Genomic DNA, 55265 nt, shown 5'->3' on the forward strand with positions numbered 1-55265 from the left:
CCGACATCGCCCTGTGCAGCGGCCATGGCCTGAATGCGGGCGTCCAGAATAGCTGGAACCACGCCACCCTTTTATTGGGGAATCAGCCATGAGCATCGATCTTGCCGTCATCAAGAATCTGGGCGGCGATCATCTCGACCTGCCCTTCTGGGAAGGCGCGCGGCGGGGCGAGCTGCTGCTGCACCGCTGCGGGATTTGCGGGAAGCATTACTGGCCCGCCAGCCGGTGCGTGGAGCATGGCGGAACCGACATGGCGTGGGTGCCCGCATCGGGACGCGGCACCGTCCACACCTATACCATCATGCACCATGCCTATGCGCCGCGCATGGCGCCGCATGTGCCCTATTGCGTGGCCGTGCTGAAACTGGAGGAAGGCCCCTTCTTTCACACCAACATCGTCGACTGCCCGATGGAGGGGATTCATGTCGGGCTGGAAGTGGCGGTGCGGTTCGAGGAAGACGAGGTCAGCGGCCTGACGCTGCCGGTCTTCGCGCCCGTGGCCTGACGATGGAACTGGAGGAGGACGATTATGGCGATGCAGGGCGCTGAAAGCTCGCTGACCAGCAGCCAGAGCCGGGTGATGGTCGTGGACCGGGGCCGCGATTTCGACGATATGCGGGCACGGCTGACGGCTTGGCTGGAGGGACGGATGCCGGACGCGACGCGGCTGGTCCTGTCCTCCTTCAGCCATCCCGTGGGCGCGGGCATCTCCAACGAGACTATCCTGTTCGAGGCTGAATGGCAGGAAAGCGGCAAGCCCGTCCGGCAGAGCTATGTGCTGCGTTTTCATCCCGGCGCGCATCAGATGTTCCTCGATCCCGGCTTCGAACGGCAGATCGCACTGATCCGGGTGCTCAACACGGGCGGATTTCCGGCGCCTCGCATCCTGTGGGAAGAGCATGATCCGGCCGTGCTGGGCGGCGCCTTCTTCGTGATGGAGCGGGTGACGGGCCGCGTGCCGGTGTCGCATCCGGTCTATAATCTTTCGGGCTGGCTGTTCGACGCGCCGGTGGCGATGCGGCGTACGGTATGGGAAGACGCGATGGCGAAGATGGCGGCCATCCACCGCTTCGACATGGCGTTGCTGCCCTTCCTCGAAAGGCCGGATTATGGCGGCTTTGGGCCGGGCGACGGGTTCTCCGAGGAATATGCCTATTGGAAGGCGGCCTATGCATGGTCGAGCGGGGGACGGGAAGTGCCGATGCTCGAACGCGCCTATGACTGGCTCGACGCCAATATGCCCGCTGCCTACGAGACCGGCCTGGCCTGGGGCGACGCGCGCATCGGTAACATGATCTTCGGCGAAGACGGCCGGGTGCGGGTGGTGCTGGACTGGGAGCAGGCGTCGCTGGCGGGCGGTCTGCACGATCTGGCCTGGTGGCTGGTCATGGACGCCATGTTCAGCACGGGGATCGGCGTGGCGCGGCTCGACGGGCTGGGCACCCGTGACGAGACGATCGCGCTGTGGAAGGAACTGACCGGCCGGTCGACCGACGCGCTGCTGTGGCATGAGGTGTTCGCCTGCGCGCGCGGGACGACGCTGGTGACGCGCCAGTGCTGGCTGAATGCCCGGCCGGCGCCGGGGGCCAACCCCAACAACAATCTGTTCACCCGCCATCTGGCCGGGGCGATGGGCTGGGACGCGCCCGCCGACATCGACTGCTGACTGTCCGCTTCCTGGCGCGGGCGAAAGGAAAAGGGGTCCTTCGCCTTGGCGGAGGCCCCCTTTTCCCATTCGGTCCGCCGACCGGGCCGCTGTCAGAAGCGATAGGTCAGGTTGAAGGTGAACATGCGCGGCTCGCCGATGAAATAGGCCAGCGTACCGATACGCGACGTCGATCCGTCGACGCCGCCGGTGATGTAGCGCTTGTTCGCAAGGTTGCGGACGTTGAAGGAGGCGTCAAACGGCTTGCCCATGACATTCTGCCAGGCGATATTCGCGCCCAGCACCCAATAGCCCGGCACGAATTCGGCCGCGAGATGGGTCTGCGTTACGGCATCCCAGTTATTGTCCTGCAAATAGGTGCCGGATTGTCCATAATAGTCCACGCTGGCCGACAGCGTGCCGTTGTCGTCAGGCAGGTCTTCATGCATCCGAAGTGTGGCGCCGCCGGAATGGGCGGACACGCCGCTGAACTTCGATTGGGTGTAATCGCCCGCGTCGCGGTAGAGGCCGTTATCCGGAACGATGAAGGATTTGAACTTGGGCTTGATGTACGAATAATAGCCCGTCAGCTCCAGGAAGGGCGTCGGTTCGAAGCGGGCCTCGACCTCCACGCCCTTGATCGTTGCGTTCGCCGCATTTGCCGTGACCGATTTGGAGCCGACCAGCGTGGTCAGGGCGCGCTGGATATCCTTATATTTGTTGTAATAGGCCGCGACGTTGAGGCCCGCGCGCATACCGTTGTCGAAGCGCCAGTTGCTCTTGAAGCCGACCTCGTAATCGGTCACGGTTTCCGGATTGAACGGCGTCAGCACGGTCGGGTTCGTGGCCGACTGAAGCGTCGCCGAATGGTTGAAGCCACCCGAACGATAGCCCTTGCGCGTCACGGCATAGACCAGCGTATCGGGGGTCGGGTGCCAGTCGACACTGGCCGTATAGGTCAGCTTCTTGAACTTGGCCGTGGCGGACAAAAGGCAGTTGTCGGGATTGCCCGGCGTGTTGTTCGGCAGTGTCGTGGTGGGGCTGTCCTGCAACGCGCAGGTGGCGTCCACTCCGTCGGCGTCGATAATGCCGCCGCTCCAGGGGAAATAATCCCTCAGCGACGTGACGGTGCGGGCGTTGGTTTCCCGCTTGTCCCAGGTCTGGCGAAGACCGGCGGTGACCGATATGGTGGAAACCGGATGCCAGGTAAGCTGGCCGAAAATGGCGGTGCTCTGGTTGGCCGGCTCGTTCTGGGGAATGCCTATGCGCGGGGCATGGGAGATCGGCACGAAGTTGCTGGTGATCTGCACGCCATGCTCGCGAAAGTAATATCCCCCCAGGATATAATCGAGCTTGCCGTCCATCATGCTGCCGAGCAGGTTCAATTCCTCGCTGATCTGGCGCTGCTCAACATAGTTGAACGAATAGAAGCCGACCGCCAGGCAGTTATAGCCGGACTGCGGACCGCAGACGATATTGCCGGCAGGCTGGGGAACGCCGTTCGGTCCCACCGGCAGCACGAGCCGCGACGCCGAAGCGTTGGTGGCGGTCGTGCCTGGGATAAAGTGGAAACCGGCAACACCGCCGATATTCGCGCTCTGATAGCTTTCCAGATAGCGATAGCCGAAGATGTTGCGCAGCGTCATGTCGTCGCTGATGTGCAATTCGGTCTTGTTGGTGACGGAGAAATTCTTGATGTCCACATTATCGCCGTTGGGCAGCTGATACGGGCTGACGCCGCCGGATTCCCACCGCCCGAAGGAGGCAGCCTGTGCCCGGATCGCCGCGGTGTAGAGCGCATCGCCCTCCGGACTGCCGAAAAGCGTGAACAGGCCGGACGTCCCCACGCCCGGAAGGCCGATCGTCGAGGCAAACTGCTTGGAAAGCGCCCCAAGCTCCTTTTGGGTCGATCCCGCGACGATCAGCCAGTTTTCGATCGGTGCGCCGCCAGGGGCATAATGGACGGAAACGCGCCAGCCGTCGGTATGCGTGTCGCCATAATAGCGATCGTCGCTGATGTTGTGCATATAACCGTCGCGGCGGTTTATCTGCCCGGCGAGGCGGATCTGGAGATCGTCGGTGATCGGAATGTTGATCGCGCCTTCGACCTTGCGCGCCTGATAGTCGCCGATCGTGATCGATCCATAGCCGCCGAAGTCGTTCTGCGGCGTCTGCGAGGTGAAGAGGATCGCGCCGCCGGTCTGGTTCTTGCCGAACAAGGTGCCTTGCGGCCCCTTCAGGACCTGGACATTGGCGATGTCGAACAGGCTGGCGTTCAGGCCCTGCTGGCGCGGCACGACGACTTCGTCGATATAGACGCCGACCGACTGGTCAGACTGCATGAATTCGAGCTGCTGGCGCTGGCCGCGGATCAGGAAGTGCGGCGTGCTGTTGCCGAAGCCGGACGAGCTTTGCTGCAGCGACGGAATCGCCTGGGTCAGCTGCGTCGGGCTGGTGATGCCCTTGGCCATCAGCGTTTCGGCGTTGATCACGCTGATGGCCGCCGGCACGTCCATGAGCCGCTCTTCCTTGCGGCGGGCAGTGACGACGATGGCGCCGGAATCGGCGGATGCCCCCTGATCCTGCATGGACTGTTCCGCCATGGCGGGCGACACGATCGCCAGCGTGCTGCATCCAAGCGCCAGCACGGCACTATAACGGCGTATATAGTTCATATTACCTCCCCTTTATCAAGGCTGCGCAAATACGCATGGTTCCTGATGGCGTGTCGCTGTTCGACCTCAATCAAGAATGACTCTTGCCGAAACCGGCACAATGTTTGCTGAACTATAGGCAACCAAGTAAAATCGGTTCCCATATCATCAATATAATGGCTTAATACTAGCCATGATCGCAAAGAGGGGACGGCCCGCGCCGTCCCCCGGATGTTAATGCTGCGAAAGGAGTGCTCCTTCCCTTTCGTTCATGCCGCAGCGTCTCCCGCATAGGCGACATTGGCCGACGGCGGCGGCGTGAAACTCTGTTCCTTCCAGCCCATCAGTGCGCCGGCCATCCAGCCGCCATCGACCGGAAGGGTCTGGCCATTCACATAGCTGCCCAGATCGGACGCCATGAACAGCACCGCCTTGGCGATTTCGTCCGGCTTGCCCATGCGTTCGAGCGCGATGCGGTTGCGCGCTTCCTCCAGCCGTTCCGGGGTGGCCTGGACACGCGCGGTTTCGGTCGATCCCGGCGCGACCGCATTGACGCGGATGAGCGGCCCCCATTCGCACGCCATGCTCCGCACGAGGTTCTGCATGCCGGCCTTCGCTGCGCCGTAGTGGCCATGCATGGGAGCCGACGTCAGGCCGCTGACCGAGCAGACGGAAACGATCGCTCCCTTGCGCTGGCCGGCGATCATCGAGCGTGCCGCCGCCGTTGCGGCCAGAAAGAAACCTTTGAGGTTGAGATCGACGATGCGATCCCACTCCTCCTCCGGCATATCGACCAGCTTGCTCCAGCCGGCCATGCCGATGACGTTGACCATCACGTCAAGCGGGGCGAGGGCGGCTTCCGCTTCCCGCGTTGCCCGTTCGACCGCCTCCTTTTCGACGACATTCGCCGACAACGCGACGGACCGGCGACCGAGCGCGGCAATGCGGTCGGCCACTTTCCTCGCGCGGTCCATCTCCACATCCACGATCGCGACGTCGCAGCCCGCTTCGGCCAGGCGAAGCGCCGATGCCTCGCCCATCCCCTGGCCGCCGCCCCAAACGATCGCGGTGCGACCCTGAAGGCCAAATATGTCCTGCATTCTCGGTCCTCTCTTCAGTTATCGGCGCTGCCTGTCAGACGGTCTTCCTGCCGCTCTGAGTCGCCGCGCCCCGATTGTGTCGACGCGATTGCCGTGAGGATGGAAGACGCGCCAGGCACGGACGAACGCGCCCATCCGGCATTCGAGCACATCGATCTCGCAGAGCACATTCGGCATCCCCACCCGTCTACTTTCCATGGCCACACTGTCGCGACGTTGGCGGATGAATCGGCGCTGGCGCCGTCAGAAGTCAATGAAAGCCGCCATGATCCCGATCAAATACTTGTGAGAGGCAATTTTTCCGTAGTGATGGAAAATCCTGTCCCGGCCGCTGATCAGGGCATCAATATTTCGGCGACGCACCGGCGCATGAGCGCGGCCAGTTCCGCCTCATGCGATCTGATTCTCCTGGTCGGCCCGGCAAAGCCCAGAACGATTCCGACATCGGCATCGCAGGGGGGCAGCGCCATGGCGATGGACCAGTTGTCGGTTTCTACGCCGATCCCTCCGGAGGCATGGCCGCGGACGCGGATCGCCTGGACCTCCTCCATGATGCCGGGAACCCTGTCTTGACGGTCGCGGCGATGACGATCGAGATATTCGATGATCTGCCGGATATCGCCGTCGGCCCGCGAGGCGAGATAGGCACCTCCCAGGGCAGAGCCGATCAGCGGCACCTTCACGCCCTTGGGCGCCGCGTGGGGACTGTTCACCGGCTGCACGATATCGACGACCTGCATCTGATCTTCCTGCCGAACCGCCAATGTCACAATCTCGCCCGACCGGCTGTGGACGAGATTGAGCAGGCGATAGAGCCGTTCGCCGCCATAATAATCGCCGGTGAGCCAGCCGCCGAAGCGCACGAGGCGGGGAGAAGGGCGGTAGAGCTTCCTGGCCGCCTCAAAGATGAGATAGCCGGAATCGACCATGGTCTTGAGCAACTGATCGGTGCTGGAGCTATGCCAGCCGAAGGCATGGCTGATTTCGGTGGCGCGCAGGGGCCGCTTCATCCCCGCGAAATATTCCAGTACTTCGAGCGCCCGCGTCGCCGACTTGGCGAGATTGCGACGCGTGCCGGGCAGGCTGATCCGCGAATCGGCGGGATGAACATCGTCGGTCATGATCAGGATTGCGGGTCAGCGATCAGCCCGGTCCCGTTGAGCCGCTCGCGCATGAAACGGGTGATCGCCGAAAGGCTGCGCGCGCTGCTCGGCAGGTCCGGGAAGAGCGTCGGGGAAACATGCTGCATGTGGGGAATGACAGACAGTTCGACACCGATATGCTGCGCGGCAAGTCGTGCAGCAAAATCGATGCTGTCCTGGATCAGCACCTCTGCGCTGCCCGCGATGATGAGCGTTGACGGCATTCCGTCAAGCGCCCCGGCGAGCAGGGGAGAGGCCAACGGGGCGTCGGCGGGCAGGCCTTGGAGATAGCTGTTCGCTGCGTCCTGGGCGGACTCCCGCGAAAAAAGGCGGTCGCTCGGCGCGCATCGCTCGAACGAGTCGGCGCAGACGCGCAGGTCGAGCCAGGGCGAAAGCAGCACCGCGCCCCTGAGGGAGGGCAGGCTTTCCCCGAACGCGATGCAGCATGCCGCTGCCAGACCGCCTCCGGCGGAATCGCCGCCGATCATCATCGGCACGTCCGGCGCCTCCGCGGCGACGGCATCGATCACGGCGGCAGCGTCGTGCAGCGCGGCCGGATAGGGATTTTCGGGCGCCAGCGCATAGGCCGGTGCAATAACGCGGCAGCCGCCGTCCGCCGCCAGCCGCGACAGGAACCCCGCCATGCGGTCCGGGCCGCCCAGCCGATAGCCGCCGCCATGGAAATAGATCATGCCGCCCAGCGCCGGTTGGCGCGGGCTGGCCACGATGCAGCGCACACCGCCTACCGTCCGTTCGGCGACCATCGCGCCCTCCGCCAGCGTATAGGGAGAAACGGCGCCCGCGATCGCATCGCGCGTTTCGACCAGCGCGGCCGGCGCGGGCCTGCCGGTCCGGCGAGGGTCGAGGGGATAGCGGGAACGCAACGCCATGGTGCAATCTTCCTTCAATCTTCCGGCTGCATTGGCAGCATGCCCAGCCATGATCGGCAGCGCCATTGACGAGCCGATAAATAATCCGTCTGTGATGCTCTAATTACAACGACTGCCTTAATTGTAACAACTGCCTTATTGCTCTCCATAGCACATATAGCTTCGACGGTTTGTGAGAGGATGAGGATGACGGCCGCCAATATCAGCGCGAAAAACCTGGCTCTCCTGACGGCGGTCGCGGCCCCGCTCGCATCGCTGTCGCTGTCGCTGACGACCATCCTGCCCCAGGACCTGACGCGCAATCATGGCGTCACGCTGGCGCAGGCCGGCTTCGCCTTCATGATCATCCGCCTCGCCGATATCGCCATCGACCCGTTCCTGGGGAGTCTCATGGATCGCACGCGATCGCGGCTGGGGCGCTATCAGATCTGGATATTGGGCGGCAGCCTTCCCTTGGGCGTCGGCGTGCTACTCTGCTTCTTCCCGCCCGCGCAGGTCAGCTTCCCCTATCTCATCTTCGCGCTGGCGACGGCCTATCTGGGCTTTTCCATCATGGCGCTATCGCACCTGGCCCTGTGCGCGGCGCAGACCGACGACTATGCGGCGCGCGGCAAGGTCTTCGCATGGTGGCAGGTCTATACGACGATCGGACTCCTTGTCGCGATGCTGTTGCCCAAGCTGCTGGACGGAAGGCTGGGCTTGGATCTGGTGCAGTGGATGGGCATCACCATTCTTGGCCTCATCACCACCTCGACGCTGGCGACGGTCTTTTTGAGCAAGGCCGGTCCGGCCAAGGCGCCGGGCGCGCATGGCGGGTTCAAGGCCTATCTCGGGCTGTTCGCGCTGCCATCGACCCGGCGCGTGATGCTCGCGGAACTGTTCCTGGGGCTCTCGGCGGGGATCGCGGCCGTCACCGGCCTCATGTTTATCACATCGGTCAAGCATTTCACGATCGGCGATTTCGGCTCGCAGCTCGTGATCTATTTCCTCGTCGGCATGATCTCATCGCCGGCCTGGGCATGGATATCGGCGCGGATGGAAAAGCACCGGGCGCTCATGCTCGGCGCCATATGCCTCTCCCTCAGCCAGCTCATCTTCCTGCTCGTGCCGCCGGGCAACCTCCTGTTCCTGCTGCTCGTGCCGGCCGTGTTCGGGGGCTTTTCCTATACGTCGGTCTCGATGCTGCCGCGGGCAATGCTTGCCGACGTGGCGGACGAGGAACGCCTCTTGCACGGCAGCGACAGGACCGCGCTGCTTTTCGCCTTGCTCACCGGCATCTTCAAGCTGGGCCATGCGCTCTCGGTGGGTATAGGCTTTCTCGCGCTTGATGCGTTCGGCTATGTGCCCGCCCTTGGTGCGGACAATAGCCCGGCCGCGCTGACCGGCCTGGCGGTCGTCTATGGCGGCTTCACAACCGTTTGCGCCATGATCGCGTTCTGCGCGATGATCCGCTATCCGCTGACCGGCCGCCGCCACAGCGAAATCCGGGCCGCGCTGGAAAAGTTGGATGGCGCCAAGGCCTGAACGGGCTAACATCGTCCGCAGGCCGCCCCTCAAGCGGAAGGGGCGAGTTCAGATCAAGCCGCCGCCGCCACCTTGCCCAAGGCCAGTTCGGCGGTCGCGAAGGCGCGGATGTGGTCGCCAAGGTCGGCGCGCTCCAGCGCCAGCGCCAGGTTGGCCTCGATATAACCGGCCTTCGACCCGCAATCGAAACGGCGGCCGTCGAAGGTGACGCCGTGAAAGGGCTGCCTGCCGATCAGGGCCGCCATCGCGTCGGTGAGCTGGATTTCCCCGCCCGCGCCCTTTTCCTGCGTTTCAAGGATCTTCATCACATCGGGCTGGAGGATATAGCGGCCCGGCAGGATCAGGTTGGAGGGCGCGGTGCCCGGCGCGGGCTTTTCGACGAGGCCCTTCACTTCGGTCAGCGCGCCATCGCGCGCGCCGGGATCGATCACGCCGTAGCTCGGCGTCTGCTCCATCGGCACTTCGAGCGCGCAGACGAGGTTGCCGCCGATCTTCTCATAGGCATCGACCATCTGCTTCATGCAGCCCTTGCCGGGCGCGCCCTTCATGAACTCGTCGGGCAGCAGGATGGCGAAAGGCTCGTCCCCCACGATGTCGCGCGCGCACCAGATGGCGTGGCCCAGGCCCAGCGGCTCCTGCTGGCGCAGGAACACGGCGTTGCCGGGGTCGAGCCGCGTCCCTTCAAGCGCGGAAAGATCCTTGCCGCGCTCGCGCTGGGTGGCTTCGCATTCGAAGGCGATGTCGAAATAGTCCTCGATGGCCCCCTTGCCGCGCCCGGTGACGAAGATCATCTGTTCGATCCCTGCCTCCCGCGCCTCATCCACGGCATATTGGATCAGCGGGCGGTCGACGACCGGGAGCAGTTCCTTGGGCACCGACTTGGTGGCGGGCAGGAAGCGTGTGCCAAGCCCCGCGACGGGGAAGACGGCTTTGCGAACAGGTTTATTCGACATGACTCTCCATTCTCGCTGTCAGCGGGCACGGCCTTGCATCGCCGCGCGCGCGGGAAAGGTCAACCATCCCTCTCCTGAAGTATAAATATGTCAGACGTCCAGCAGCCGCTGCGCCATCTGTTCCAGCGCGGTTGTCTCCGCGTCGAGCTGTTCAAGCGACACATGCACCTGCTGGTTGCGGGGATCGCGGCAGGTGAAGCCGCCGGGCGCGGGTTCCTGGAAACCGCCGACGATGAGCGAACGGAAACGGTCGACGCGCTGCATGTCGCGCTCGATCGCCGAAATCTCGTTGAGGGCGGTCGCGTTGCGGCGGTCGCGCATCGTCACCATGGTCCGCAATTCCGTCATCAGCTTGGCCATGCTGGGCCGGTTGCGCGTGCCCACCGTGCGCACGTCACCCATCGCCTGCCGCATCATCGCGATCTTCTTTTCCAGACTCTGCTCCAACATGGTCCAGGCGCAAACCAGCCGCCCGACCCCGCACAGCAACGCTGCGTCTTCCGGCGCATATTCCGAAATCGCCTTCACCTGAACATCCGCAGCCAGATTCAAAACGCGCAACCCCAACCCTTTATTTCCAAGGGAAACCCTGCACGGAAGGAGGCGGATATGGCTAGAGCGCCCCGGGCGCTCCCTCGCGCCATGGGCACGGATCATCGTCAATCGTGCAAAATCGTCGGCGGGCCGAGACTTAGAAATCGATGGCGATGCCCTTACGTTCCCAGTCGCCATAGCGGGTGGGGCTGAGTTCTTCCGTCTGGATGGAGGGTTGGTCGATGGGCTCGGGCTGCGGCACGGGCGGGCTTTTGGAGAGGTGCGCGGGCGCCTTCACATGCGCGGGGCGCTGGCCGTTATACTTTCCCATGGTGGGGCCTTTCGATTGCGGGGATGCGGGCGCAATCCCATATTCATGTCGTGCCTGCACTCTGGGCGGCAAAGGAGGATCGTGCAAGTGAGCGGTTTCAAGACGGTGATGCTGATGTCGGCGCTGACGGCGCTGTTCATGGCATTGGGCTATACGCTGGGCGGCAGCGGCGGGACGGTGATCGCGCTGCTGGCGGCGGCGGGCATGAACCTGTTCACCTTCTGGAACGCGGACCGCATCGTCCTGTCCATGCATCATGCGCGGGAAGTGGATGAGGCGAGCGCGCCCGAATTTGTCGGGCTGGTGCGGGAGCTGGCGCAACGGGCCGGGCTGCCGATGCCGCGCGTCTACCTGATCGACGAGCCGCATCCCAATGCCTTTGCCACCGGGCGGAACCCGGACAATGCGGCGGTGGCGGCGACCACGGGCCTCCTGTCCATGCTGACGCGCGAGGAAGTGGCGGGGGTGATGGCGCATGAGCTGGGCCATGTGAAGAACAGGGACACGCTCATCATGACGATGGTGGCGACCATCGCGGGCGCGATCTCGATGCTGGCGAATTTCGGCCTGTTCTTTCGCGGGAACAGCGGGAACGGGCATGGAAATATGCTGGCCGGGCTGCTGGCGGTGATCGTCGCGCCCTTTGCCGCGATGATCGTGCAGATGGCGATCAGCCGCACGCGCGAATATGGCGCGGATGCGGCGGGCGCGCAGATCAGCGGCAATCCGCGCGCGCTGGCGTCCGCGCTGGCGAAGATTTCGGGGCAGGCGCAGCGGATTCCCAATCCGGTGGCGCAGCGCAATCCTGCCGCCGCGCAGCTTTACATCGTGCCGACGCATGTGAGCGAGCTGTTCTCCACCCACCCCGCGACGGAAAAGCGGATCGCAGCGCTGCATGATATGGCGGCGCATATGGGCACACCCGCGGCGAGCGGGCGTTCTTCCCGCGCTTCGGCGCTCTCGCCGGTAGCCGCGCCCTCGCGCCGCCGGTCGAGCGCTCTCGATCCGCTGCGGCGGGATTGAGAGGCTTTGCGCCGGAGCCGGAAATGGCCTAGGCGCGGGTGATGGCGCGATCTTCCCGACTTGACGATATTCCCGGCCTGCCCGCGCGGCGCGCGGCGTTGCGGCTGCTTGACGCCGTACTGCGGCGGGGCGAGCCGCTGGAACTCGCGCTGCACGGCGCGGCGCAAGGGCTTGCGCCCGCCGACCGGGCGCTGGTCCACGCCATCGCGGCGGAAACGCTGCGCCATCTGCCCGATCTCGACGCGCTGATCGACAGGGCGACGCGCCAGCCTTTGCCCGGCGACGCCAAGGCGCGAATGGTGCTGCGGATCGCGCTCATCCAGGTGCTGGCGCTGGGCACGGCTCCCCATGCCGCCATCGCGACGGCGCTGCCGCTGGTCGACGGCGGGCCGCGCAAGCTGGTCCATGGCGTGTTCGGCACGGTGACGCGGGCGCAGCCGGTGCTGCCCGATCCTCCCGCCTTGCCGCAGGAGGTCGTGGCGCGCTGGGGGGAGCAATGGGGCGAGGCGATGCCGGAGGCGGCGGCGCGGGCCTTTGGGGCGCGGCCGCCGGTCGACGTCACCCTGCGCGACGAGGGGGAGACGGCGCTCTGGGCGGAGCGGCTTGGCGGAACCAGCATGGCGCCCGGCCATGTCCGCCTGCCGGAGGGAACGGCGATCCCCGACCTGCCCGGCTTTGCAGAGGGCGCATGGTGGGTTCAGGATATCGCTGCCTCCTGCCCCGCGCGGCTGCTGGGGCCGGGCGAAGGCCGCGTGGTGCTGGACCTGTGCGCCGCGCCGGGAGGCAAGACGATGCAGCTTGCCGCCGCCGGATGGCGCGTCGCGGCGGTGGACCAATCGAAGAAGCGGCTGGAGCGATTGCGGGAGAATCTGGAGCGCACGGGGCTGTCCGCCGACATCGTGCAGGCCGACCTGCGGCAATGGCAACCGGGGGAACAGGCGGACGCGGTCCTGCTCGACGCGCCATGCAGCGCGACCGGCATCTATCGCCGCCATCCCGACGTGCTCCACCGCATCGGTCCGCGCCAGATCGCGGAACTGGCGGAATTGCAGGCGGCGTTGCTGGACCGGGCGGCCGAATGGGTGAAACCGGGCGGGGTGATCGTCTACGCCACCTGCTCGCTGGAACGAGCGGAGGGGGAGACGCAGCTTGCTGCATTCATTGGACGGCGGCCGGATTTTGCCGCCGTGCCCGCCGGGACGAACGAATTGCCCGAAGGTGTTCCGCCCACGCCGCAAGGATGGGTCCGCACTCTCCCCGACACGCTGGAGGGCCGGGGCGGGACGGACGGCTTCTTCGTGGCGAGATTGATACGCGCGACAACCAGAGTTTAACCTGGGGCCTGTAAGCTATCTGCCATGCGATCGACCGAGCCTCTGCCCCTCCATCATAGCTGGCCGCTCTACGATCTGCGGGAGCGTCTCGCGTCCGTGACGCTGGACGACAGGACCGCCCGCAGCGACGCGGCGCTGGCGGAGCGGGGGTTGGGCCTGTGGCATTGCGACCTCGCGACGCAGAAGCTGCAATGGACCGCCGGTATCTTCGACATGTTCGGGCTGGAGCGGGATGGCGAGATCAGCCGCCCACGGGCCGTCGCCCTCTACACGCCGGAGACGCGCGAGCCGATGGAACGGCTGCGCGCCTATGCGATCCGCCACCGGCGCGGCTTCACACTGGATGTCGATATCGACCGCGCCGATGGCGGGCGATGCGCGATACGGCTGATCGGCGCGCCGGTGATCGTCGGCAATGCCGTTATCGGCCTGCATGGCGTGAAGCAGGTGCTGCCGAAGGGCGCGGCGGCTTCACGGGAGCTGGACCCGAGGATTTTCAACCTGCTTTAAGAACGGCCGGCGCATAAAGCGCGTCCCGGCTCACGCCGGCGCGTGTCGATTGAACTGAATTGGATCATGCTCCAATTCCCCTTCGTTTTCCGCACTTTTCGAGTCATCAGGTGATTTCGCCCGGCTTGAGGATGCTCCGGCCGAAATGATGCGTTGCTCTCCCCTTTTCCCGCCGCTAAGGCGAACGGTTAATGACGCGCTCCATCCTCATTTCGCCCTCCATCCTCTCCGCCGACTTCGCCCGTCTGGGCGAGGAGGTTCGCGCCATCGACGAAGCGGGGTGCGACTGGGTTCATATCGACGTGATGGACGGCCATTTCGTGCCCAACATCACCATCGGCCCCGGCGTGGTGAAGGCGCTGCGCCCGCATACGACAAAGCCGTTCGACGTCCATCTGATGATTTCTCCGGTGGACCCGTATCTCGACGCCTTCGCGCAAGCGGGCGCTGATATCATCACCGTCCATCCCGAAGCCGGGCCGCATATCCACCGTTCCGTCCAGCACATCAAGTCGCTGGGCGTGAAGGCGGGCGTCGTGCTCAATCCCGGCACCCCGGCGAAGATGCTCGATTATCTGATCGACGACGTCGACCTGATCCTCGTCATGAGCGTCAATCCCGGTTTCGGCGGGCAGAGCTTCATCGAAAACCAGCTCCGCAAGATCGAGGCGATCCGCAAGATGATCGACAAGAGCGGGCGCGACATCCGCCTGCAGGTCGACGGCGGCATCGACTTCACCACCGCCCCGCGCGCCATAGAGGCGGGCGCGGACGTGCTGGTGGCGGGGACGGCGACCTTCCGCGGCGGCGCCGGGGCCTATGCCGACAATATCCGAAAGCTCAGGGGCGGGTGAACGACCGCCGTCGCCTTTCCCCCCATTCCGTTCCCGATCCGGCCGGGGCCAAGGATTTCGAGGCCGAGAAGCGGGATGATGGGATCGAGCAGGGCAAGCGGCTCATCCGTCTGGCGGATGACAAGGGACTGTCGCTGGCCCAGCGGATCGCCAACCGCTTCTATCTGCTGAGTTGGAAGACGCCGCTGCACGGCCGCCGCCTGAAAGGCAAATATCCGCTGAAGCTGCTGGCCGTTCCGGAGGACGAGATTCCCGGCGACGCGCAAACCGGTCAGGCGATCCGTGCGGGCTATTTCCTGTTCCGGGGTATGAAGCAGCCGGTCGACACGCTGGATTTCGGCACGCTGGGCCTGACGCCGGGCTTCGCCGACTATCTCCACGGCTTCCGCTGGCTGCGCGATCTGTCGAGCGTCGCCACGCGCGAGCAGGGCGCGCCGGTGGCGGAAAGCGTGATGCGGAAATGGCTGGCCGCCCATGCCGAAGTGCCCGACGAACCGGCCTGGCGCGCGGACAATGCGGGATGGCGGCTGCTGTTCTGGACCGCCCATGCGCCGCTAATCCTGTCGTCGAGCGATCTGGTCTACCGCTCGCTGGTGCTCAACTGCATCGCGCGGACGGCGCGGCATCTGGACCAGATCGCCGACAAGGCGCCGGTCGGCCTGCCCCGGCTGGTGGCGTGGGGGGCGATCGTCGCCGCCTCCATGCTGATTCCGGGCGGCGCGGCGCGCAAGATGTTCGGGGAAGCGGGCCTCAAGCGCGCCATGGAAAGCGCTTTCCATGGCGACGGCGGCATCGTGTCGCGCTCGCCAGGGGACCAGCTGGAAGCTGTCATGCTGCTGTCGATGGTCGCGGCGGTCTATGACGCGCGGCGGGAACAGGCGCCCGCTTTCCTGCCTGACGGTTTGGCCCGCGCGGTGCCGGCGCTGCTGGGGCTGACCCATGGCGACGGGGGCCTGGGCAACTGGCAGGGCGCGGGAGCGATTCCGCCCGATCGGGTGCAGGCGGTGGTGCAGGCCAGCCGCGTGCGGACGCGCCCGCAGCGGCAGGCGCGCGAATGGGGCTATCAGCGGTTGGCGGCGGGCGGAACGGTGGTGCAGGTCGACGCCGCCCCGCCCCCGGTCGCGCGGCTGGCTGCGGCAGGGTGCGGATCGACCGGCGCGATCGAGATCAGCGACGGCCCGCATCGCCTGATCGTCAATTGCGGCGGGGCGGCGCTGGAGGGGCAGTGGATTCCCCGCGATCTGGCGCAGGGGCTAAGGACCACGGCGGCGCACAGCACGCTGATCCTCAACGACAGCAATTCGACCGCGCTGCTACCCGACGGCACGCTGGGCAAGGGCGTGACCGAGGTGGAGCTGAACCGGCAGGAGTTGGAGAACGGCAGCCGCGTGGATATCAGCCATGACGGTTATGTGCGGCGCCTGGGCTATGTCCACCGTCGCCTGCTGCTGATGAGCGGGGACGGCAAGGAGATACGGGGCGAGGATATGCTGACCCCGGCGGAGCGGCGGAAGAAGCCCGGCAGGCTGCCGCTGCAACTGCGCTTCCATCTGGCGCCGGGCGTCGAACCGACGACCACGGCGGACGGCATGGGCGCGCTGCTGCGGATCGACATGGGCGCGCTGTGGCAATTCCGGGCGAGCGCGGGGAAGCTTTCCGTCGAGGAAAGCCTGTGGGTCGACGGTGACGGACGGCCGCATGGAACGCAGCAGCTTGTCCTGACCGGCGAGGCGCTGCCCGGCGGATCGAGCATCGGGTGGCTGTTCAAGCGCGTGGGATAGACCCGTTAACCTTCCCCACCATCCGCCCAATCGTCCGCCGCGCAATGCCACGGGGCTATATTTTTTCCGCCCGCGGCACTAAGGGGCTGGGCCAATCGCCAAGCCGAGTCCGAAAAGCAGGAAAGCCCATCTCCATGACCCCCTCACCCGCAGACGTCACTATCAAGCGCGCCCTTCTGTCCGTGTCCGACAAGAGCGGCCTCATTGAACTGGGGCAGGCGCTGGGGCAGCATGGGGTGGAGCTGGTGTCGACGGGCGGCACGGCCAAGGCGCTGCGCGATGCGGGCCTTGAGGTGAAGGATATTTCCGACCTCACCGGCTTTCCCGAAATGATGGACGGGCGCGTCAAGACGCTGCATCCCAAGGTGCATGGCGGCCTGCTCGCCGTGCGGAACAACGCCGAGCATGTGGCGTCGATGCAGGAACATGAAATCGGCGCGATCGATCTGGTGGTGGTCAACCTCTATCCCTTTGCGGCGACCGTGGCGCGCGGCGCGGACCGGGACGAGATCATCGAGAATATCGACATTGGCGGCCCCTCCATGGTGCGTTCCGCCGCGAAGAATCACGAAAGCGTCGCCATCGTCACCGATCCGGCGGACTATGCCCGCCTGATCGTGGAAATGGGGGAGAAGGGCGGTGCGACGTCCTACGATTTCCGGCGGATGCTGGCGGCGAAGGCCTATGCGGCGACGGCGGCCTATGATTCGATGATCGCGAGCTGGTTCGCCTTTGCCGATCAGGGCGTGATGTTCCCCGAAACGCTGGCCGTGTCGAGCAAGCTGGGCGCGACGCTGCGCTATGGCGAGAATCCGCACCAGTCGGCGGCGCTCTACCTGCCGGTGGGACCGACCGCCAACGGCATCGCGCAGGCGAAGCAGGTGCAGGGCAAGGAACTGTCTTACAACAACTACAACGATGCCGACGCCGCGCTGGAACTGGTCAGCGAATTTCGCGACGGCCCGCCGACCGTGGTGATCGTGAAGCACGCCAATCCCTGTGGCGTAGCGACGGGCGAGACGCTGATCGAAGCCTATGAGGCGGCGCTCGCCTGCGATAGCGTGTCGGCTTTCGGCGGCATCATCGCGGTCAACCGGCCTCTCGATGGCCCGACGGCGGAGGCGATCAGCGGTATCTTCACCGAAGTCGTCGCCGCGCCCGATGCGAACGCGGAAGCCAAGGCCATCTTCGCGAAGAAGAAGAATCTGCGCCTGCTGCTGACCGGCGAACTGCCCGATCCGGCGCGCGCCGGCTTGATGATGAAGAGCATCGCGGGCGGCATCCTGGTGCAGGGCCGCGACAATGGCCGGGTGACGCGGGACATGCTGAAGGTCGTCACCAAGCGCGCGCCGACGGAGCAGGAACTGACCGACTGCCTGTTCGCCTGGACCGTCGCCAAGCATGTGAAGTCCAACGCCATCGTCTATGCCAGGGGCGGCAGCATAGCGGGCATCGGCGCGGGGCAGATGAACCGTCTGGAATCCGCGCGCATCGCCGCGTGGAAGGCGAAGGATGCGGCGGACAAGGCGGGCTGGGCCGAGCCGCGCACCATCGGGTCGGCGGTGGCCTCGGACGCCTTCTTCCCCTTTGCCGACGGGCTGCTGGCGGCGGTCGAGGCGGGCGCGAGCGCGGTGATCCAGCCGGGCGGCTCGATCCGCGACGAGGAAGTGATCGCGGCGGCGGACGAGGCAGGGCTAGCAATGGTCTTCACCGGGATGCGCCACTTCCGGCATTGATCGCCGGAAGGGCGGTCAGGCGGGCTGGAAACTCAGCGCCACGCCGTTCATGCAATAGCGCTTGCCGGTGGGTGGGGGGCCGTCATCGAAGACATGGCCCAGATGCCCGCCACAACGCGCGCAATGCACTTCCGTCCGCACATAGCCCAGATCGAAGTCCCGCGATGTGCCAACCGCCTTGCGAAGCGGCGCGGTGAAACTGGGCCAGCCGGTGCCGCTGTCGAACTTGGTCTTCGAACTGAACACGGGCAGCGCGCATCCGGCGCAGGCGAAGGCGCCCGCCCGATGCTCACGATTGAGGGGGCTGGAAAAGGGCGGTTCGGTCGCCTGTTGGCGCAGCACCTTATAGGCCCATGGCGAGAGCCGCTTGCGCCATTGCGCGTCGGACAGGCTGAAGGGATAGGCGGCTTCAGCCCGGCCAGGGTCGAACCGCCACAGCACAAGCGCGACCGCGCCCGCGGCAACGCCGCCAAGGAACCACCGTCGATTCATGCCGCATATCCTAGCTCGCCGGGGGTGAGCGCCGCCTGAACAACGGACGCTTCGTACCGCTGTGGAGGACATGGCGGCGGAACAGCCACACGCCCATGCGGATGATGAGCGCGACCCATAGCGCCTGCCACGCCAGCGCCAGCACATGCGGCCAGAGCGCGGCATCCTGCGCCGCCCGGGCGATCATCGCGAAGGGAGACGACAAGGGAAAGACCGCCGCCGCGATCTCCGGCGCGGAGCCCATATGATCGACGGCGTATGTCGCGAAGAAGAAGACGACCATCTGCCCCATGGTGACGGGCATGTTCAGCGTCTGCACTTCCCGCACGGTCGCCGCCTGCGCCCCGATGCCGAGGAACAGCGAGCCGAGCAGGCAATAGGCCATGGCGAAATAGAGCAGGGCGAGCAGGAGGAAGACCGGCCAGCCGACCGCCGGCGTAGGCAGGGCGAATCCCGGTCCGGCGAGCAGGCCCATGCCGGCCAGGGCGCAGACTGCCCAGAAGAATATGCCGATGAAGCTCATCGACAGCATCGCCACCAACTTGCCGAGGAAGACCGCGTCGATGGGGACGGCGGCGGCCAGAATTTCGATCACCTTGTTGTTCTTTTCCTCCACCATATTGGACAGGACCATGCCCGCCAGCAACATGGTGAGGAGGAACATCAGGATCTGCGCCGCGCGTCCGGTGGTCAGCCGCGCCTGCGCCTGGCCGCTGGCGCTGAGCGCGACCGGATTGCGCTCCACCCGCACCTCCGGCAACGTGGCGCGCATCTCGGCCGCGCTGGCGATCAGGCGGACATCCCCTTCCAGCCGCGCAATGTCGGCGCGCTGGCCGGTCAGGACCAGCCGGTCGACCGATCCGGAAACGACCGCAGCATAGCCCGCGTCGCTGCGTGCCAGCAACTGCTGCGGATCGGCGGGCCACGGCGCGGCTTTCAATGCGGAGATATGATCGGCCCCGATCCGGCGGGCGATGGCTTCCCGTGCATCGAGCATCCGGGCGGCTTGCGCCGGCGGCATGGACAGGCCCATGGCGGGGCGTAAGCTGTCGTTGCTGATCTTTTCGCTCAGACCGCCGAACGCCATGCCGATCAGGATCGGAAGAAGCGGTCCCAGCAGGAAGAACAGGAAGGTCCGGGTGAAGATGACCGCCGAAAAATCCCGCCGCGCGATGACCATGGCGGATCGCATCATGTCCTTCATGCCGTGTCCTCCCGCGCCCGATCTTCCTCCATCTGCCGCGCGACCGCTTCCCCGGCGATGGCGACGAAGGCGTCATGCAGGCCGGGCCGTTCGATCGACAGGCTTTCGATCCCGGCGTCGGCGTCCAGCAAGGCGCGCAGCAGCGGTTCGATCCCGCCATCAGGCAGCGCGAAATGCCAGGCGCCGTCCTGCGCCAGCGTCTCGCCCGGCAGGGCGCGCCGCCACGGCCCGTCGCTCGACCGGGTGCGGAGCGTCACCTGCGGACGCAGCCTGTCGCGCGCCTTGGCCACCGATCCCTCGAACCGTATGCGGCCGCCCGCCACGATGGCGATCCGTTCGCACAGCCGTTCGGCATGGGCGATGACATGGGTGGAGAAAAGCACCGTCACCCCCGCCCGCGCCTGTTCGCGAATCAGCGCCTCCAGCTTGCCTTGGTTGATCGCGTCGAGGCCGGAAAAGGGTTCGTCCAGCACGATGAGGCGCGGTTCGTGAACGATGGTGCCGAAAAGCTGCACGGTCTGGGCCATGCCCTTGGAAAGCTGGCGGATGGGCTTGTCGGCCGACGCGCCCAGCCCATGCGCCTCCAGCATGGCACGGGCGCGTTCCCGCCCGATCTTGAGCGGCAGGCCGCGCAGCGCGCCCATGAAAGCGATGGCGTCATAGGCTTTCATCGAAGGATAAAGGCCCCGTTCTTCCGGCAGATAGCCGACGAGGCGCGACTGGCGCAGCGGCTGCGGGTCGCCCAGCAGGGTGCGGTGGCCTTCATCGGGATCGACGATGCCGAGCAGCGTCCGCAGCAGCGTCGTCTTGCCCGCGCCATTGGGGCCGAGCACGCCATAGATAGTCCCGGTGGGCACGGCGATGTCGATGCCGTTCACCGCGCGGAAATCGCCGAATGTCTTGACAAGCCCGTGGGCTTCGACGGCATAGGCGGTTTGCGGGGTCAGTGTATCGCCGATCATATGCCCCAAATAGTGACAGCCGATGGCAACGCAAATCGAAACCTTGGAACAACGCCTTAAGGCGGAGGCCGCGCGGCTGGGTTTTGCCGCCTGCGCCATCGCGTCCGCCGACGCCGCGCCGATGGCGGGCCGGCGGCTGCGCGACTGGCTGGACGCGGGGCATCATGGCGGCATGCTGTGGATGGAGGAGCGCGCGGCGCAGCGCGGATCGCCCAGGGGGCTGTGGCCAGAGGTGCGGAGCGTCGTGATGCTGGGGATGAGCTATGCGCCGGGGCGCGATCCGCTGGCGCTCGCCGATGCGGGGGATCGGGCGCGGATTTCGGTCTATGCCCAGGGCAAGGATTATCACGATATCGTCAAGAAAGGGCTTAAGGCGCTGGCCCGGTGGCTGGTGGCGCAGCAGGACGGCGCGCTCAAAGTCTTTGTCGATACGGCCCCGGTGATGGAAAAGCCCCTGGCCATGGCGGCGGGGCTGGGCTGGCAGGGAAAGCACAGCAATCTGGTGAGCCGGACGCATGGAAGCTGGCTGTTCCTTGGCGCGATCTACAGCGAGATCGCGCTGGCGACCGATCAGGGGGAACAGGATCATTGCGGAAGCTGCAACGCCTGTCAGACGGCCTGTCCCACCAACGCCTTTCCCTCGCCCTATGTAGTCGATGCGCGGCGGTGCATTTCCTACCTCACCATCGAGCATAAGGGACCGATCCCGGAGGAATTGCGGCGCGGCATCGGCAACCGCGTCTATGGCTGCGACGACTGCCTGGCGGTATGCCCGTGGAACAAGTTCGCCGATGCGGGGGCGGCGAACCGGGCGTTCATGGGCCGAGCGGAACTGGCCGCGCCCGCCATAGGGGATCTGCTGGCGCTGGACGACGTGGCTTTTCGGGAGATTTTCTCCGGCTCGCCGATCAAGCGGATCGGGCGCGGCCGCATGGTCCGCAACGCCGCCATCGCCGCCGGGAACAGCGGGGATCGGCGGTTGATCGCGAAGCTGCAAGCGTTGACGGGCGACCCCGATCCCGTGGTGGCGGAAGCAGCGGACTGGGCGATTGGAAGGCTGTCGATCCAGTCCTAGCGGCCCTGCAAGGACGTGGCGCAACCCGCCGAGTCGACACCCGCGCCCGAAGGCGCGCGCGCATCCACATGGGTGACGACCGGCTCCTTCCCCTGCCCCGGCGCATAGAGATAGGCGTCGAGCACGCAGCGGCCATTGGCGAACTGGAGCTTGCGCATCGTGCTTTCGCGAATGTCGAGGCGCGGCGTGCCCAGCATCTGCGTCAGATGCTTCGCATCCAGACCCATGAGCGGCCCGGTCTTCATGAAGGCGCTTGCGGGCGGGCCGGCGGGCGGAGGCGGCTGACGCGTCGCCGGCACCACCGTTCCTGCCCCGCAGGCGGCTAGCGGCAGCGACAGCAGGCCGGTCAGCAAGAGACGGGTCGGTTTCATGCGCTTTTCCTTCTGACGCCATGCAGCATGTGCACCGCCATAGCCGCGCTCCACACCGGCGCAAGCAGGTTGACGAAGGGGACGATGAAGAGAAGCGTCGAAACGAGGCCCAGCAGCCACCGGCTGCCGCGCGGGATGGGCGGGCGCGCGGGGTGACGCGGCTCCACCAGATCGGCCAGATCGCGGCCCAGCAGATAGGTGTTGAGCAGCAGGAACAGGCCGATGGTGCCGAAACCCACCGCCAGCAGGGCGATATAGGCGGGCAAGGCGATCAGGTTCCAGCCCAGGGTCCGGCCCAGCGAGGCCAGCGCGAAACGCAGGCTGCGGGCCGGGCCGACGGGGCGGGCTTCGCGCGCTGCTTCGGAGTAGCTGCCCTGCTCGACCGCCATCACGATGTCGTCGGCATAAAAGCCCATGACCGCCATGGCGACGACGCGGAACAGCAGCCAGCCCGTCGGGATCATGGCGATGGCGGTGGCCGCCGCTTCGGCCAGCCCCCCGCCGCCCCAGCCGAAATACAGGCGCGCCGCATGGAAGGCGGCCCAGAGCGCAACGCCCAGCGCGACGAAGATCAGCAGCGTCAGCGCCAGCGATTTGGCGAGTAGCCTGCGGGTCGCGGCGTGAAAGAGGATCGGGAAGGCGCGCAGGGCGGCGACTATGACCATGGCCCGCTATCCCCCGTCCCGGCCGCGCCGTCAATCAGCGCCGTTGCACGCGGGCGGCCGCGCCGGTAGAGACGGGCGCGCAATCATCCTTTCCCTCCTCCTCCATCAGACAAGGATTCCGCGTGACCGCTTCCGCCCCCGCGCTTGATATTATCGCCATCGGCAATGCGATTGTCGACGTGCTCGCCCGCAGCGACGACGGCTTCCTCGCCGAACGCAGCCTGACCAAGGGCGCGATGCAACTGATCGACGCGAACATGGCAGAGCGGCTTTATGCCGACATGGACGCGGGCAAGGAAATCAGCGGCGGGTCGGCCGCCAACACGCTGGCGGGCATCGCCGCGCTGGGCAAGACATGCGGCTTCATCGGGCAGGTGTGCGACGATCAGCTGGGCGCGGTGTTCACCCATGACGTTCGCGCGCTGGGCATCCGTTACGACACGCCCCCGGTGAAGGGCGATGTGCCGACGGCGCGCTGCCTGATCCTGGTGACGCCCGACGCGCAGCGGACGATGAACACCTTCCTGGGCGCGTCGCAGTTCTTGCCGGAATCGGCGCTGGACCTGGACCTCATTCGGTCGGCGGCCATCCTTTATCTGGAAGGCTATCTGTGGGACCCGGAGCAGCCGCGCAAGGCGATGCGCGCGGCCATCGACGCCGCGCGGAGCGCGGGGCGCAAGGTCGCCTTCACTTTGTCCGACACGTTCGTGATCGACCGGCACCGGGCGGATTTTGCCGAACTGATCGACGCGGGAAAGATCGACATCCTCTTTTCCAATGAGGGCGAGATTCAGTCGCTCGCGCAGATCGACGATTTCGACAAGGCGGTCGCCGCCATCGCGCCCAAGGTGCCGGTGCTGGTGTCGACGCGCAGCGAAAAGGGCGCGATCGCGGTGGTCGACGGCGTGCGTTACGAAGTGCCAGCCGCGCTGGTGTCGCAGATCGTGGACACGACGGGCGCGGGCGACCTGTTCGCCGCCGGTTTCCTCGCCGCGCATATCGATGGGATGGGCGTGGAAGACTGCCTACGTCTGGGCGCGGCGGCTGCGGCGGAAGTGATTTCCCACTGGGGCGCGCGGCCGGAGGAAGACCTGAAGCTGATCCGCGCCAAGCTGTTCCGCTGAGTTACAGGACCGCCTTCTCGCGCCGGAACAAGGCCCGGTCGTCCGGGCCGAAGCCCCAGCGCCAGATAACGAGGCCGTAGACGCCCAATATCGCCGGGATGCCGAACAGCAGTTCGACCCATTCGAAATGGCTCGGCAGCGCGACGAAGGCTCCACCCACGATGCAGGCGATGGCGGATGCGCCCAGCAGCGGCCATCGCCATGCATTGATCGGGGCGTTCAGCAGGTGCGAGAGCAGCCGCGCCTTGACCAGCGCGCCCACGCCCAGCGCCATGCACAGGGCCAGCGCGGGCGCGGCGGCGGTGACCATGTCGGACCATCCCATCCGCCGCGCCACGAGGATGAGGATGAAGCTCAATCCCGCCTGAAGCGCGATCATGAACAGCGAGATCATCAGGTTTCGGTGCCGCGCGATATAGACCAGCGCGGATTCGCTGACCACGGCGGTGGCCGCGACGACTTCGGCCAGCAGCAGGAAGGCGAGCGCCCCGGTGCCGCCGACGAAATGCGGGCCGACAAGGCCCATCACCGCTTCGCCGGGGATGCCGAGCGCCAAGGCGATCCCCGCCTGCGCGGCGATGATCCAGAAGCCGACCTGGCTCACCTGTTTTGCGATGGCGGTCAGGTTGCCTTCCGCCAGATTGCGGGTGATGACCGGGCCAAGGATCGGATCGAAGCTGGTCTTGAGCTTTTGCGGCAGGGAGGCGACCTGCTGCGCGACATAATAGATACCGATCACCGCCGGGCTGACGAAGAGGCCCAGTATCGCCATGTCCAGCCGCCGCGATCCCCATTCGACGCCATCCGCCGCCGCCAGCGGCAGGTTACGGCGCGCGAGCCGCCACAGGCGCCCCACATCGGGCCGCCAGCCATAGGGGATGCCATAATGGCGGGTCATGGGAATGATCGACGCGACCAGCGCGGCGATCATCGACACCACATAGGAGAGGATGAGGCCGTCGCGGGTCGAATAGAAGGCGAAGGCGAACGCCCCGATGCTGATCGCCCATGGTTCTATGATGGACCGCGCGCGCACGGTCGCGCCGATGTCGAAGCGATAGGCGCAGGCGGCCAGCGCCACGTCCGATCCGGCGACCGCGATGACGATCAACGCCAGCAGCCGGTCAAGGCCGTTGATGCCGCTATTGGGAAACATGGCCTGCGGAAAGACGACCAGCAGCCCCGCCCCCGCCACGGAAGCGATCAACGTCACCGCCATCGCGTCGGTCACGACATGGGAATGGGGCCGCTTGGTCTGGGCCAGTGCGCCCGCAAGGCCGCGTTTCAGGCCCAGCGTCGCAAGCTGCGCGATGAACTCCACCACCAGCACGGCATAAGCGAAGCGGCCCAGCGCATCCGCGCCATACCAGCGCCCGGCGATGAACAGGAACGGCAGGCGCGCGGCCAGACGCAGCAGAAAACCGAAGATATTGGTGCGCCCGCCCTTGGCAAGCGCCGCAATGTCGTCCTGCGGTGCGGAAGGGGCTGCGTCGGCCGCCAAATTATTATGATCCCCCTGTCGTCTTGTCATTGGCGCCCGATATAAAAGATAAAAGGCAGCGCGGCGAACTTATTCCGCGCGGATCGGGCGGGCGAGCAGCGCGTCGATCACCTGCGGCAAGGGCGCGGCATCCTCCAGCAGGGCGCAAACCGCCTCCACCACCGGCATTTCGACGCCCGATGCGCGGGCGGCTTCGCGCAGCACGGGCGCGGTGAACGCCCCTTCCGCCACGGTGCGCCGATGGGCGAGCAGCGCGGCGGCAGGCTGCCCCTCGCCCAATCCCTTGCCCAAAGAGAAGTTGCGCGAGTTGGTGGAGGAACAGGTCAGCACCAGATCGCCCAGCCCCGAAAGCCCCGCCAGCGTTTCCACCCGCGCGCCACGCGCAAGGCCAAAGCGCGTCATTTCCGCAAAGCCCCGGCTGATGAGCGCGGCGCGGGCGTTAAGGCCCAGCCCCGCTCCTTCCGCGACGCCGCAGGCGATGGCGAGCACATTCTTGACCGCGCCGCCAATTTCCGCGCCGATCACATCGTCCGACAGATAGGGGCGGAAGGCCGGGCGCGCGATCCGCGCCGCGATGCGCGCGGCAAGCGCCGCATCGGCGCAGGCCAGGGTGATGGCCGTAGGCAGGCCTTTTGCCACTTCGCTGGCGAAGGTCGGGCCGGAGAGGACAGCGATGGGCGATCGGGGCTGGGCCTGCGCGGCAACCTCCGACATCAGCAAATGGGTGCCCGCTTCGATCCCCTTGGAACAGAGGATCAGCGGCACGCCCGCAGGCGCCTGCGCCACGACGCTCCGCAGATGCTGGGCGGGGCAGACGACGAGCAGCAGGTCGCGGTCGGCCATGTCGGCCATGTCGCTGGTCGCCTCGATCCCGGCGTTCAGCGAGATGTCGGGCAAATAGAGCGGATTGGCACGGTCGCGGTTCACCGCCTCCACCACATCCGGCTCCAGCGCCCAGAGCCGCACATGCGCTCCGTCGGCGGCCAGCAATTGCGCCAGCGCCGTGCCCCATGCGCCCGCACCGATCACGCCTGCCCTCATGCTTTCACCCCCGCGCCGCGCGCCTTTTCCGCATCCGGGTCGAGCGGCCAGCGCGGCCGGGCCGGAATGGAAAGATCGTCCACCAGACCCGCCGCATAACGCTCCGCCCCGGCCCAGGCGATCATCGCCGCATTGTCGGTGCAAAGCCAGAGCGGCGGCGCGACGAAGGGCAGGTCGAACTCGCCCGCCAGCGCGGTCAGCGCGCCGCGCACCGCCTGATTGGCGGCGACCCCGCCCGCCACGACCAGAGCGGTGATGCCGGGGCTGGCCTTCAAAGCGCGGCGGGTGCGGTCGATCAGGCAATCGACCACGGCCTGCTGGAAGCTGGCGGCGATATCCTCCGAATTGTACTGGCCCGACTGGGCGGCGCGCATGACGGCGCTTTTGAGGCCCGCGAAGGAGAAATGCGGATCGTCCGTGCCCAGCAGCGGGCGCGGCAGCGGCACGGCGCGGGGATTTCCCTTGGCCGCCGCCTTCTCCACCGCCGGCCCGCCGGGAAAGCCCAGGCCGAGCAGCTTCGCCGTCTTGTCGAAGGCTTCGCCCGCCGCATCGTCGATGGTGGTGGCAAGGCGCGCATAATCGCCGGGGCCGCGCACATGGAGCAACTGGCAATGACCGCCCGACACCAGCAGCAGCAGATAGGGGAATTGCAGCGACGGATCGGCAAGGCGCGGGGAGAGCGCATGGCCCTCCAGATGGTTGACCGCCACCAGGGGCTTGCCCGCCGCATGGGCCAGCGCCTTGCCGGTGACGAGGCCGACCATGACCCCGCCGATCAGGCCCGGTCCGGCCGTCGCCGCGATCACGTCCACATCGCCCAGCGTCAGTTCCGCATCGGCGAGCGCGGCCTCCACCAGGGGGGCCAGCGCCTCCACATGCGCGCGCGCCGCGATTTCGGGCACGACGCCGCCATAGGGGCGATGCGCGTCCTCCTGCGTGGCAAGGCGGTGGGCAAGGATCTTCCCCTCGGCCGTCACCAGCGCCGCCGCGGTTTCGTCGCAGCTTGATTCCAGACCGAGGATGATCGTCATTGCCGCTTCCATCTAATGCGCCCGACCATTAGAGCAAGCCGCATATGACAGGAAGTGATCGACCATTGCGCCTCGGCACCAGAGGTTCCCCGCTCGCGCTGGCGCAGGCGCGCATGACCGTGGAGGCGTTGCGCGCCCGCTTCGGCTGGGCGCGGGACGCCATAGAGACGGTCGTGGTGCAGACCAGCGGCGACCGGATTCAGGACCGGGCGCTGGCGGAGATCGGCGGCAAGGCGCTGTGGACCAAGGAACTGGACCGGGCGCTGGCGGCGGGCGAGATCGACTTCGCCGTCCATTCGATGAAGGATGTGGAGACGGTCCGCCCCGACGCCATCCGCATCGCCGCGATGCTGCCGCGCGCCGACGTGCGCGACAAGCTGATCGGGACGGAGAGCTTCGCAGCGCTGCCCGCCGATCCGGTGGTGGGAACCAGCTCGCCCCGGCGCGCCGCGCAGGTGAGGCGGCTGCGGCCGGATGCAAGGATCATCCTGTTCCGGGGCAATGTCGCGACGCGCCTGGGCAAGCTGGCGGCGGGGGAAGCCCATGCCACGCTACTGGCGGCGGCGGGGCTGGACCGGCTGGAACGGAGCGAGGTGGGGGCGATCATCCCCCTCGACACCATGCTGCCCGCGCCGTCGCAGGGCGCAGTGGGGATCGAGACGCTGAGCGGCAATGCGGCGATGCTGGACCTGCTGGGCGCGATCAACGATGCGGACACGTTCGATTGCGTGATGGCGGAACGCGGGGTGCTCAGGGGGCTGGGAGGCACATGCCATTCGCCCATCGCGGCGCTGGGAGTGCTGGATGGGAGCGCCATCCATCTGCGCGCCGAGATATTGAGCGCGGACGGGCAGGAGACCGTCGCCGGCGAAGCGCGGATAGCACGGGGCGACATGGAAGCGGCGGAGGCGCTGGGCCGGGTGCTGCTGGATCGCGCCAGCCCGGCCCTGCGCGCCCTGTTCGAGGCGTGAGGCCGCTCGTCATCCTGCGGCCCGAGCCGGGGGCGGGCAGAACGGCGGACAAGGCCGCGCAATTGGGCCTGATCGTGCGCCGCTGGCCCCTGTTCGAAGCGAAGGCGCTGTCATGGGAGGCGCCGCCGCCCGGCAGGTTCGACGCCCTGCTGCTGACGAGCGCGCAGGCGGCGCGGCTGGCGGGACCGCACCTTGCCATATATCGCGCCCTGCCCGCTTATGCCGTGGGGAACGCGACGGCGGCGGCGATGGAGAGCGCAGGCCTTGCCGCCGTGACGGCGGGCGAGACGGACGGCACCGCCATCGCCGCCCGGATCGCGGCGGACGGGCATCGCACGGTGCTCCATCTCACGGGCGTCCACAGCGCGCCGATGGACGCGGGACCGCTCGCCCTCCATCGAATCGCCGTTTACGACATGATGGAAACCGATGCCGAGGGGCTGGAAGACGCCATCGGCTCGGAGACGGTCCTGCTGATCCACTCTCCCCGCGCGGGCGAGCGGCTGGCCGCCCTCCTCCCCTTCGAAAGCCGATCCCGCTTCCACATCGTCGCGATCAGCCCGGCGGCGCTGGCGGCCTGCGGCGGCGGATGGGCAAGCACGCGAGCCGCCGAACGGCCCGACGATGACAGGATGCTGGCTCTTGCCCACCGATTGTGCGAATGAGTTGCCCGCCATGGAAGAAAAGCCGCCGATGAGCGAACAGGAAAGCGCCGCGATCGCCCCTCCGCCTCCAGCGTCCGTGGCGCGCGGGCGAGTTCCCTGGACGATGCTGATCCTGCTGGCCCTGGCCTTCGTCATCGGCGTGGCGCTCACCATCTGGGCCACGCCTTTCCTTCAGAAGCGCTGGGGAAGCGCCGGATCGCAGGTCCGGACGGCCGCCGCCCTGCCCGGCGGCGCGGCAACGTCCGGCAGCGCCATGCGCCCGCTCAGCGCCGACGCCGCGCAGGTGCTCGACGGCCGGGTCGCGCAACTGGAGGAACGGCTCAGCCGCATCACAGTGGAGGCGCAGGCCGCTTCGGGCTATGCCACCCGCGCAGAAGGACTGCTGGTCGCCTTTGCGGCGCGGCGCGCGCTCGATAACGGCGCGCCGCTCGGCTATGTCGAGGGGCAGTTGCGCCTGCGTTTCGGTTCGGCGCAGCCGCGCGCGGTCGCCACGATCATCAATGCTGCGCGTGAGCCGGTGACGCTGGCCGATCTGCGCAGCGGGCTGGCCGGCATTGCCAGCGAAGTGGTTTCCCCGCCCCGCAACGCAAGCTGGTGGGAGGCGCTGGAGCATGAAGCGCGGGAGCTCATCACCATCCACCGCGCATCCACGCCTTCGCCCCGCCCGCAGGCGGCGATGGAGCGCGCCGTCCGCTACATGGACGGAAGCCGCGTCGACGCGGCGCTGAGCGAAGTGGAGCGGATGCCCGATCGCGCCACCGCCGACCGCTGGATGCAGATGGCGCGGCGCTATCTGGAGGCGCGCCGGGCACTCGACCTCATTGAAACCGCCGCCATTCTGGAACCGCGCCCGCTCCAGAGCGCGCAGGCCGGTGCGGCGAATCTCTGGGCAACCGCTCCCTGACTGTCACAATCGGCGAACCGAATGCCCACCGCGATGAACCCCGTGGACGTCCGGCGCGTTTGTCACGAGAATGTCACCTTTGCCCTTGGGGCTACAAGGATATCATTGTCGTGCCGCCTTATGCCGATGCCATTGCGACTTTCTGGAAGGACCGGTTCGCCGGTCGCCCGAAAGCTGCGGCGCGCCCGCCGATCCAGCATCTGCTCGGCAATGCGTCGCTGCCTTTCGACATCGCCCGCACGCGCAAGAGCCGGCTTGACCTCGCCCGCTCCATCAGGGGGGATGGGCGGCATGTGCTGCTGATCCCCGGCCTGATGGCGGGAGAACAACGGATGGAGCCGTTGCGCGATGTGCTGAATGCCGCCGGGTTCGACGCGCATGGCTGGGGGCTGGGCCGCAATCTGGGGCCGCGGATCGACAGCCTGGAGCAGATCGACCGCCAGGTCGATGCCATTCGCCGGTCGAGCGGCGGGCAGGTGACGCTGGTGGGGTGGAGCCTGGGCGGCCTCTTCGCGCGCGAATATGCGAAGTTCGCGGCGCACAAGGTCGGCGGCGTGGTGACGATGGGCACGCCCTTTTCCGGCGATCCGCGCGCCAATCATGCCTGGCGGCTCTATCAGTTCGTGTCGGGCCATTCCGTCGATTGCCCGCCCTTCGCCTGCCGCCGCGAGGAAAAGCCGCCGGTGCCGACCGTGGCGCTATGGTCGCCGCGCGACGGCGTGATCCTGCCCGAATGCGCGAAGGGCCGGAAGGGAGAGCGCGACCGCGCGATAAAGGTCGATTGCACCCATATGGGCCTTGCCGCTTCGCCCGAAGGCATATTGGCGGTGGGCCGCGCGCTGGAGGCTATGCGCGCGAACTGAGCCGCGCCAACGCCGCATCCTTCCCGATCAGCGAGAGCATGCCGGCCATGTCCGGGCCGTGATCCATGCCCGTCAGCGCCCGGCGCAACGGCAGGAACAGCGCCTTGCCCTTGCGCCCCATCTCCGCCTTGAGCGCATCGGTCAGCGCGCGCCATTCGCCGCCGTCGAAGGGGATGTCCGCGAGCAGGCGGTGGGCGGCGGACAGGAAATCGCGATCCTCCGCCGCCGGTTCGGGCGCGTCGAAGGGGCCGGTGACGATCCGCCACCAGTCGGCGGCCTGTGCGACCGTTTCCAGATTGGGGCGGATCGCGTCCCACGCCGCTTCGCCCATGCCGTCGGGCAGGCGGCCGGCCACCGCCGCATAGGGGAGCATATGGACGATCTTCTGATTGAGGCTCGCCAGTTCGCCCTCGTCGAAGCGCGCGGGGGCGCGGCCGAAATGGGCGAAGTCAAAGCTGTCAATCAGGGGCCGCACATCGGCGAAGGGTTCGATGGCCACGCTGCTGCCAAGGCGGGCGAGCAGGGAGAGGACGGCCATCGGCTCCAGCCCCATCTCGCGGAAATGCGCGACCCCCAGCGATCCGAGGCGCTTGGAAAGCTTTCCCTCGCTGCCGGTCAGCAACGCCTCGTGGGCGAAGGCGGGGAGCGGCGCGCGCAGGGCTGCGAACATCTGTATCTGCGTCGCGGTGTTGGAGACATGATCCTCGCCGCGCAACACATGGGTGACGCCCATGGCGATGTCGTCGATCACCGACGGCAGCATATAGAGCCATGACCCGTCCGCCCGGCGGATGACGGGATCGGATAGCAATTTCGGATCGAACCGCTGCTCGCCCCGGATCAGGTCGGTCCAGACGATGGGCTGCTCATGATCCAGCTTGAAGCGCCAATGCGGCTTGCGCCCCTCCGCCTCATGGGCCGCGATCTCCTCCGCCGTCAGGCTGAGGGCCGCGCGGTCGTAAACAGGCGGCAGGCCGCGCCCCAACAGGACCTTGCGGCGCAGTTCCAGTTCCTGGCTCGTCTCATAGGCAGGATAGACATGGCCCGATGCTTTCAGCGCCTCGAACTGCTCCTCATAAAGGGCGAAGCGGTCGGACTGGCGCGCTTCATGGTCCCATGCGAGGCCGAGCCATTGGAGGTCGGCGCGGATGGCGTCGGCATATTCCGGGCGCGAGCGTTCGAGATCCGTGTCGTCCAGGCGCAGCAGGAACTTGCCGCCGCTCTTGCGCGCCCACAGCCAGTTGTGAAGCGCCGCGCGGATATTGCCGACATGGAGATGGCCGGTCGGCGACGGCGCGAAACGGGTGATGACAGTCATAGGGTCCGGAAAGCATTGGTGATCGGATAGCGGCGGTCGCGGCCGAAATTGCGGATGCCGAGCTTCACGCCCGGAGGCGCCTGACGCCGCTTATATTCCGCGATGTAGAGCAGCCGTTCGATCCGCGCCACGGTGTCGCGGTCGAAACCCCGCGCGGCCAGTTGCTCGACCGACAGTTCCTCCTCGACCAGACCGTAAAGGATGGGGTCCAGCACCTCATAGGGCGGCAGGCTGTCTTCATCCTTCTGATTCTCGCGCAGTTCGGCGGTGGGCGGCTTGGAGATGACGCGTTCGGGCATCACCGGACCGGAAGGGCCGAGGCCGAGCGAGGGCACATTGTCGTTCCGCCAGCGCGAAAGGTCGAACACCGTGGTCTTGTAGGCGTCCTTCAGCACCGAATAGCCGCCGGCCATGTCGCCATAGATGGTGGCGTAGCCGACCGACATCTCGCTCTTGTTGCCGGTGGTGAGCAGCATGTGGCCGAATTTGTTGGACAGCGCCATCAACGTGACGCCGCGGATGCGCGACTGGATATTCTCCTCGGTCAGGTCGCGCTGACGGCCTTCGAACATGCCGGCGAGCATCGCATCGAAAGCGCCTATCCCCGGTTCGATGGGAATGGTGTCATACCGCACGCCCAGCAGGCGGGCACATTCCATGCCATCGTCCAGGCTTTCCTGACCGGTGAAGCGCGAGGGCATCATCACGCACCACACCCGGTCCGCGCCCAGCGCGTCGACGGCGACGGCGGCGGAGAGGGCCGAATCGATGCCGCCCGACAGGCCCAGCACCACGCCGGGAAAGCGGTTGCGGTTCACATAGTCGCGCAGGCCCAGCACCATGGCGTTATAGATGTCGGCCGGGCGCGGGTCGAGTTCATGCCGCTCGCCGGGAAGGCAGACCCACTGACCGTCCCATTTCTCCCATGTGGTGAGGACGAGTGATTCCTCCCAGTCCACAAGCTGATGCGCGATGGAGAGGTCCGCGTTCATGACGAAGGACGCGCCGTCGAACACCAGTTCGTCTTGTCCGCCGACACGGTTCACATAGGCGAGCGGCAATCCCGTTTCGCGCACCCGCGTTCCGGCGACGGCGTTGATCCGGCGGTCGTCCTTGTCGATTTCATAAGGGCTGCCATTGGGACTGATGAGGATTTCCGCCCCTTCCGCCTTGAGATGCGCCGTGACGAAGGGAAACCAGATATCCTCGCAGATCGGGACGCCCAGCCTGATGCCGCGAAATTCGATCGGCGCGGGCAGCGGCCCCGGCGCGAACAGGCGCTTTTCATCGAACGTCCCATAATTGGGCAGCTCGCGCTTCTGCCGGATGGCCGTGACCGCGCCATTTTCGAGCAGCGCCACGACATTGAACAGCACGCCCTGAGAGGCAGCCACCGTGCCCACCAGCATCGCCGGGCCGCCGTCCGCCGTCGCGCGGGCCAGCCGGTCCAGTTCATGATTGGCGCGGTCGACCAGCGCGGGTTTCAGCACCAGATCCTCGGGCGGATAGCCGATAAGCTGCAATTCGGGATAGACGATCAGGTCCGCGCCCGCCGCCCTTTCCCGCCATTCCAGCATGGCGTCGGCATTGGCCGCAAGGCCGCCCATGGACTGCGTCATCTGGGCCAGGGCGATCACGAGTTTGTCGGTCATGGCCCGGCCCTAAAGCATTTTATCGCAAGGCGCAAAAGCGCCTTTCCACCGGGGACATGCGCCGCTAAAGGGGCCTCGATTTCCGCTATCGTCATCATTCCGTCACGGGGTTTTCGCCATGAAGCTGATGTCCGGCAATTCCAACAAGCCGCTGGCAGCCGCCATCGCCGACTATATCGAGATTCCGCTGACCGACGCCAGCGTCCGCCGCTTCGCCGACGAAGAGGTTTTCGTGGAAATCCACGAGAATGTCCGCGGCGAAGACGTGTTCGTGCTGCAATCCACCAGCTATCCGACCAACGACAATCTGATGGAGCTTCTCATCATGGTCGATGCGCTGAAACGCGCCTCGGCCAAGCGAATCACGGCGGTCGTCCCCTATTTCGGCTATGCCCGGCAGGACCGTAAGCCCGGCCCGCGCACCCCGATCTCGGCCAAGCTGGTCGCGAACCTCATCACCACGGCGGGCGCCAACCGCGTCCTGTCCGTCGATCTGCACGCGGGGCAGATCCAGGGCTTCTTCGACATTCCGACCGACAACCTGTTCGGCGCGCCGGTCATGTCGGCCGACATTCAGGCGCGCTTCGGCGACCGCAACCTGATGGTCGTGTCGCCCGACGTAGGCGGCGTGGTGCGCGCCCGCGCGCTCGCCAAGCGGCTCGACAACGCCCCCCTCGCCATCGTCGACAAGCGGCGCGAGCGCGCGGGCGAATCGGAAGTCATGAACATCATCGGCGACGTGAAGGGCCGCTTCTGCGTGCTGATCGACGATATCGTCGATTCGGCGGGCACGCTCTGCAACGCCGCCGCCGCGCTCAAGGAAGCGGGAGCCGAGGAGGTCGTCGCCTATGTGACCCACGGCGTGCTGTCGGGCGGCGCGGTGGCGCGCGTCGAAGCGTCGGCGCTCACGGAGCTGGTCATCACCGATTCGATCCAGGGCACGGACGCCGTGTGCAATGCCGCCCGCGTCCGCCACCTGCCCATCGCCCCTCTGCTGGGCGAGGCGATCAAGCGCATCGCTGACGAAAGCTCGGTTTCCAGCCTGTTCGACTGATCGAAAAGTCGCGCCGCGCGACTTTCAGGCGGGCAGCAGGATCACCGGCGCGCTGAAGATCAGAATGAGCGCGACGGCGATCCGTTGACCGCGCGAAATGCCGAGCGGACTGTCGCGCCAGACCATCGGGCAGGCAAGCGCCGCCATCGCCAGCAGCAATGCCGACAAGGCGCCCGATCCGCCGACCGGCATATCCTGCCGCAGCGCCAGTCCCGCGAACAGGAAGACGAAACTCAATATCCAGCCGATCAGCGCCACCTGCGCCTCCCTTTGCATTGCGGGGCCAGGCTAGCGCGATGAGGTTACGGAAGCCCTAAACCACGCCCTCCCAGGGATCGTAGCTGCCGAAGCTCCACACATTGCCTTCCGGATCGAGCGCGGTATAGCCGCGCCCCGGATAGCCGTCATTATCCTGCGGCTCCTGCACCACGACCGCACCGGCATTGCGGGCATGGAGGCAATGGGCGTCGGGATCGGGCACCACGACATAGACGCAGCCGGTCACCCCGCCCAGATCGCGCGCCGTCGACCAGGTGTAGAGCGATTCGCCCTCTATGTCCTTGACGCTGCCCAGCATCACCATGCCCCCGTTCAGCACCAGTTGCGCGTGATGGATGATGTTGGGATCGTCGGCGTCGTCATAAATGGCGTGGCGCTCGAAGCCGAAGGCTTCGCACAGGAAGTCGATGGCGGCGGGCGCGTCCGTATAGCGCAGGCACGGAATGACGGGGGAACCGGGCATCTTGTCCTCCTCTGGCGGGACTCGTCTGTCGCATCAGCCTAGCGCGAAGCCTGCTTTGCCGCTAGGCGGGAGCGCATGACGACCCGCGACGACCTGACCCTCGCCCACCGCCTTGCCGACGCCGCCGGCGACGCCATCCGTCCCTTCTTCCGCGCGCGCTTCGACCTGGAGTTCAAGTCGGACAAGTCGCCCGTCACCGAAGCGGACAAGGCCGCCGAAGCCGCGATCCGCGCCATATTGGAAAAGGAACGCCCCGGCGACGGCATCATCGGAGAGGAATATGGCGCAACCCGCGAGGATGCGGAGCGGGTGTGGATACTCGACCCCATCGACGGCACGCGCAGCTTCGTGGCGGGGCGGCCGATCTTTGGCACGCTGATCGCGTTGACGCAGGCGGGGTGGCCCACCGTCGGCATCATCGACCAGCCGATCGCCAAGGAACGCTGGGCCGGGATGATGGGTCAGCCCACGACCTTCAACGGCAAGTCCGTCAGGACACGCGCCTGCCGGTCGCTGGAAGAAGCCATCGTCGCCAGCACCGGGCCGCAATATTTCCCCGGCTGCACCGGCGAGCATTTCTCGCGTCTCGCCGGACAATGCCGGGACACGGTTTGGGGCGGCGACTGCTATAATTACGCCCTCGTCGCGTCGGGCCATGTCGATATCGTGGTCGAGGCGGGATTGAAACTGCACGATATCGCTGCGCTCGTCCCCGTGGTGGAGGGCGCGGGCGGGCGCATGTGCGACTGGACGGGCGAACCGATCGATGCGCAGAGCGACGGGCGCGTCATCGCGGCGGGCGACCCCGCGCGCGTGGACGACATTATCGAAGCGCTCGCGCAGGGGCATGAGGGCCACTGACCCTCAATAGCGAGGCCCGGTCACGTCCCGTACCGCCGCGTCGAACACCGCCGCCGTCGGCTCATCGAAACAGACGAACATGATGTGCCGGAAGGAATCGGGCGTCGCATGGAGTTCGTCATGCACCGTCCGGGCCGCAATCCGCGCTGCTTCCTCCTTCGGAAAGCCGTGCGCACCCGTTGAGATCGCGGGAAAAGCCAGGGAACGCAGCCCATGCTCCCGCGCCAGATGGAACACCGAGCGATAGCAGGACGCAAGCAGGCGGGCTTCATCCTCATCCCCGCCCTGCCACACCGGACCGACAGTATGGATCACATGGCGCGCGGGCAGGCGATAGCCGCCGGTGATTCTCGCCTCGCCGACGGGGCATTCGCCCAGCGTGCGGCATTCGGCCAGCAGATCCGGCCCCGCCGCCCGATGGATCGCACCATCCACGCCGCCCCCACCCTGGAGAGAGCCATTGGCCGCATTGACGATAGCGTCCACTTCGCAGCGGGTGATGTCGTCGGTCAGCACGCTCCAGCGCGACCAGCCGACCCTGTGGATGTGCATGTCCTCTTCCGACATCCGCCTGCTCCTCATCTGCCGCGCCCGGCAGCGACGACCGCGGATCGGGCAAGGCATTCCGAATCGCCTTGCCTTCCCGGCGCCTTGTCATTATGGCGCGCCTTTCGCGATATTTAAGGAAGGACTGCCCGGCTAAAAAGGGCTGCCGTGGCCGTCCGAGATCGTCGCGCTGAAAAAGGAGACGAAAATGCCCAAGCTCAAGACCAAGAGCGGTGTGAAGAAGCGCTTCAAGTTCACCGCTTCCGGCAAGGTCAAGCACGGCGTCGCTGGCAAGCGTCACCGGCTAATCAGCCACAATGCGAAATATATCCGCCAGAATCGCGGTACGTCGGTCATGTCCGATGCCGATGTGGCTCATGTGCGCCTCTGGGCGCCCTACGGCCTCAAGTAAGGAGCAGGGCACATGGCACGCGTAAAACGTGGCACGACCACCAAGGCGAAGCACAAGAGGATTCTGGAACAGGCGAAGGGCTATTATGGCCGTCGCAAGAACACGATCCGCATTGCTCGTCAGGCCGTCGAAAAGGCCGGCCAGTACGCCTATCGCGACCGCAAGGTGAAGAAGCGGTCCTTCCGTGGCCTCTGGATCCAGCGCATCAACGCCGGCGTCCGCGCGGAAGGTCTGACCTATTCGCAGTTCATGCACGGCCTGAAGCTGGCCGGCGTGGAACTGGACCGCAAGGTCCTGGCCGACATCGCGATGCACGAAGGCGAGGCGTTCAGCGCCATCATCGCCCAGGCAAAGGCTGCGCTGCCCGCGGCCTGAACCAGTCGATCATCCGATCGCAAAAAGGGCGCCGAGGCAGATGCTTCCGGCGCCCTTTTGTTTTGGGAAGGGCCGGGGCGCATTGCTGGGCGCGCGCCTGACCCTTTTCTTGCCGCCCCAGCCCCGCTAAGGCGCGGGCACGTTCAGCCATATGGCTATGGGAAGATCATGACGGAAATCAGCGCACTCAAAGCGGGCCTGCTGGCCGATATCGACAATGCCGACACGCTGGAAGCCGTCGAGGCGCTGCGTGTCGGCGCCATGGGCAAGAACGGCGTGGTGACAGGCCTGCTCAAGACGCTGGGTTCCATGTCGCCGGAGGAACGGCTGGAGAAAGGCCCCCCGATCCAGGATCTGCGCGAATCCGTGACCGCCGCCTTGGCCGAGAAGAAAGCGGCGCTGGAGCAGGCGGCGCTCGACGCGCGGCTGGCGTCGGAGCGGATCGACATGACCCTGCCCGCCGACATCGGGCCGCAGGGGTCGGTGCATCCCGTATCGCAGGTGATGGACGAACTGGCGGAGATTTTCGCGGACCTCGGCTTTTCCGTCGCGACCGGGCCGGAGATCGAGGACGACTGGCATAATTTCACCGCGCTCAACATTCCCGAGACGCATCCGGCGCGGGCGATGCACGACACTTTCTATTTCCCTGATGCGCCCGACGGGACGAAGATGCTGCTTCGCACCCACACATCCCCGGTGCAGATCCGCACGATGACGGCCACGCCGCCGCCGATCCGCATCATCGCGCCGGGCCGCGTCTACCGCAGCGACAGCGACGCGACGCACACGCCGATGTTCCACCAGATCGAAGGGCTGGTGATCGACAAGGGCATCACGCTGGGCCACCTCAAATGGACGCTGGAGACGTTCCTCAAGGCATTCTTCGAGCGCGAGGATATCGTGCTGCGCCTGCGCCCCAGCTATTTCCCCTTCACCGAACCGTCGGTGGAGGTCGATGTCGGCTATACGCTGATGAACGGCCAGCGGGTGATCGGCGGCGACGGCAATGCGCCGGACGGCGGCTGGCTGGAAGTGCTGGGCAGCGGCATGGTCCATCGCCGGGTGATCGAAGCCTGCGGACTCGACCCCGATGAATGGCAGGGCTTCGCCTTCGGCACCGGCGTCGATCGGCTGGCGATGCTCAAATATGGGATGAACGACTTGCGCGCTTTCTTCGACGGCGATCTGCGCTGGCTGCGGCACTATGGATTTTCCGCGCTGGATGTCCCCACGCTGAGCGGAGGAGTGGGCGCATGAAGTTCACCCTTTCCTGGCTCAAGACGCATCTGGATACCGATGCGGACCTGTCCGCCATACTCAAGACGCTGAACGACATCGGCCTTGAGGTCGAGGATGTGGAGAACCCGGCGGAAAAGCTTGGCGCGTTCCGCATCGCGAAAGTGCTGACCGCCGAGCGCCATCCGCAGGCCGACAAGTTGCAGGTGCTGACCGTAGATCAGGGCGACGGGCACCCCTTGCAGGTGGTCTGCGGCGCGCCCAATGCGCGGGCCGGGCTGGTCGGCGTGTTCGGCGTCGAAGGCGCAGTGGTGCCGGTCAATGGCATGGTGCTGAAAAAGACCGCCATTCGCGGGGTCGAATCGAACGGCATGATGTGCTCCTTCCGCGAGCTGGAACTGGGCGAGGATCATGACGGCATCATCGAGCTGGCCGGAGATGCGCCGGTGGGGCAGGTCTATGCCGAATGGGCGGGGCTTGATGACCCGGTAATCGATGTGAGCATCACGCCCAACCGCCAGGACTGCATGGGCGTGCGCGGGATTGCGCGCGATCTGGCGGCGGCGGGGCTGGGGACGATGAAGCCGCTCGCCATTCCGGTGGTCGAGGGTTCAGGGCCCGGGCCGGACGTGCGGACGGACGATGTCGAGGGCTGTCCCGCCTTCTTCGCCCGGACCGTTCGTGGCATAGCCAACGGCCGGTCGCCCGAATGGATGGCGCGGCGGCTGAAAGCGGTGGGGCAAAAGCCCATCAGCACGCTGGTCGACATCACCAACTATGTGATGATTGATCTGGGACGACCGCTGCACGTCTACGACATGGCGACGCTGAAAGGCGGACTTGTCGCGCGCAAGGGCAAGGCGGGTGAGGAAGTGCTGGCGCTCAACGGCAAGACCTACGCCGTGGACGAGACGATGACGGTCATCGCCGACGATGCGGCGGTGCATGACATTGGCGGCATCATGGGGGGCGAACATTCGGGCGCCACCGATGCCACGACCGATGTGCTGATCGAATGCGCCTGGTTCACGCCGGAGCGGATCGCCGTCACGGGGCAGAAACTGGGCCTCACCAGCGATGCGCGCGGGCGGTTCGAGCGCGGGGTCGATCCGGCTTTCCTCGACGATGGGCTGTCCATTGCGACCGATCTGGTGGTGAAGCTGTGCGGCGGGACGCCCAGCGAACCGACACGCGCGGGGACGCCGCCGCTTGCGCCTCGCACGATCTCCTACGACCCGGCGCAATGCCTTGCGCTGGCGGGCGTGGATGTCGCGGCGGACGAGCAGCAGCGCATTCTTGAAAGCCTGGGCTTCGGCGTGGCCGGAGAGGCGGGCGCGTGGACGATCACCGTGCCGACATGGCGGCGCGACGTGGACGGCTGGCCCGACATCGTCGAGGAAGTCGTGCGGATCGTGGGGCTGGACAAGGTGCCCTCCACGCCCCTGCCCCGCGCGCCGGGCGTGGCGCGGCCGACCGCGACCGCCGAACAGATGGTCGAGCGCCGCGTGCGCCGCACCGCCGCCGCACGGGGGCTGGCCGAAGCGATCAACTGGTCGTTCCTCTCCGAAAAGGAAGCCGCATCCGTGGGCGGCGGCGACTGGACGCTGGCCAACCCCATTTCCGAAGAGCTGAAGGTCATGCGGCCGTCTCTGCTGCCCGGCCTGCTGTCGGCCACGCGGCGCAACATGGATCGCGGCGCGGCCTCCGTGCGGCTGTTCGAGCTGGGGCGGCGCTATTTCACCGGCCAGAAGGATGGAAGCTGGGAACGCGCCACCGTCGGCTTCGTGCTGGCGGGCGAAAAGACGCCCCGCGGCTGGCAGACGGGCAAGGCGCAGCCGTTCGGCGCGCATGACGCAAAGGCCGAAGTGACCGCCCTGCTCGCCGCCGCCGGCGCGCCCGTCGCGAACCTGCAAAGCTTCGGCGAAGCGTCGGGCGCTTATCATCCCGGCCAGTCGGGCACGTTGCGGCTTGGCCCCAAGACGGTGCTGGCCGAATATGGCGTGCTGCACCCCAGCCTCGCCAGGCTGTTCGGGCTGACTGGCACAGTCGTCGCGGGCGAGATCTTTCTCGACGCGATCCCGGCGAAGCGCAGGACGGGCTTCATGCGCGCGCCCTATGCGCCGCCCGCGCTGCAAGCGGTGAAGCGCGACTTCGCCTTCCTCGTCCCGCAGGCGCTGGAAGCCGATGCGCTGGTCCGCGCCGTGCGGGGCGCGGACAAGAAGGCCATTGTCGAGGCGCGGCTGTTCGATATGTTCGTCGGGCCGGGCGTGGAGGAAGGGCACAAGTCGCTCGCCGTCGAAGTGACGTTGCAGCCGGGCGAAAAGAGCTTCTCTCAGGAAGAGCTGGACGCGATCAGCAGCGCAGTGGTGAAGGCGGCGGAGAAGCTGGGCGGGACGTTGCGGGGATAGGGATGCATGCGCCTGCGACCCGGAGCATAGGCGGTTATGGTGCCTGCAAATCGCTGCGCTGGATGGCGTTTCGGGTGGTTTTCGGACGTTGCAGCATCCCCTCTTCCGTCATGCCAGCGAAAGCTGGCATCTCTCTTCTTCGTAGGCGCAACCAAGCCTAAATGAGATCCCGGGTTTCGCTGGGATGACGGGCATTGAATGGCGGAAAATGGCCGAAACCAATCATCGCAAAGCCGCGAACCACACAGCCGCCAAGATGCAAGGAGGAACGCCGCCTATTTGCGGTCCTTCTCTTCCTTGGGCGGGGGTGGGGGCACGGTTGCCGTGATCTTGCATCCCTTAGCCACCGCCATGCCGCGCAGATAGCCGCGCCGCGCGATACCCGCCGCTACAGCCGCTTCCAGCCGCCGTTCGGCCGGGGCCGCGCCGCTAACCTCGCGGACCAGCCCCCGGAAGGGGATCAGCGCGTTGACGATCGTCTTGCCCACCGCTTCGGCGATCTTGCCGGTGCGGTTTTCATTTTCCTGCCGGTCGGCGACGAAATCCGCCCCTAAGGCGCCGTTCAGTTCCGTCATGTCGGCATTGAGCGCCGTGCAGGTGCGGGAACCCGGCGGCGCATAAGGATATTCGACCGCCCTTTGCAGCACTTCGGGAATCTTGTCCTTGTCCAGGCCGACGTCGCGCACTGGCTGGGTGGCGATCTGACCGGCCTTGTTGAGCGTGTCGTCCTTCTTTTCCTGCGCGGAGGCAGGGGCGGCGAGCGCAAGGAAAAGCGCAGCCGTTCCAATCATCTTCATCATGCATGTCTCCCTGCAAAGAGAACAAAAGCAAAGTCGAATCGGTTCCGTTTCGAAATGCTTCATCGCACCGGCAGACAGGGGGACACCCACCGGCTATGCAACCGGGCATAGCAGGAGAAGCCCATGACGGAACAGTTGGTGAGCATCGGTTCGGACAGGCTGCGCGCCGCCATCCACCCCCTAGGCGCGGAACTATGGTCGCTGACGGACGCGGAGGGGGGCGCGCTGATGACGGACGCCGATCCACGCTGGTGGACGGGCCACGCGCCGCTGCTCTTTCCCTTTGTCGGGCGATCGCGGGGCGATGCCTGGCGGCTGGACGGGGACGAATATCCCATGCCGCAGCACGGCTTTGCGCGGCACAGGCATTTTGCGCAGGTGGAACGGACGGAGGAGGGCGCAACCTTCCGGCTGGAAGCGGACGCGCAGACGCGGGCGGCCTATCCGTTCGATTTCCGGCTCGACATGGGATTTGCGGTGGAGGGCGCATCGCTCCGCATGACGGCGACGGTCACGAACCGGGGCGGGGCGGACATGCCCTTTTCCTTCGGCTATCATCCGGCCTTCGCCTGGCCCCTGCCCTATGGCGGCGGCGTCGAGGACCATCGCATCGTCTTCGAGAAAGCCGAACCCGCGCCAATCCGCAAGGTCGGGCATGAACCCGGCCTGATCGGGCGGGACGGCGTCGCCTCGCCGGTGAAGGGCGACACGCTCGCGCCGACCCATGCGATGTTCGAAGGGGACGCGCTGATCTGGGACCGGCTGGAAAGCCGCAGCCTGATCTGGGGCGTGCCGGGACGCAGGCGGTTGAAGATCGACTTTCCCGACACGCCATGGCTGGGCCTGTGGCAGAAGCCGGGCGCGCATTATCTGTGCGTCGAACCGTGGGCGGGGATGGCCGATCCGGTCGGTTTTACCGGCGACGTGTGGGACAAGCCGGGGATCATGCGCCTTGCCCCCGGCGCATCTCGGCAGTTCCGAATGGACGTGGCGCTGGTGGATTGAGAGCGCGTCTGGCGCGGGCGGCAATTTTCGCTATAGGGGCAGCCCATGACGACACCTTCCCGCCGCACCTTCGCGATCATTTCCCACCCCGACGCCGGCAAGACCACGCTGACGGAAAAGCTGCTGCTGGAAGGCGGCGCGATCCATCTGGCGGGCGAAGTGAAAGCGCGCGGCGCGAACCGGCGCGCCCGGTCCGACTGGATGAAGATCGAACAGCAGCGCGGCATTTCCGTGACGTCTTCGGTCATGACGTTCGAGCGGCCGGACAGGGACGGGAACATCGTCACCTTCAACCTGCTCGACACGCCGGGGCACGAGGATTTCTCCGAGGATACCTATCGCACGCTGACGGCGGTGGATTCGGCGGTGATGGTGATCGACGCCGCCAAGGGGATCGAGCCGCAGACCCGCAAGCTGTTCGAGGTGTGCCGCCTGCGGAACGTGCCCATCATCACCTTCATCAACAAGGTGGACCGGGAGGGACGCGACCCCTTCGCCCTGCTGGATGAGGTTGCAGATGCGCTGGCGCTGGACGTGTGCCCGATGAGCTGGCCGGTCGGCATGGGCGGGACATTCGAGGGGATTTACGACTTTGCGAAGAACCGCCTGCGCCAGCCCACCGGGCCGAGCAAGGAGTTCGAGGGCAAGGAGGTCTTTGTCGAGGGCCTGCGCGACGATGCCCTTGCGGAGCATCTGTCTGCGGAGGGACTGGAAAAGCTGCGCGAGGAAGCCGAATTGGCCGTGGGCGGCTATGCCGATTTCGATCTGGCGGCCTATCGCCATGGCGATTTGACCCCCGTTTATTTCGGATCGGCGCTCAAGCTGTTCGGTGTCAACGAACTGATCGACGCGCTCAGCCAGCACGCGCCGCCGCCCCGCGCCCAGCCCGCCGAGCCCGCGCCGGTGGAGCCGGAGGACAGCGAAGTCACCGGATTCATCTTCAAGGTGCAGGCCAATATGGACCCGCAGCATCGCGACCGCATCGCCTTCATGCGGTTGTGCTCCGGCAAGTTCCGGCGGGGCATGAAGCTGACACCTTCGGGCAGCGGCAAGCCGATCGCGGTCCATTCGCCGATCCTCTTCTTCGCGCAGGACCGGGAAATCGCGGACGAAGCCTTTCCGGGCGACATCATCGGCATTCCCAATCACGGGACGCTGCGGGTGGGGGATACACTGTCGGAGAAGGCAGGCGTGCGCTTCACCGGCCTGCCCAATTTCGCGCCGGAAATATTGCGGCGCGTGGCGCTCAAGGACCCGACCAAGACCAAGCAGCTTCGCAAGGCGCTGGACGACCTTTCCGAAGAAGGCGTGATCCAGGTTTTCTATCCTGAAATCGGCAGCGCGTGGAGCGTGGGCGTGGTGGGGCAGCTCCAGCTCGACGTGCTGATCTCGCGGCTGGAGGCGGAATATAAGGTCGCCGCCATGCTGGAACCCTCGCCCTTCGACACGGCGCGCTGGATTTCGGGGAGCGACGCCGCGATCAGGGAACTGGTGTCGTTCAACGGCGCGAACATGGCCCGGGACCGCGACGGCAACCTCGTCTTCATGGCGAAAAGCGCGTGGGACGTCAGCTATCAGCAGGAACGCCACCCCGACGTGAAGTTCAGCGCGACCCGGGAGCGCTGACCCTCCACGCGGCTATTTCCGCAGCAGGAACACCGCATGTTCGGCGAACAGGTTCGCGTTCGCATGAGTGGTTTCCTTGTCGCCTTTCAGGAACCACTGGCCGTCGATGGCCCAGCCCCGTTCCTTCACCAGCGCGCGGAAATCGTCGACCGTCACATGGTGGATGTTGAGCGTGTCATACCATGTGTCGGGCAATAGCCGCGTCACCGGCATCCGCCCGCCCCACATCAGCGACAGCCGCCCGCGCCAATGCGCGAAATTGGGGAAGGAGACGAACGCCTGCTTGCCGATCCGCAGCAATTCCTCGACCACGCGGTCGGGCCGGCGGGTCGTTTGCAGGGTCTGGCTCAGGATCGCATAGTCGAAGCTCTGGTCGGGATAATAGGCCAGGTCGATGTCCGCGTCGCCCTGCACCACCGACAGGCCGCGCCCCACGGCCGAGGCGACATTGCCGCCGTCGATCTCCAGCCCGCGCGCATCCACCTGCTTGGCATCGCGCAGCGCCGCCATCAGCGCGCCCTCACCGCAACCCACGTCCAGCACGCGCGCGCCCACCGTCACCGTGCGGGCGATCAGGGCCAGATCGGGGCGCAGAGGCGCGCTCACGCCCGGCCGCCTTTCAGGAAACCGTCCACCACCCGGTTGAGTTCGGGACATTCGAGCAGGAAGGCGTCATGGCCGAAGGGGCTGGATAGTTCCACGAAACTCGCCTTGGCGCCCGAGGCATGGAGCGCATGGACGATCACGCGCGATTCCGCCGTGGGATAAAGCCAGTCCGTATCGAAGCTGACGAGGCAGAAACGCGCCCGGCTGGCGGTGAAGGCGCGGGCCAGCGATCCGCCATGATCCTCCGCAATGTCATAATAATCCATGGCGCGGGTGATGTAGAGATAGCTGTTCGCGTCGAACCGCTCGACAAAGCTCAATCCCTGATGGCGCAGATAGCTTTCCACCTGGAAATCGGCGTCGAAACCGAAGGTCTTGGCATTCCGCCCTTGCAGACGGCGGCCGAATTTCTCGGTGAGGCCCGCTTCGGACAGATAGGTGATGTGCGCGGCCATGCGGGCGACCGCCAGCCCCGCGCCGGGCGTCACGCCGTCCGCATAATAATCGCCGCCGCGCCAGTTGGGATCGGCCATGATCGCCTGCCGCCCGACTTCGTGGAAGGCGATGTTCTGGGCGCTGTGACGCGCCGTGGACGCGATCACGATGCAGCTTTCCACCCGGTCGGGAAAGAGCGTCGGCCAGGTGAGCGCCTGCATCCCGCCCATCGATCCGCCGATAACGGTCGCGAGCCGATCCACGCCCAGATGGTCGAGCAGCATCGCCTGCGCCCGCACCATGTCGGCGATGGTGATGACCGGGAAGCGCATCGCATAAGGCTCTCCGGTCGCCGGGTCGATGCTGGCCGGGCCGCTGGAGCCGAGGCAGGAGCCAATGACGTTCGCGCAGACGATGAAATGCCGCGCCGGATCGATGGGCTTCCCTTCGCCCACCAGCCGCCACCACCAGCCCGGCTTGCCCGTCACCGGATGTTCGGACGCGACATATTGATCCATCGTCAGCGCATGGCAGATCAGGATGGCGTTGGAGCGGTCCGCGTTCATCGCGCCATAGGTTTCATAGGCGATGTCCACCGGACCCAGCATCGCCCCGCTGTCCAGCCGCAAGGGACCGGTCAGGCGCACCTGCCGGCGAAGGCCGAAACGGCTGTCTTCATGCGGGGGGATGGTCGCCATGGTCCTGGCGCTAAGCCGCGGGTCCGGCGCTGTCAAATGCAAAGCGGCATGGCTGGATACCGCCTTCAAGTGCCGCTAGGGAAAGGGCCATGACCGATCATCGCGCCATTCCCGTCATCGCCTATGGTCCGCTTTCCGATTATCTGATGGCGGGCCTGAAAAGCCGCTTTCATGTGCTGGAAGTGGCCGCCGATGCCGATCCGGCGGCGCTCGACCCTGCGGTAAAGGACGCCCGCGCGCTGGTGAGCTTCGGCGCGGTGGGCGCGGGCGCGGCGATCATGGACGCGCTGCCCCGGCTGGAAATGATCGGGCTGTTTTCGGTGGGCTATGACAAGGTGGACGTGGACCATGCCCGCGCCAAGGGCATCCGCGTCAGCAACACGCCCGACGTGCTGACCGACGATGTGGCGGACCTGGCCGTCGGTCTGCTGTTCGCCACGGCGCGGAACATCGCGGCCTATGACCGCATGGTGCGATCGGGCGCATGGGCGCGGGGCGAAGCCGTGCCGCTCTCCGCCCGCGTGACCGGACGGCGGATCGGCATATTGGGGCTGGGCCGCATCGGCCGCGCCATCGCCGCGCGGCTGGAGCCGGTGGCGGGCGAAATCCTCTACCACAACCGCCGCCCGCAGGCGGACACGCATTATCGCTATGTCGCCGACCGGATCGACTTCGCACGGCAGAGCGACGTCATCATGGTGGCGACCTCCGGCGGGGCGGAGACGAGGAGGCTGGTCGACGCGGAAATGCTGGAGGCGCTTGGCCCCAAAGGCGTCATCGTCAATATCAGCCGGGGCAGCGTGATCGACGAGGACGCGCTGGTCGCTGCTCTGACGGACCGGCGCATCGCGGGCGCGGGACTGGACGTGTTCGCCAACGAACCGCATGTGCCGGAGGCGCTGTTCGCCATGGATCAGGTCGTGCTGCAACCCCATCAGGGCAGCGCCACGGTCGAAACGCGGCAGGCCATGGCCGATCTGGTGCTTGCCAATCTGGACGCCTGGGCTTCGGGGCGGCCCTTGGTGACGCCTGTCGCCTGACGCTTGGCTTGCAAGGGGTGCGGGTTTGGGTGGGAAGCGGCCTGCCTGCCCTCCCCCAAGGGAAAAGGAGGCGAATTTCCGCACTGGCAGATGCTTCCATCCGGCTCGAAATCGCTCTAAAGCCCCGGCCATGACACACCCTGCTCCCAAGGAATGGATTCTCGGCATTTCCGCTTATGTGCCGGGCAAGGCCATGTCCGATGATGGCCGCCCGCTCATCAAGCTGTCCGCCAATGAAAATCCGCTGGGGACGAGCGCAGCCGCGCATTCGGCGCTGGTTGCCGCTTCGGCGGATCTCGCCACCTATCCCGATCCCGCCGCGACGAAGCTGCGCGAGGCGATCGCGCGGGTGCATGGGCTGGACCCGGCGCGGGTCGTCTACGGCACCGGATCGGACGAGCTGCTGCATCTCGCCGCCAGCGGCTATGCCGGGCCGGGCGATGAGGTGCTCTATGTCCGATACGGCTTTGCGGTCTACGACATTGCGGCGCGGCGCGTGGGCGCGACGCCGGTGGTGGCGCCGGACGCCGACTATGCAACCGATGTGGATGCGCTGCTCGCCCATGTGACGGAGCGGACGAAGGTCGTTTTCCTCGCCAACCCCAATAATCCGACCGGCACCATGACCCCGCGCGCGGAAATCGCGCGCCTGCACGCCGGGCTGCGCCCCGACATATTGCTGGTGCTGGATCAGGCCTATGCCGAATATCTGGACGCGGATGAGGATGATGGCGGGCTGGAGCTGGCGAAAACCGCTCCCAATGTGCTCGTCACCCGGACTTTTTCCAAAATCCATGGCCTTGCCGCCGAGCGTATCGGCTGGGGCTATGCCAGCGCGGACGTAGTGGACATCCTCCACCGCATCCGGGGGCCGTTCAACGTCACCACCGCCGGACAGGCGGCGGCGGCGGCGGCCGTGCAGGATATGGCCTGGGTCGAAGCCAGCCGGGCGCACAACAGCCGCTGGCGCGCATGGCTGGCGGGCGAAGTCACCGCCCTGTCCAACCACGGCCTGCGCGCCGTGCCGAGCAAGGCGAACTTCCTGCTCATCCTGTTCGATGGCAGGTTGAGCGCGCAGGCCGCGATGCAGGGGCTGATGGACGAAGGGTTCGCGACCCGCTGGCTCGCCGGGCAGGATCTGGCCAACGGCCTTCGCATCACCATCGGCACCGAAGAACAGGTCCGGGCGGTCGCCGCGAAGCTGCGCGCCATGGCGGAAGCGGCCTGATATGCTGCCTTTTTCGCGCGTCACCGTCATCGGCCTTGGCCTGATCGGTTCGTCGCTCGCGCGGGCGATCCGGCAATATATGCCGACCGTGCGTGTGACGGGGCATGACGCCGATCCGCAGGTGCGGGAAATCGCGCGCGCCATCGACCTGTGCGACGATGTTACCGACACAGCGGGCGCGGCAGTGACGGACGCCGATCTGGTGGTGCTGTGCGTGCCGGTCCGGGCCATGGGCGCGGCGGCGGCGGACTTTGCCGACGACCTGCCCGCCGACGCCATCGTCAGCGACGTGGGATCGTGCAAGGCCGATGTGCTGGCGCAGCTCAGCGCCGCGCTGCCGGGGCGCGCGATCATTCCCGCGCATCCGGTCGCGGGGACGGAAAATAGCGGGCCGGAAGCGGGCTTCGCCACGCTGTTCCAGGGCCGCTGGTGCATCGTCACCCCGCCCGCCGGCGCCGACCCAGCGGCGGTCGAGCGTGTTTCTGAGCTATGGCGGCGGATCGGCGCGGATGTGGAAACGATGGAACCCGCGCATCACGATCTGGTGCTGGCGGTGACGAGTCATCTGCCGCACCTGATCGCTTACACCATCGTCGGCACGGCCAGCGATCTGGAGAATGTGACCCAGTCCGAAGTCATCAAATATTCAGCGGGCGGCTTTCGCGATTTCACCCGCATCGCGGCGTCCGATCCGACGATGTGGCGCGACGTGTTTCTCGCCAACAAGGATGCGGTGCTGGAAATGCTGCAACGCTTTTCGGAGGATTTGTCGGCGTTGCAGCGGGCGATCCGCTGGGATGACGGCGACGCGCTGTTCAACCTCTTCACCCGCACCCGCGCCATCCGCCGCTCGATCATCGAACAGGGACAGGACGATCCCAAGCCCGATTTCGGGCGCAAGCACTGATCAACCCGACCGCCAATTCAATGCATTGATCGCGGCATGGACCCGCGCTTCGGCCTCCTTGCGGTCGAGGCCGGGCGGCACGACTTCCCCTATCTTGTAGGTGATAACGCCCGCGCGCTTGAGGAAATGCCCGCGCGGCGACAGGCGGCCGCTGTCGACCGCGATCGGCACCACCGGCAGGCCCAGCACGGCGTAAAGCCCCGCGAATCCGGCCCGCAACGGCGGGGCTTCGCCATGGGGGACACGGGTGCCTTCTGGAAAGAGGCAGATCGGGCGCCCCTGCGCGTTCGCCTTCCTCGCGGCGGCGCGCAGAGCGCGCAGGGCGCTCGCCCCCGCGCTGCGCTCCACCGGCAGCAGGCCATAGTCGCGCGCCAGCCCGCCCCAGAGCGGTATGTCGAGCAGTTCGCGCTTCGCCGCGATGGCGGGACGGTCGAACAGGCACAGGAGGTCGATCGTCTCGAACATGGATTCATGCTTGACGATGTAAAGATATTGTCCGTGCGGCAGGTCGCCCTCCACCCGCACCTTCTGCCCCAGCAGCCAGCGCGCGCAGCCGCGATGGAAGCGGCTCCACCCCGTCGCGACGGGCAGCACGGCGCTGGGCACCACCCAATGCGCGACCAGCGCCGTCAGCACGAAGCCCACCGACAGGCCGTAGAAGGCGATCAGATAGGCAAGGGATCGGATCGCGGTCAGCATCGCTTCAGATACCGATCAGCGCCGCCGCGCGCCGCAGCAGATATTTATTATACTCCCGCGCCAGCATTGTGAGGCTGGGGCGGCTGGGCACCGCGTCGTAGACGATGGTGACGCGCCCCGGCAGCGCCTGCCGCAGCTCCAGCGCGGAGCGGCGCATATGCCAGTCCGTCGTGATGAGCCGCACGGTGCGATAGTCGCGCCGCTCCAGCCAGCGCGCTGTTTCAATGGCGTTGGAGCGCGTGTCGATCGCTTCCCGGCCCAGGGTGATGCAGCAGGCGAAGAGCGTTTCGGGCGCCTTATATTCCGCCGCCAGCTCCACCGGGCGCACGGAGCGGTCGACGCCGGAGATCAGCATCCGCTTGGCCGCGCCTTCCTGCAACAGCGCCAGTCCCCGGTCGATCCGCCCCGCGCCGCCGGTCAGCACGACGATAGCGTCGGTCGGCCTGCCGTCCAGCGGCTGCGGCAGGAAGATCGCGAACCAGGCGAAGCCCAGCATCCACGCGAGGATCGACAGGGCGACAAGCCGCACGATCACAGCAACCGCCCCAGCGACCGCAGCACCGTCCAGCGCGCCGCCAGCATGGCGAGCAGAACTCCACCCAGCGGCAGCGCGGCGAGCACGGCCCAGCCGCTCCACGGCAGGCGCACCGCGCCCAGCAAGTCCGATCCCGTCGCGATCAGCCGCCCGCCCAGCAACAGGATGACGCAGGCCGCCACGACAAAGCCCAGCAGGCTGCCCAGCATCGCGTCGAGCGCGATGCGCCGCTGGAACAGGCGTGCGATCTGCACATCGGTCGCACCCATCAGGTGCAGCACTTCGATGGTGCCGCGATGGCTGTCATGCGCCCCGCGCGCTGCCAGCACCACCACCGCCCCAGTCGCCAGCGCCATCAGCAGCACGATCCCCGCCGCCAGCCAGCCCAGCGCCGACAACAGCCCGGCGAGCGGCAGCAGGAAAGCGGCATGGGGTTCGACCCGGATCTTGGGCGACAGGCCCGCCATCAGGCGGCGCAGGCGCTCCACCTTCGCGTCGGCACCGCCCGGCGTCAGCGTCACGTCGATCAGCGCCGGGATGGGCAGGTCGCCGCTCGACGCCTCCTCCCCCAGCCATGGGCGCAATTGATCGACAAGCGTCGCGGGATCGACCGGCCGGACGCCCGCCACGCCGTCGGCCCCGCGCAGCGCCTGCGCCGCGCGCCTGCCGAGTGCGTCGCGCGCCTCCACATTCGCCTCCACGATCTGCACCGTCGCCCGGCCCGCAAGGTCCGCGCTCATCGAACGCACCGCCGCGCCCAGCCCCAATCCGGCGGCGGCGGCGAGCACCGTCAGGAACATCATGATCGCGATGATCCACGGCATCGGCCCGGCCACCCGCCCTTCGGGCAGCAGGCGATGACGCGCGGCCGCCGCCGCGCGCCGATCCGCGACGCCCGCCATCAGGCGCTCCCCCGCGAGCGCGGCGGATAGCGCAGCGCGCCGGTCGGGTCGGCCAGCCGCCCCTTGTCCAGCCGCATCATCTGCGCGCCCGTCACCTGCCCCATCAGCGGCAGGTCGTGGGTTGCGACGACGACGGTGGTGCCCAGGCGATTGAGCGCCTCGAACAGGGTCATGAGGCGGCTCGCCATGTCGGCGTCGACATTGCCGGTCGGCTCGTCCGCCACCAATATCTCAGGCCGCGCGATCACGGCGCGGGCGATGGCGACGCGCTGCTGCTCCCCGCCCGAAAGGGTCGCGGGCCGCGCCTGTCCCCGGTCGCCCAGGCCCACCCAGTTCAGCATCTCGCTGACCGGCGCGTCGACTTCTGCCTCCTCCATGCCTGCGACGCGCAGGGGCAGGGCGATATTGTCATAGACCGACAGATGCGGGACCAGACGGAAATCCTGGAAGACGACGCCGATGCGGCGGCGGAATCCAGGGAGCCGCTTGCGGGGCAGCGTCACCACATCCTCGCCGAACAGGCGGATGACGCCCCGGCTGGGCCGCTGGGCCAGATAGAGCAGTTTCAGCAGCGACGTCTTGCCCGCGCCCGACGCGCCGGTCAGGAAATAGAAGCCGCCGCCATGCAGCGAAAAGCTGACATCGGACAGCGTCTCGCTATCCAGCCCATAGCGCAGGCCGACATTTTCGAACTGGACGATGGCCGACATGATCGTAAAAACCGGCGCTCGCGCGCTCCCTTCTGCCCCTGACATGCAGCCATGGCACAGCGGGCGGCCCGCCGTAAAGCCCGCGCCGCGCAACCGCGCGAGTCGCATGTCCTGCGCATCGTCCGATTTTGACCGCTTGCGTGCGAGTCCAAGCCATGGCTATGAAGCGAAATGATCCTGCTGTGCCCCAATTGCGCGACGCGTTATATCGTGCCGGACAGCGCCGTCGGCCCGAACGGCCGCCAGGTCCGCTGCGCCGCCTGCAAGCATAGCTGGTTTCAGGAAGGCCCCGCCCTGCCGACGCGGGAGGACGCGCCCATGGCGCCCGCGCCGCGTGAAGAACCGGCGGCCCCGCCTTCGCCCCCTCCCCCGTCCGTCGCCGTCCCCGCGCCGCCGGAGCCGGAGGCCGTGGAGGAGGAGGCCCCCGCCGCTCCGGCAGCAATGGAGGACGCCGCGCAGGACGAAGAAGCGGATGCGCCGCAACCTCCCCCGCCTGCCTTCGCACCGCCGGACAATCGTTTCGACCATATCTATGAAGGCGCGCCCGCCGAAGCCGCCGATCGGAGCCGCTTCGACGCCGCGCCGCCCTTCAAGCCGCGCCGCAACCCGCTCAAGCGCGCGACCTATGCCGCCGTCGCCTTCTGCCTGATCGTCGCGGCGGCGGGCGGCGCGCTCTATCGTTTCGGCGCGCCGAGCTGGGCCGTGAGCCTGGGCCTCGCGCCCGATGAGGGCGATCCCGACCTGCTCTTCTATCTCTCCAAGCCCGCCGAACGGCGCAAACTCCCCACCGGCGAGGAATATTTCGCCTTTGGCGCGCGGATCGTGAACAGCGGCAAGCAGGCCCTCCCGGTGCCGCCGGTGCTGGTGCAGTTGCGCGACCGGCAGAACCGCCTCGTCTTCAGCTGGACGACCAAGGCGGACAAGGCGAAGCTCAAGCCCGGCGAGGAAGCGTCGATCAACGAAAGCCGGATCGACATCCCCAAAAACGCGGAAAACCTGTCGCTGACGTTCGTCCAGTAAAGACCGGCCGTCAAAATTCCACGTCGCGCAGCGCGTCGTGGCCGGGACGGGTGAACAGCCGGCCACGCTCCGCCCAGGCGATGATCGCCAGCGCCACGCAGCCAAAGCAAACCATGCCCAGCGCCAGCGGCAGGACCGTGCCGTCGAAGGCGCGCCCGACCAGACTGCCCAGCGTGGCCGACACCGCCGTCGTCAGAAAAGCCTGGAAGGAAGACGCGATGCCCGCCCCCTTCGAAAAAGGCTCCATGGAAATCGCGCTGAAATTGGAGGCGGTGAAGGCGATGGCCAGCATCGCCAGCGATTGCAGCACCATGAACGCGGCCAGGCTTTCCCAGCCCGCCTCGATGAAGCCGACATGCACCGTGCAAACGAGGATAGAGGCGATCAACGCGCCCTGGCTGAGCCGCCGCGCGCCGAAGCGCGACACCAGGCGGCTGTTGATAAGGCTCCCGACGCCCATGCTGCCTGCTATGACGGCAAAGGCGAGGGGAAAGATCGCGCGGGCGTCGAACGTATCGAACAGGATCTGCTGGACCGACAGGATGAAACTCAGGAGGCCGCCCATCGCCACGCCGCTCGCCAGCATATAGCCGATGGAGCTGCGGTGCGTGATGACCCCGCCTACGCCGCGCAGCACGGTGCGGGCGCTGATCGCGATCCGGTTTTCGGGCTTCAGCGTTTCGGGCAGCCGCAGCATCATCCACGGCAGGATCATCGCCGCCAGCAACGCCAGCGCCCAGAATATCCAGCGCCATGGCGCGATCCACAGGATCGCCTGCCCCATGCTGGGGGCCATGACGGGGATCAGGATGAACACCGCGAAGATCAGCGACATGACCTGCGCCATGGCGTCGCCGCGAAAGCGATCGCGGATGATGCCGACGGTAATGACCCGGCTCGCCCCCGCGAAGAAGCCCGCGCACATCCGCCCGATCAGCATCATGGCAAAACTGTGCGCCCCCGCGCAGGCGACGGTAGCCAGGATGAACAGCGCCATGGCGCTGCCCAGCACGCGCTTGCGCCCAAAGCGGTCGGACAGGATGCCGAACAGCAGCGACCCGATACCCAGCCCCAGGAAATACATGCTGATGATAAGCTGCCGGTCATTGGGATGCGGAATGTTCAGGTCGCGCCCGATGTCCGGCAGAGCAGGCAGCATCGGGTCGATCGACAGCGCGTTCATCGCCATCAGGCAGGCGCACAACAGCACGAATTCGCGGAATTTTATGTCTTTTTCGGCAGGGGGTGTCGACGATGACGGGGATGGAGTCATGGAAAGCCTATGGGGACAATATCCGCCTTGCGCCACCCCTTATCTTCGGCCGTGGGCGGCCTCGTTAACCCTGCCGGCCGCCGGGAAAGCGGGCAGCGGGCTTTCCGGCCTCTTTTGCGCGTTAACCATTTTTTATCGCTTCCCGGTCCAATCTGCTCCGCGTTGAAAACCATCAGGTCGAAATCCTTTGAGGGGAAGGTTCGGTTATGGCGAATGGAAGCAAGAGCGCGCGGTTCCTCATGGAAAGCCGCTTGCCGGATGCGGCGCGGCGTTCCGCTGAAGACTGTTTCGAAC

Annotated in this window: 57 protein-coding genes (2 of these 57 only partly in view); 29 read left to right on the forward strand and 28 right to left on the reverse strand. The window is 66.6% G+C overall.

The genetic code is table 11. The features are described 5' to 3' along the window. The 3 genes in view from IQ35_RS09540 to IQ35_RS09550 are tightly spaced (at most 24 nt apart) and all read left to right on the forward strand, a layout consistent with a single transcriptional unit that may run on beyond the window. Positions 1-92, forward strand: the final stretch of a protein-coding gene (locus IQ35_RS09540; protein ID WP_021245929.1) for a thiolase family protein. The gene continues 1057 nt to the left of window position 1, outside the view; only the last 92 of its 1149 coding nucleotides appear in the window; its start codon lies off the left edge, out of view; it ends in the stop codon at positions 90-92. Then, a complete protein-coding gene (locus tag IQ35_RS09545) occupies positions 89-505 on the forward strand; it encodes a Zn-ribbon domain-containing OB-fold protein (protein ID WP_145072941.1) in 417 nt (138 codons plus the stop codon). The genes IQ35_RS09540 and IQ35_RS09545 overlap by 4 nt, the downstream gene beginning before the upstream one ends. Before the next feature lie 24 nt (positions 506-529). Beyond that, positions 530-1666, forward strand: a complete 1137-nt coding sequence (locus tag IQ35_RS09550; protein ID WP_145072944.1) for a phosphotransferase family protein — start codon at positions 530-532, stop codon at positions 1664-1666. 92 nt (positions 1667-1758) lie between these two features. Here the strand turns inward: IQ35_RS09550 and IQ35_RS09555 are convergent, their stop codons facing one another. From IQ35_RS09555 to IQ35_RS09570, 4 genes are all read right to left on the reverse strand, one after another. Further along, positions 1759-4320, reverse strand: a complete 2562-nt coding sequence (locus IQ35_RS09555) for a TonB-dependent receptor (protein ID WP_145072947.1) — start codon at positions 4318-4320, stop codon at positions 1759-1761. Between the two features lie 248 nt (positions 4321-4568). After that, positions 4569-5399 carry an SDR family NAD(P)-dependent oxidoreductase gene (locus IQ35_RS09560; RefSeq protein WP_021245337.1) on the reverse strand — a complete coding sequence of 277 codons (831 nt, stop codon included), beginning with the start codon at positions 5397-5399 and terminating at the stop codon, positions 4569-4571. A 335-nt stretch (positions 5400-5734) separates the two neighbouring features. Then, complete coding sequence (locus IQ35_RS09565; protein WP_145072950.1) at positions 5735-6520, reverse strand: IclR family transcriptional regulator; 786 nt, start codon at positions 6518-6520, stop codon at positions 5735-5737. 2 nt (positions 6521-6522) lie between these two features. Continuing rightward, positions 6523-7431 (reverse strand): alpha/beta hydrolase fold domain-containing protein, encoded by a 909-nt coding sequence (locus IQ35_RS09570; protein ID WP_158636634.1) that lies wholly within the window; start codon positions 7429-7431, stop codon positions 6523-6525. A 186-nt stretch (positions 7432-7617) separates the two neighbouring features. Between IQ35_RS09570 and IQ35_RS09575 the strand changes: the two genes are divergently transcribed. Beyond that, positions 7618-8955, forward strand: a complete 1338-nt coding sequence (locus IQ35_RS09575) for an MFS transporter (protein ID WP_021245340.1) — start codon at positions 7618-7620, stop codon at positions 8953-8955. Between the two features lie 53 nt (positions 8956-9008). Here IQ35_RS09575 and IQ35_RS09580 read toward each other — a convergent pair whose 3' ends face one another. From IQ35_RS09580 to IQ35_RS09590, 3 genes are all read right to left on the reverse strand, one after another. Next, positions 9009-9908 (reverse strand): UTP--glucose-1-phosphate uridylyltransferase, encoded by a 900-nt coding sequence (locus tag IQ35_RS09580; protein WP_021245341.1) that lies wholly within the window; start codon positions 9906-9908, stop codon positions 9009-9011. Positions 9909-9998: 90 nt separating this feature from the next. Next, positions 9999-10427, reverse strand: coding sequence for a hypothetical protein (locus IQ35_RS09585; RefSeq protein ID WP_040602952.1), 429 nt, complete (start codon positions 10425-10427; stop codon positions 9999-10001). 172 nt (positions 10428-10599) lie between these two features. Further along, entirely contained in the window at positions 10600-10773 is a 174-nt protein-coding gene (locus IQ35_RS09590) for a DUF1674 domain-containing protein (RefSeq protein ID WP_021245343.1), read from the reverse strand. A gap of 87 nt (positions 10774-10860) precedes the next feature. Here IQ35_RS09590 and htpX point away from each other — a divergent pair, with 87 nt between their 5' ends. The 6 genes from htpX to purH all read left to right on the forward strand — a co-directional run bounded on the left by htpX (position 10861) and on the right by purH (position 18011). Continuing rightward, positions 10861-11796, forward strand: coding sequence for a zinc metalloprotease HtpX (gene htpX / locus IQ35_RS09595; RefSeq protein WP_184204881.1), 936 nt, complete (start codon positions 10861-10863; stop codon positions 11794-11796). A 41-nt stretch (positions 11797-11837) separates the two neighbouring features. Beyond that, complete coding sequence (locus tag IQ35_RS09600) at positions 11838-13130, forward strand: RsmB/NOP family class I SAM-dependent RNA methyltransferase (protein ID WP_145072955.1); 1293 nt, start codon at positions 11838-11840, stop codon at positions 13128-13130. A 24-nt stretch (positions 13131-13154) separates the two neighbouring features. Beyond that, a complete protein-coding gene (locus tag IQ35_RS09605; RefSeq protein ID WP_145072958.1) occupies positions 13155-13640 on the forward strand; it encodes a diguanylate cyclase in 486 nt (161 codons plus the stop codon). Between the two features lie 191 nt (positions 13641-13831). After that, entirely contained in the window at positions 13832-14494 is a 663-nt protein-coding gene (gene rpe, locus IQ35_RS09610) for a ribulose-phosphate 3-epimerase (protein WP_145072961.1), read from the forward strand. After that, on the forward strand, positions 14491-16275 hold the full coding sequence (locus IQ35_RS09615; RefSeq protein WP_145072964.1) for a heparinase II/III family protein: 1785 nt from the start codon (positions 14491-14493) through the stop codon (positions 16273-16275). Before rpe ends, IQ35_RS09615 begins: the two co-directional genes overlap by 4 nt. Before the next feature lie 134 nt (positions 16276-16409). Further along, a complete protein-coding gene (gene purH / locus IQ35_RS09620) occupies positions 16410-18011 on the forward strand; it encodes a bifunctional phosphoribosylaminoimidazolecarboxamide formyltransferase/IMP cyclohydrolase (protein WP_021245349.1) in 1602 nt (533 codons plus the stop codon). Positions 18012-18026: 15 nt separating this feature from the next. On the opposite strand, the gene msrB is transcribed toward purH, so the two are convergent. Genes msrB through IQ35_RS09635 form a run of 3 tightly spaced genes read right to left on the reverse strand, consistent with a single transcriptional unit; the run spans position 18027 to position 20669 of the window. After that, positions 18027-18503 (reverse strand): peptide-methionine (R)-S-oxide reductase MsrB, encoded by a 477-nt coding sequence (msrB, locus tag IQ35_RS09625; RefSeq protein WP_145072967.1) that lies wholly within the window; start codon positions 18501-18503, stop codon positions 18027-18029. Positions 18504-18513: 10 nt separating this feature from the next. After that, positions 18514-19707, reverse strand: a complete 1194-nt coding sequence (locus IQ35_RS09630) for an ABC transporter permease (RefSeq protein ID WP_145072970.1) — start codon at positions 19705-19707, stop codon at positions 18514-18516. Then, a complete protein-coding gene (locus tag IQ35_RS09635; protein ID WP_145072973.1) occupies positions 19704-20669 on the reverse strand; it encodes an ABC transporter ATP-binding protein in 966 nt (321 codons plus the stop codon). The genes IQ35_RS09630 and IQ35_RS09635 overlap by 4 nt, the downstream gene beginning before the upstream one ends. A gap of 22 nt (positions 20670-20691) precedes the next feature. On the opposite strand from IQ35_RS09635, the gene queG reads away from it, so the two are divergent. Next, on the forward strand, positions 20692-21744 hold the full coding sequence (queG, locus tag IQ35_RS09640; protein ID WP_145072976.1) for a tRNA epoxyqueuosine(34) reductase QueG: 1053 nt from the start codon (positions 20692-20694) through the stop codon (positions 21742-21744). Here queG and IQ35_RS09645 read toward each other — a convergent pair. Beyond that, positions 21741-22115 (reverse strand): hypothetical protein, encoded by a 375-nt coding sequence (locus tag IQ35_RS09645; protein WP_145072978.1) that lies wholly within the window; start codon positions 22113-22115, stop codon positions 21741-21743. The two genes, queG and IQ35_RS09645, sit on opposite strands and share 4 nt — an antisense overlap. Next, positions 22112-22780 carry an EI24 domain-containing protein gene (locus IQ35_RS09650; RefSeq protein WP_145072981.1) on the reverse strand — a complete coding sequence of 223 codons (669 nt, stop codon included), beginning with the start codon at positions 22778-22780 and terminating at the stop codon, positions 22112-22114. Before IQ35_RS09650 ends, IQ35_RS09645 begins: the two co-directional genes overlap by 4 nt. Before the next feature lie 122 nt (positions 22781-22902). Between IQ35_RS09650 and IQ35_RS09655 the strand changes: the two genes are divergently transcribed. Further along, a complete protein-coding gene (locus tag IQ35_RS09655; RefSeq protein ID WP_145072984.1) occupies positions 22903-23904 on the forward strand; it encodes an adenosine kinase in 1002 nt (333 codons plus the stop codon). Between the two features lies 1 nt (position 23905). Here the strand turns inward: IQ35_RS09655 and IQ35_RS09660 are convergent, their stop codons facing one another. The 3 genes from IQ35_RS09660 to tsaD all read right to left on the reverse strand — a co-directional run bounded on the left by IQ35_RS09660 (position 23906) and on the right by tsaD (position 27477). Next, on the reverse strand, positions 23906-25405 hold the full coding sequence (locus IQ35_RS09660; protein ID WP_021245357.1) for a lipopolysaccharide biosynthesis protein: 1500 nt from the start codon (positions 25403-25405) through the stop codon (positions 23906-23908). A gap of 69 nt (positions 25406-25474) precedes the next feature. Beyond that, positions 25475-26446: an NAD(P)H-dependent glycerol-3-phosphate dehydrogenase gene (locus tag IQ35_RS09665; protein WP_021245358.1), complete on the reverse strand. Its 972-nt coding sequence runs from the start codon at positions 26444-26446 to the stop codon at positions 25475-25477. After that, complete coding sequence (gene tsaD, locus IQ35_RS09670; RefSeq protein ID WP_031291334.1) at positions 26443-27477, reverse strand: tRNA (adenosine(37)-N6)-threonylcarbamoyltransferase complex transferase subunit TsaD; 1035 nt, start codon at positions 27475-27477, stop codon at positions 26443-26445. Before tsaD ends, IQ35_RS09665 begins: the two co-directional genes overlap by 4 nt. A 44-nt stretch (positions 27478-27521) precedes the next feature. Here tsaD and hemC point away from each other — a divergent pair, with 44 nt between their 5' ends. The 4 genes from hemC (at position 27522) to IQ35_RS09690 (ending at position 30880) form a co-directional block, all read left to right on the forward strand. Then, the gene (gene hemC, locus IQ35_RS09675; protein WP_031291336.1) at positions 27522-28448 is read left to right on the forward strand and encodes a hydroxymethylbilane synthase; all 927 of its coding nucleotides are present in this window, start codon (positions 27522-27524) and stop codon (positions 28446-28448) included. Beyond that, entirely contained in the window at positions 28445-29113 is a 669-nt protein-coding gene (locus IQ35_RS09680) for a uroporphyrinogen-III synthase (protein ID WP_145072987.1), read from the forward strand. The genes hemC and IQ35_RS09680 overlap by 4 nt, the downstream gene beginning before the upstream one ends. A 10-nt stretch (positions 29114-29123) precedes the next feature. Further along, a complete protein-coding gene (locus IQ35_RS09685; RefSeq protein WP_021245362.1) occupies positions 29124-30017 on the forward strand; it encodes a hypothetical protein in 894 nt (297 codons plus the stop codon). Between the two features lie 110 nt (positions 30018-30127). Next, on the forward strand, positions 30128-30880 hold the full coding sequence (locus IQ35_RS09690; RefSeq protein ID WP_021245363.1) for an esterase/lipase family protein: 753 nt from the start codon (positions 30128-30130) through the stop codon (positions 30878-30880). Here IQ35_RS09690 and gltX read toward each other — a convergent pair. Both gltX and IQ35_RS09700 read right to left on the reverse strand, forming a co-directional pair. Continuing rightward, complete coding sequence (gltX, locus tag IQ35_RS09695; RefSeq protein ID WP_021245364.1) at positions 30864-32198, reverse strand: glutamate--tRNA ligase; 1335 nt, start codon at positions 32196-32198, stop codon at positions 30864-30866. The two genes, IQ35_RS09690 and gltX, sit on opposite strands and share 17 nt — an antisense overlap. Further along, complete coding sequence (locus IQ35_RS09700; protein WP_021245365.1) at positions 32195-33850, reverse strand: NAD+ synthase; 1656 nt, start codon at positions 33848-33850, stop codon at positions 32195-32197. Before IQ35_RS09700 ends, gltX begins: the two co-directional genes overlap by 4 nt. A 118-nt stretch (positions 33851-33968) precedes the next feature. Between IQ35_RS09700 and IQ35_RS09705 the strand changes: the two genes are divergently transcribed. Beyond that, complete coding sequence (locus IQ35_RS09705; RefSeq protein ID WP_021245366.1) at positions 33969-34904, forward strand: ribose-phosphate pyrophosphokinase; 936 nt, start codon at positions 33969-33971, stop codon at positions 34902-34904. 24 nt (positions 34905-34928) lie between these two features. Here the strand turns inward: IQ35_RS09705 and IQ35_RS09710 are convergent, their stop codons facing one another. Next, complete coding sequence (locus IQ35_RS09710; protein ID WP_145073248.1) at positions 34929-35162, reverse strand: hypothetical protein; 234 nt, start codon at positions 35160-35162, stop codon at positions 34929-34931. A gap of 55 nt (positions 35163-35217) precedes the next feature. Then, the gene (locus IQ35_RS09715) at positions 35218-35646 is read right to left on the reverse strand and encodes a VOC family protein (RefSeq protein WP_021245368.1); all 429 of its coding nucleotides are present in this window, start codon (positions 35644-35646) and stop codon (positions 35218-35220) included. A 75-nt stretch (positions 35647-35721) separates the two neighbouring features. On the opposite strand from IQ35_RS09715, the gene hisN reads away from it, so the two are divergent. Further along, positions 35722-36507, forward strand: coding sequence for a histidinol-phosphatase (gene hisN / locus IQ35_RS09720; protein ID WP_145072989.1), 786 nt, complete (start codon positions 35722-35724; stop codon positions 36505-36507). Between the two features lie 3 nt (positions 36508-36510). Here hisN and IQ35_RS09725 read toward each other — a convergent pair whose 3' ends face one another. Then, on the reverse strand, positions 36511-37074 hold the full coding sequence (locus IQ35_RS09725) for an O-acetyl-ADP-ribose deacetylase (RefSeq protein ID WP_021245370.1): 564 nt from the start codon (positions 37072-37074) through the stop codon (positions 36511-36513). A 187-nt stretch (positions 37075-37261) separates the two neighbouring features. On the opposite strand from IQ35_RS09725, the gene rpmI reads away from it, so the two are divergent. The 4 genes from rpmI (at position 37262) to pheT (ending at position 41487) form a co-directional block, all read left to right on the forward strand. Then, on the forward strand, positions 37262-37465 hold the full coding sequence (gene rpmI / locus IQ35_RS09730; RefSeq protein ID WP_007689506.1) for a 50S ribosomal protein L35: 204 nt from the start codon (positions 37262-37264) through the stop codon (positions 37463-37465). A gap of 12 nt (positions 37466-37477) precedes the next feature. Next, complete coding sequence (gene rplT / locus IQ35_RS09735; RefSeq protein ID WP_021245371.1) at positions 37478-37840, forward strand: 50S ribosomal protein L20; 363 nt, start codon at positions 37478-37480, stop codon at positions 37838-37840. A 168-nt stretch (positions 37841-38008) separates the two neighbouring features. Then, complete coding sequence (pheS, locus tag IQ35_RS09740) at positions 38009-39100, forward strand: phenylalanine--tRNA ligase subunit alpha (protein ID WP_145072992.1); 1092 nt, start codon at positions 38009-38011, stop codon at positions 39098-39100. Next, positions 39097-41487: a phenylalanine--tRNA ligase subunit beta gene (gene pheT, locus IQ35_RS09745; RefSeq protein ID WP_145072995.1), complete on the forward strand. Its 2391-nt coding sequence runs from the start codon at positions 39097-39099 to the stop codon at positions 41485-41487. The genes pheS and pheT overlap by 4 nt, the downstream gene beginning before the upstream one ends. Positions 41488-41762: 275 nt before the next feature. Here pheT and IQ35_RS09750 read toward each other — a convergent pair whose 3' ends face one another. Then, positions 41763-42284, reverse strand: a complete 522-nt coding sequence (locus tag IQ35_RS09750) for a hypothetical protein (protein WP_031291344.1) — start codon at positions 42282-42284, stop codon at positions 41763-41765. A gap of 126 nt (positions 42285-42410) precedes the next feature. Between IQ35_RS09750 and IQ35_RS09755 the strand changes: the two genes are divergently transcribed. Both IQ35_RS09755 and IQ35_RS09760 read left to right on the forward strand, forming a co-directional pair. Continuing rightward, a complete protein-coding gene (locus IQ35_RS09755; protein WP_145072997.1) occupies positions 42411-43292 on the forward strand; it encodes an aldose 1-epimerase family protein in 882 nt (293 codons plus the stop codon). Positions 43293-43337: 45 nt separating this feature from the next. After that, positions 43338-44918: a peptide chain release factor 3 gene (locus IQ35_RS09760; RefSeq protein WP_145073000.1), complete on the forward strand. Its 1581-nt coding sequence runs from the start codon at positions 43338-43340 to the stop codon at positions 44916-44918. A gap of 12 nt (positions 44919-44930) precedes the next feature. On the opposite strand, the gene metW is transcribed toward IQ35_RS09760, so the two are convergent. Together metW and metX are read right to left on the reverse strand one after the other, a co-directional pair. After that, complete coding sequence (gene metW, locus IQ35_RS09765; protein ID WP_021245378.1) at positions 44931-45524, reverse strand: methionine biosynthesis protein MetW; 594 nt, start codon at positions 45522-45524, stop codon at positions 44931-44933. Then, positions 45521-46657 (reverse strand): homoserine O-acetyltransferase MetX, encoded by a 1137-nt coding sequence (metX, locus tag IQ35_RS09770; RefSeq protein ID WP_145073003.1) that lies wholly within the window; start codon positions 46655-46657, stop codon positions 45521-45523. The genes metW and metX overlap by 4 nt, the downstream gene beginning before the upstream one ends. Positions 46658-46746: 89 nt before the next feature. On the opposite strand from metX, the gene IQ35_RS09775 reads away from it, so the two are divergent. The 3 genes from IQ35_RS09775 to IQ35_RS09785 all read left to right on the forward strand — a co-directional run bounded on the left by IQ35_RS09775 (position 46747) and on the right by IQ35_RS09785 (position 49832). Next, positions 46747-47697: a 2-hydroxyacid dehydrogenase gene (locus tag IQ35_RS09775; RefSeq protein WP_145073006.1), complete on the forward strand. Its 951-nt coding sequence runs from the start codon at positions 46747-46749 to the stop codon at positions 47695-47697. A 130-nt stretch (positions 47698-47827) separates the two neighbouring features. Then, the gene (locus IQ35_RS09780; protein ID WP_145073009.1) at positions 47828-48925 is read left to right on the forward strand and encodes a pyridoxal phosphate-dependent aminotransferase; all 1098 of its coding nucleotides are present in this window, start codon (positions 47828-47830) and stop codon (positions 48923-48925) included. Between the two features lies 1 nt (position 48926). After that, entirely contained in the window at positions 48927-49832 is a 906-nt protein-coding gene (locus tag IQ35_RS09785) for a prephenate/arogenate dehydrogenase family protein (protein ID WP_021245382.1), read from the forward strand. Here the strand turns inward: IQ35_RS09785 and IQ35_RS09790 are convergent, their stop codons facing one another. The 4 genes from IQ35_RS09790 to ftsE are packed head-to-tail and all read right to left on the reverse strand — an operon-like array spanning position 49833 to position 52678. Next, the gene (locus tag IQ35_RS09790; protein ID WP_021245383.1) at positions 49833-50531 is read right to left on the reverse strand and encodes a lysophospholipid acyltransferase family protein; all 699 of its coding nucleotides are present in this window, start codon (positions 50529-50531) and stop codon (positions 49833-49835) included. Positions 50532-50535: 4 nt separating this feature from the next. Further along, a complete protein-coding gene (locus IQ35_RS09795) occupies positions 50536-51066 on the reverse strand; it encodes a YdcF family protein (RefSeq protein WP_021245384.1) in 531 nt (176 codons plus the stop codon). Further along, entirely contained in the window at positions 51063-51968 is a 906-nt protein-coding gene (locus IQ35_RS09800; RefSeq protein ID WP_059140328.1) for a cell division protein FtsX, read from the reverse strand. Before IQ35_RS09800 ends, IQ35_RS09795 begins: the two co-directional genes overlap by 4 nt. Beyond that, positions 51968-52678: a cell division ATP-binding protein FtsE gene (gene ftsE / locus IQ35_RS09805; RefSeq protein ID WP_031291358.1), complete on the reverse strand. Its 711-nt coding sequence runs from the start codon at positions 52676-52678 to the stop codon at positions 51968-51970. The genes IQ35_RS09800 and ftsE overlap by 1 nt, the downstream gene beginning before the upstream one ends. A gap of 171 nt (positions 52679-52849) precedes the next feature. On the opposite strand from ftsE, the gene IQ35_RS09810 reads away from it, so the two are divergent. Continuing rightward, a complete protein-coding gene (locus IQ35_RS09810) occupies positions 52850-53698 on the forward strand; it encodes an MJ0042-type zinc finger domain-containing protein (protein WP_145073012.1) in 849 nt (282 codons plus the stop codon). Between the two features lie 10 nt (positions 53699-53708). On the opposite strand, the gene IQ35_RS09815 is transcribed toward IQ35_RS09810, so the two are convergent. Continuing rightward, positions 53709-54971, reverse strand: a complete 1263-nt coding sequence (locus IQ35_RS09815) for a multidrug effflux MFS transporter (protein ID WP_031291361.1) — start codon at positions 54969-54971, stop codon at positions 53709-53711. 206 nt (positions 54972-55177) lie between these two features. On the opposite strand from IQ35_RS09815, the gene IQ35_RS09820 reads away from it, so the two are divergent. Continuing rightward, positions 55178-55265: the 5' portion of a hypothetical protein gene (locus tag IQ35_RS09820; RefSeq protein ID WP_021245389.1), read on the forward strand. Its footprint extends 209 nt past the window's final position; only the first 88 of its 297 coding nucleotides appear in the window; its start codon is at positions 55178-55180; the stop codon falls past the right edge of the window.

This window comes from Sphingobium wenxiniae, from assembly GCF_007830065.1.
Lineage (GTDB): Bacteria > Pseudomonadota > Alphaproteobacteria > Sphingomonadales > Sphingomonadaceae > Sphingobium > Sphingobium wenxiniae.

Excerpts from the sequence above, each read along its gene's own strand:
- tsaD (WP_031291334.1), bottom strand. The coding sequence starts at position 27,477 with ATGACGATCATCCTCGGTCTGGAATCAAGCTGCGACGAAACCGCGGCG.
- IQ35_RS09555 (WP_145072947.1), bottom strand. The coding sequence starts at position 4,320 with ATGAACTATATACGCCGTTATAGTGCCGTGCTGGCGCTTGGATGCAGC.
- IQ35_RS09590 (WP_021245343.1), bottom strand. The coding sequence starts at position 10,773 with ATGGGAAAGTATAACGGCCAGCGCCCCGCGCATGTGAAGGCGCCCGCG.
- IQ35_RS09665 (WP_021245358.1), bottom strand. The coding sequence starts at position 26,446 with ATGAGGGCAGGCGTGATCGGTGCGGGCGCATGGGGCACGGCGCTGGCG.
- IQ35_RS09815 (WP_031291361.1), bottom strand. The coding sequence starts at position 54,971 with ATGACTCCATCCCCGTCATCGTCGACACCCCCTGCCGAAAAAGACATA.
- IQ35_RS09785 (WP_021245382.1), top strand. The coding sequence starts at position 48,927 with ATGCTGCCTTTTTCGCGCGTCACCGTCATCGGCCTTGGCCTGATCGGT.
- IQ35_RS09605 (WP_145072958.1), top strand. The coding sequence starts at position 13,155 with ATGCGATCGACCGAGCCTCTGCCCCTCCATCATAGCTGGCCGCTCTAC.
- IQ35_RS09645 (WP_145072978.1), bottom strand. The coding sequence starts at position 22,115 with ATGAAACCGACCCGTCTCTTGCTGACCGGCCTGCTGTCGCTGCCGCTA.
- IQ35_RS09750 (WP_031291344.1), bottom strand. The coding sequence starts at position 42,284 with ATGAAGATGATTGGAACGGCTGCGCTTTTCCTTGCGCTCGCCGCCCCT.
- IQ35_RS09775 (WP_145073006.1), top strand. The coding sequence starts at position 46,747 with ATGACCGATCATCGCGCCATTCCCGTCATCGCCTATGGTCCGCTTTCC.
- hemC (WP_031291336.1), top strand. The coding sequence starts at position 27,522 with ATGACAGGAAGTGATCGACCATTGCGCCTCGGCACCAGAGGTTCCCCG.
- IQ35_RS09780 (WP_145073009.1), top strand. The coding sequence starts at position 47,828 with ATGACACACCCTGCTCCCAAGGAATGGATTCTCGGCATTTCCGCTTAT.
- IQ35_RS09725 (WP_021245370.1), bottom strand. The coding sequence starts at position 37,074 with ATGTCGGAAGAGGACATGCACATCCACAGGGTCGGCTGGTCGCGCTGG.
- IQ35_RS09550 (WP_145072944.1), top strand. The coding sequence starts at position 530 with ATGGCGATGCAGGGCGCTGAAAGCTCGCTGACCAGCAGCCAGAGCCGG.
- IQ35_RS09760 (WP_145073000.1), top strand. The coding sequence starts at position 43,338 with ATGACGACACCTTCCCGCCGCACCTTCGCGATCATTTCCCACCCCGAC.
- rpmI (WP_007689506.1), top strand. The coding sequence starts at position 37,262 with ATGCCCAAGCTCAAGACCAAGAGCGGTGTGAAGAAGCGCTTCAAGTTC.
- queG (WP_145072976.1), top strand. The coding sequence starts at position 20,692 with ATGGCAACGCAAATCGAAACCTTGGAACAACGCCTTAAGGCGGAGGCC.
- IQ35_RS09575 (WP_021245340.1), top strand. The coding sequence starts at position 7,618 with ATGACGGCCGCCAATATCAGCGCGAAAAACCTGGCTCTCCTGACGGCG.
- gltX (WP_021245364.1), bottom strand. The coding sequence starts at position 32,198 with ATGACTGTCATCACCCGTTTCGCGCCGTCGCCGACCGGCCATCTCCAT.
- IQ35_RS09570 (WP_158636634.1), bottom strand. The coding sequence starts at position 7,431 with ATGGCGTTGCGTTCCCGCTATCCCCTCGACCCTCGCCGGACCGGCAGG.
- IQ35_RS09700 (WP_021245365.1), bottom strand. The coding sequence starts at position 33,850 with ATGACCGACAAACTCGTGATCGCCCTGGCCCAGATGACGCAGTCCATG.
- IQ35_RS09755 (WP_145072997.1), top strand. The coding sequence starts at position 42,411 with ATGACGGAACAGTTGGTGAGCATCGGTTCGGACAGGCTGCGCGCCGCC.
- IQ35_RS09565 (WP_145072950.1), bottom strand. The coding sequence starts at position 6,520 with ATGACCGACGATGTTCATCCCGCCGATTCGCGGATCAGCCTGCCCGGC.
- metX (WP_145073003.1), bottom strand. The coding sequence starts at position 46,657 with ATGGCGACCATCCCCCCGCATGAAGACAGCCGTTTCGGCCTTCGCCGG.
- IQ35_RS09800 (WP_059140328.1), bottom strand. The coding sequence starts at position 51,968 with ATGGCGGGCGTCGCGGATCGGCGCGCGGCGGCGGCCGCGCGTCATCGC.
- rpe (WP_145072961.1), top strand. The coding sequence starts at position 13,832 with ATGACGCGCTCCATCCTCATTTCGCCCTCCATCCTCTCCGCCGACTTC.
- ftsE (WP_031291358.1), bottom strand. The coding sequence starts at position 52,678 with ATGTCGGCCATCGTCCAGTTCGAAAATGTCGGCCTGCGCTATGGGCTG.
- rplT (WP_021245371.1), top strand. The coding sequence starts at position 37,478 with ATGGCACGCGTAAAACGTGGCACGACCACCAAGGCGAAGCACAAGAGG.
- purH (WP_021245349.1), top strand. The coding sequence starts at position 16,410 with ATGACCCCCTCACCCGCAGACGTCACTATCAAGCGCGCCCTTCTGTCC.
- pheT (WP_145072995.1), top strand. The coding sequence starts at position 39,097 with ATGAAGTTCACCCTTTCCTGGCTCAAGACGCATCTGGATACCGATGCG.
- IQ35_RS09790 (WP_021245383.1), bottom strand. The coding sequence starts at position 50,531 with ATGCTGACCGCGATCCGATCCCTTGCCTATCTGATCGCCTTCTACGGC.
- IQ35_RS09715 (WP_021245368.1), bottom strand. The coding sequence starts at position 35,646 with ATGCCCGGTTCCCCCGTCATTCCGTGCCTGCGCTATACGGACGCGCCC.
- IQ35_RS09580 (WP_021245341.1), bottom strand. The coding sequence starts at position 9,908 with ATGTCGAATAAACCTGTTCGCAAAGCCGTCTTCCCCGTCGCGGGGCTT.
- msrB (WP_145072967.1), bottom strand. The coding sequence starts at position 18,503 with ATGAATCGACGGTGGTTCCTTGGCGGCGTTGCCGCGGGCGCGGTCGCG.
- IQ35_RS09560 (WP_021245337.1), bottom strand. The coding sequence starts at position 5,399 with ATGCAGGACATATTTGGCCTTCAGGGTCGCACCGCGATCGTTTGGGGC.
- IQ35_RS09705 (WP_021245366.1), top strand. The coding sequence starts at position 33,969 with ATGAAGCTGATGTCCGGCAATTCCAACAAGCCGCTGGCAGCCGCCATC.
- IQ35_RS09545 (WP_145072941.1), top strand. The coding sequence starts at position 89 with ATGAGCATCGATCTTGCCGTCATCAAGAATCTGGGCGGCGATCATCTC.
- IQ35_RS09600 (WP_145072955.1), top strand. The coding sequence starts at position 11,838 with ATGGCGCGATCTTCCCGACTTGACGATATTCCCGGCCTGCCCGCGCGG.
- IQ35_RS09630 (WP_145072970.1), bottom strand. The coding sequence starts at position 19,707 with ATGAAGGACATGATGCGATCCGCCATGGTCATCGCGCGGCGGGATTTT.
- IQ35_RS09810 (WP_145073012.1), top strand. The coding sequence starts at position 52,850 with ATGATCCTGCTGTGCCCCAATTGCGCGACGCGTTATATCGTGCCGGAC.
- IQ35_RS09635 (WP_145072973.1), bottom strand. The coding sequence starts at position 20,669 with ATGATCGGCGATACACTGACCCCGCAAACCGCCTATGCCGTCGAAGCC.
- IQ35_RS09650 (WP_145072981.1), bottom strand. The coding sequence starts at position 22,780 with ATGGTCATAGTCGCCGCCCTGCGCGCCTTCCCGATCCTCTTTCACGCC.
- IQ35_RS09685 (WP_021245362.1), top strand. The coding sequence starts at position 29,124 with ATGGAAGAAAAGCCGCCGATGAGCGAACAGGAAAGCGCCGCGATCGCC.
- hisN (WP_145072989.1), top strand. The coding sequence starts at position 35,722 with ATGACGACCCGCGACGACCTGACCCTCGCCCACCGCCTTGCCGACGCC.
- pheS (WP_145072992.1), top strand. The coding sequence starts at position 38,009 with ATGACGGAAATCAGCGCACTCAAAGCGGGCCTGCTGGCCGATATCGAC.